This is a genomic window from Streptomyces sp. cg36 (assembly GCF_041080675.1).
Taxonomy (GTDB): Bacteria; Actinomycetota; Actinomycetes; order Streptomycetales; family Streptomycetaceae; genus Streptomyces.
Genome location: NZ_CP163520.1, coordinates 790,799 through 848,469, shown reverse-complemented (window position 1 = coordinate 848,469; position 57,671 = coordinate 790,799). Strand labels below are relative to the sequence as shown.

Annotated in this window: 47 protein-coding genes (2 of these 47 running past the window's edge); 23 read left to right on the top strand and 24 right to left on the bottom strand. The window is 73.5% G+C overall.

Annotation, left to right across the window (positions count from 1 at the left end):
* Together AB5J87_RS03760 and AB5J87_RS03755 are read right to left on the bottom strand one after the other, a co-directional pair.
* On the bottom strand, nucleotides 1–1,073 hold the 5' portion of the coding sequence (locus AB5J87_RS03760) for a YfcC family protein (protein ID WP_369383345.1). It extends 373 nt beyond the left edge of the window; 1,073 of the gene's 1,446 nt are visible here — the first part of the coding sequence; its start codon is at nucleotides 1,071–1,073; the stop codon falls past the left edge of the window.
* 107 nt (nucleotides 1,074–1,180) lie between these two features.
* The gene (locus AB5J87_RS03755; protein ID WP_369373879.1) at nucleotides 1,181–2,539 is read right to left on the bottom strand and encodes a M20/M25/M40 family metallo-hydrolase; all 1,359 of its coding nucleotides are present in this window, start codon (nucleotides 2,537–2,539) and stop codon (nucleotides 1,181–1,183) included.
* A gap of 174 nt (nucleotides 2,540–2,713) precedes the next feature.
* Between AB5J87_RS03755 and AB5J87_RS03750 the strand changes: the two genes are divergently transcribed.
* A complete protein-coding gene (locus tag AB5J87_RS03750) occupies nucleotides 2,714–2,980 on the top strand; it encodes a hypothetical protein (protein WP_369373877.1) in 267 nt (88 codons plus the stop codon).
* A 117-nt stretch (nucleotides 2,981–3,097) separates the two neighbouring features.
* Here the strand turns inward: AB5J87_RS03750 and AB5J87_RS03745 are convergent, their stop codons facing one another.
* Entirely contained in the window at nucleotides 3,098–4,096 is a 999-nt protein-coding gene (locus AB5J87_RS03745) for a LacI family DNA-binding transcriptional regulator (protein ID WP_369373875.1), read from the bottom strand.
* A 348-nt stretch (nucleotides 4,097–4,444) separates the two neighbouring features.
* On the opposite strand from AB5J87_RS03745, the gene AB5J87_RS03740 reads away from it, so the two are divergent.
* Nucleotides 4,445–7,600: a GH92 family glycosyl hydrolase gene (locus AB5J87_RS03740; RefSeq protein WP_369373873.1), complete on the top strand. Its 3,156-nt coding sequence runs from the start codon at nucleotides 4,445–4,447 to the stop codon at nucleotides 7,598–7,600.
* Here AB5J87_RS03740 and AB5J87_RS03735 read toward each other — a convergent pair.
* From AB5J87_RS03735 to AB5J87_RS03715, 5 genes are all read right to left on the bottom strand, one after another.
* A complete protein-coding gene (locus AB5J87_RS03735; RefSeq protein ID WP_369373871.1) occupies nucleotides 7,588–9,186 on the bottom strand; it encodes an alpha/beta hydrolase in 1,599 nt (532 codons plus the stop codon). The genes AB5J87_RS03740 and AB5J87_RS03735 overlap by 13 nt on opposite strands.
* Before the next feature lie 96 nt (nucleotides 9,187–9,282).
* Nucleotides 9,283–10,335 carry an SIS domain-containing protein gene (locus AB5J87_RS03730; RefSeq protein WP_369373869.1) on the bottom strand — a complete coding sequence of 351 codons (1,053 nt, stop codon included), beginning with the start codon at nucleotides 10,333–10,335 and terminating at the stop codon, nucleotides 9,283–9,285.
* Between the two features lie 301 nt (nucleotides 10,336–10,636).
* The gene (locus tag AB5J87_RS03725; RefSeq protein WP_369383344.1) at nucleotides 10,637–12,088 is read right to left on the bottom strand and encodes an amino acid permease; all 1,452 of its coding nucleotides are present in this window, start codon (nucleotides 12,086–12,088) and stop codon (nucleotides 10,637–10,639) included.
* A 169-nt stretch (nucleotides 12,089–12,257) separates the two neighbouring features.
* Nucleotides 12,258–13,217 (bottom strand): hypothetical protein, encoded by a 960-nt coding sequence (locus tag AB5J87_RS03720; RefSeq protein WP_369373867.1) that lies wholly within the window; start codon nucleotides 13,215–13,217, stop codon nucleotides 12,258–12,260.
* Between the two features lie 561 nt (nucleotides 13,218–13,778).
* Complete coding sequence (locus AB5J87_RS03715; RefSeq protein WP_369373865.1) at nucleotides 13,779–14,015, bottom strand: hypothetical protein; 237 nt, start codon at nucleotides 14,013–14,015, stop codon at nucleotides 13,779–13,781.
* Between the two features lie 265 nt (nucleotides 14,016–14,280).
* On the opposite strand from AB5J87_RS03715, the gene tgmA reads away from it, so the two are divergent.
* Together tgmA and tgmB are read left to right on the top strand one after the other, a co-directional pair.
* Nucleotides 14,281–14,472: a putative ATP-grasp-modified RiPP gene (gene tgmA / locus AB5J87_RS03710; protein WP_369373863.1), complete on the top strand. Its 192-nt coding sequence runs from the start codon at nucleotides 14,281–14,283 to the stop codon at nucleotides 14,470–14,472.
* A 15-nt stretch (nucleotides 14,473–14,487) separates the two neighbouring features.
* Nucleotides 14,488–15,408 (top strand): ATP-grasp ribosomal peptide maturase, encoded by a 921-nt coding sequence (tgmB, locus tag AB5J87_RS03705; RefSeq protein WP_369373861.1) that lies wholly within the window; start codon nucleotides 14,488–14,490, stop codon nucleotides 15,406–15,408.
* A 27-nt stretch (nucleotides 15,409–15,435) separates the two neighbouring features.
* On the opposite strand, the gene AB5J87_RS03700 is transcribed toward tgmB, so the two are convergent.
* Complete coding sequence (locus AB5J87_RS03700; protein ID WP_369373859.1) at nucleotides 15,436–16,428, bottom strand: LysR family transcriptional regulator; 993 nt, start codon at nucleotides 16,426–16,428, stop codon at nucleotides 15,436–15,438.
* A 162-nt stretch (nucleotides 16,429–16,590) separates the two neighbouring features.
* On the opposite strand from AB5J87_RS03700, the gene AB5J87_RS03695 reads away from it, so the two are divergent.
* A complete protein-coding gene (locus tag AB5J87_RS03695) occupies nucleotides 16,591–20,067 on the top strand; it encodes a M28 family peptidase (protein ID WP_369373857.1) in 3,477 nt (1,158 codons plus the stop codon).
* A gap of 119 nt (nucleotides 20,068–20,186) precedes the next feature.
* Here AB5J87_RS03695 and AB5J87_RS03690 read toward each other — a convergent pair whose 3' ends face one another.
* Nucleotides 20,187–21,548 (bottom strand): FAD-dependent oxidoreductase, encoded by a 1,362-nt coding sequence (locus AB5J87_RS03690; RefSeq protein WP_369373855.1) that lies wholly within the window; start codon nucleotides 21,546–21,548, stop codon nucleotides 20,187–20,189.
* 230 nt (nucleotides 21,549–21,778) lie between these two features.
* Here AB5J87_RS03690 and AB5J87_RS03685 point away from each other — a divergent pair, with 230 nt between their 5' ends.
* Complete coding sequence (locus tag AB5J87_RS03685; protein ID WP_369373853.1) at nucleotides 21,779–22,075, top strand: DUF4031 domain-containing protein; 297 nt, start codon at nucleotides 21,779–21,781, stop codon at nucleotides 22,073–22,075.
* A 75-nt stretch (nucleotides 22,076–22,150) separates the two neighbouring features.
* On the opposite strand, the gene AB5J87_RS03680 is transcribed toward AB5J87_RS03685, so the two are convergent.
* The gene (locus tag AB5J87_RS03680) at nucleotides 22,151–22,657 is read right to left on the bottom strand and encodes a DUF664 domain-containing protein (RefSeq protein WP_369383343.1); all 507 of its coding nucleotides are present in this window, start codon (nucleotides 22,655–22,657) and stop codon (nucleotides 22,151–22,153) included.
* A gap of 239 nt (nucleotides 22,658–22,896) precedes the next feature.
* Here AB5J87_RS03680 and AB5J87_RS03675 point away from each other — a divergent pair, with 239 nt between their 5' ends.
* Nucleotides 22,897–23,751: an arylamine N-acetyltransferase gene (locus tag AB5J87_RS03675; RefSeq protein WP_369373851.1), complete on the top strand. Its 855-nt coding sequence runs from the start codon at nucleotides 22,897–22,899 to the stop codon at nucleotides 23,749–23,751.
* Between the two features lie 142 nt (nucleotides 23,752–23,893).
* Here the strand turns inward: AB5J87_RS03675 and AB5J87_RS03670 are convergent, their stop codons facing one another.
* Complete coding sequence (locus AB5J87_RS03670; protein ID WP_369373849.1) at nucleotides 23,894–24,295, bottom strand: DUF5997 family protein; 402 nt, start codon at nucleotides 24,293–24,295, stop codon at nucleotides 23,894–23,896.
* A 57-nt stretch (nucleotides 24,296–24,352) separates the two neighbouring features.
* On the opposite strand from AB5J87_RS03670, the gene AB5J87_RS03665 reads away from it, so the two are divergent.
* Nucleotides 24,353–25,153, top strand: a complete 801-nt coding sequence (locus AB5J87_RS03665) for a LysR family substrate-binding domain-containing protein (RefSeq protein ID WP_369373847.1) — start codon at nucleotides 24,353–24,355, stop codon at nucleotides 25,151–25,153.
* A 58-nt stretch (nucleotides 25,154–25,211) separates the two neighbouring features.
* Here the strand turns inward: AB5J87_RS03665 and AB5J87_RS03660 are convergent, their stop codons facing one another.
* The 3 genes from AB5J87_RS03660 to AB5J87_RS03650 form a co-directional block, all read right to left on the bottom strand.
* Nucleotides 25,212–25,868 (bottom strand): histone deacetylase, encoded by a 657-nt coding sequence (locus AB5J87_RS03660; RefSeq protein ID WP_369373845.1) that lies wholly within the window; start codon nucleotides 25,866–25,868, stop codon nucleotides 25,212–25,214.
* Complete coding sequence (locus AB5J87_RS03655) at nucleotides 25,865–26,377, bottom strand: GNAT family N-acetyltransferase (RefSeq protein ID WP_369373843.1); 513 nt, start codon at nucleotides 26,375–26,377, stop codon at nucleotides 25,865–25,867. Before AB5J87_RS03655 ends, AB5J87_RS03660 begins: the two co-directional genes overlap by 4 nt.
* Before the next feature lie 81 nt (nucleotides 26,378–26,458).
* Entirely contained in the window at nucleotides 26,459–27,289 is an 831-nt protein-coding gene (locus AB5J87_RS03650) for an alpha/beta fold hydrolase (RefSeq protein ID WP_369373841.1), read from the bottom strand.
* A gap of 149 nt (nucleotides 27,290–27,438) precedes the next feature.
* Between AB5J87_RS03650 and AB5J87_RS03645 the strand changes: the two genes are divergently transcribed.
* Entirely contained in the window at nucleotides 27,439–28,290 is an 852-nt protein-coding gene (locus tag AB5J87_RS03645; RefSeq protein ID WP_369373839.1) for a helix-turn-helix transcriptional regulator, read from the top strand.
* A 455-nt stretch (nucleotides 28,291–28,745) separates the two neighbouring features.
* Entirely contained in the window at nucleotides 28,746–30,830 is a 2,085-nt protein-coding gene (gene fusA / locus AB5J87_RS03640; protein WP_369373837.1) for an elongation factor G, read from the top strand.
* A 59-nt stretch (nucleotides 30,831–30,889) separates the two neighbouring features.
* Here fusA and AB5J87_RS03635 read toward each other — a convergent pair whose 3' ends face one another.
* From AB5J87_RS03635 to AB5J87_RS03605, 7 genes are all read right to left on the bottom strand, one after another.
* Entirely contained in the window at nucleotides 30,890–31,552 is a 663-nt protein-coding gene (locus AB5J87_RS03635; RefSeq protein ID WP_369373835.1) for a peptidylprolyl isomerase, read from the bottom strand.
* A 166-nt stretch (nucleotides 31,553–31,718) separates the two neighbouring features.
* The gene (locus AB5J87_RS03630; protein WP_369373833.1) at nucleotides 31,719–32,657 is read right to left on the bottom strand and encodes an AraC family transcriptional regulator; all 939 of its coding nucleotides are present in this window, start codon (nucleotides 32,655–32,657) and stop codon (nucleotides 31,719–31,721) included.
* A gap of 35 nt (nucleotides 32,658–32,692) precedes the next feature.
* Nucleotides 32,693–33,616 carry an NADP-dependent oxidoreductase gene (locus tag AB5J87_RS03625; RefSeq protein ID WP_369373831.1) on the bottom strand — a complete coding sequence of 308 codons (924 nt, stop codon included), beginning with the start codon at nucleotides 33,614–33,616 and terminating at the stop codon, nucleotides 32,693–32,695.
* Between the two features lie 139 nt (nucleotides 33,617–33,755).
* Nucleotides 33,756–34,865 (bottom strand): glycoside hydrolase family 26 protein, encoded by a 1,110-nt coding sequence (locus tag AB5J87_RS03620; protein ID WP_369373829.1) that lies wholly within the window; start codon nucleotides 34,863–34,865, stop codon nucleotides 33,756–33,758.
* On the bottom strand, nucleotides 34,862–36,544 hold the full coding sequence (locus tag AB5J87_RS03615; RefSeq protein ID WP_369373827.1) for a glycosyltransferase family 2 protein: 1,683 nt from the start codon (nucleotides 36,542–36,544) through the stop codon (nucleotides 34,862–34,864). Before AB5J87_RS03615 ends, AB5J87_RS03620 begins: the two co-directional genes overlap by 4 nt.
* A 164-nt stretch (nucleotides 36,545–36,708) precedes the next feature.
* Nucleotides 36,709–38,688: a PQQ-binding-like beta-propeller repeat protein gene (locus AB5J87_RS03610; RefSeq protein ID WP_369373825.1), complete on the bottom strand. Its 1,980-nt coding sequence runs from the start codon at nucleotides 38,686–38,688 to the stop codon at nucleotides 36,709–36,711.
* 197 nt (nucleotides 38,689–38,885) lie between these two features.
* Nucleotides 38,886–39,188: a hypothetical protein gene (locus AB5J87_RS03605; RefSeq protein ID WP_369373823.1), complete on the bottom strand. Its 303-nt coding sequence runs from the start codon at nucleotides 39,186–39,188 to the stop codon at nucleotides 38,886–38,888.
* A 329-nt stretch (nucleotides 39,189–39,517) separates the two neighbouring features.
* Between AB5J87_RS03605 and AB5J87_RS03600 the strand changes: the two genes are divergently transcribed.
* Together AB5J87_RS03600 and AB5J87_RS03595 are read left to right on the top strand one after the other, a co-directional pair.
* Nucleotides 39,518–41,206, top strand: a complete 1,689-nt coding sequence (locus AB5J87_RS03600) for a reprolysin-like metallopeptidase (RefSeq protein WP_369373821.1) — start codon at nucleotides 39,518–39,520, stop codon at nucleotides 41,204–41,206.
* Nucleotides 41,207–41,242: 36 nt separating this feature from the next.
* Entirely contained in the window at nucleotides 41,243–41,506 is a 264-nt protein-coding gene (locus tag AB5J87_RS03595) for a DUF6225 family protein (protein WP_369373819.1), read from the top strand.
* A 63-nt stretch (nucleotides 41,507–41,569) separates the two neighbouring features.
* Here the strand turns inward: AB5J87_RS03595 and AB5J87_RS03590 are convergent, their stop codons facing one another.
* Nucleotides 41,570–42,190 carry an L-threonylcarbamoyladenylate synthase gene (locus AB5J87_RS03590; protein ID WP_369373817.1) on the bottom strand — a complete coding sequence of 207 codons (621 nt, stop codon included), beginning with the start codon at nucleotides 42,188–42,190 and terminating at the stop codon, nucleotides 41,570–41,572.
* Between the two features lie 315 nt (nucleotides 42,191–42,505).
* On the opposite strand from AB5J87_RS03590, the gene AB5J87_RS03585 reads away from it, so the two are divergent.
* From AB5J87_RS03585 to AB5J87_RS03565, 5 genes are read left to right on the top strand one after another with little or no spacing between them, the layout of a single operon-like run.
* On the top strand, nucleotides 42,506–43,777 hold the full coding sequence (locus AB5J87_RS03585; RefSeq protein ID WP_369373815.1) for a phenylacetate--CoA ligase family protein: 1,272 nt from the start codon (nucleotides 42,506–42,508) through the stop codon (nucleotides 43,775–43,777).
* Nucleotides 43,774–45,069 carry an MFS transporter gene (locus AB5J87_RS03580; protein ID WP_369373813.1) on the top strand — a complete coding sequence of 432 codons (1,296 nt, stop codon included), beginning with the start codon at nucleotides 43,774–43,776 and terminating at the stop codon, nucleotides 45,067–45,069. Before AB5J87_RS03585 ends, AB5J87_RS03580 begins: the two co-directional genes overlap by 4 nt.
* Nucleotides 45,066–46,202 (top strand): GNAT family N-acetyltransferase, encoded by a 1,137-nt coding sequence (locus tag AB5J87_RS03575; protein WP_369373811.1) that lies wholly within the window; start codon nucleotides 45,066–45,068, stop codon nucleotides 46,200–46,202. The genes AB5J87_RS03580 and AB5J87_RS03575 overlap by 4 nt, the downstream gene beginning before the upstream one ends.
* Nucleotides 46,199–47,347: an acyl-protein synthase gene (locus AB5J87_RS03570; protein WP_369373809.1), complete on the top strand. Its 1,149-nt coding sequence runs from the start codon at nucleotides 46,199–46,201 to the stop codon at nucleotides 47,345–47,347. The genes AB5J87_RS03575 and AB5J87_RS03570 overlap by 4 nt, the downstream gene beginning before the upstream one ends.
* Nucleotides 47,344–49,860, top strand: coding sequence for an acyl-CoA reductase (locus AB5J87_RS03565; RefSeq protein WP_369373807.1), 2,517 nt, complete (start codon nucleotides 47,344–47,346; stop codon nucleotides 49,858–49,860). The genes AB5J87_RS03570 and AB5J87_RS03565 overlap by 4 nt, the downstream gene beginning before the upstream one ends.
* Before the next feature lie 57 nt (nucleotides 49,861–49,917).
* On the opposite strand, the gene AB5J87_RS03560 is transcribed toward AB5J87_RS03565, so the two are convergent.
* Entirely contained in the window at nucleotides 49,918–50,730 is an 813-nt protein-coding gene (locus AB5J87_RS03560) for a uracil-DNA glycosylase family protein (RefSeq protein WP_369373805.1), read from the bottom strand.
* Between the two features lie 155 nt (nucleotides 50,731–50,885).
* On the opposite strand from AB5J87_RS03560, the gene AB5J87_RS03555 reads away from it, so the two are divergent.
* The 6 genes from AB5J87_RS03555 to AB5J87_RS03530 all read left to right on the top strand — a co-directional run.
* On the top strand, nucleotides 50,886–52,520 hold the full coding sequence (locus AB5J87_RS03555) for an amidohydrolase family protein (RefSeq protein WP_369373803.1): 1,635 nt from the start codon (nucleotides 50,886–50,888) through the stop codon (nucleotides 52,518–52,520).
* 70 nt (nucleotides 52,521–52,590) lie between these two features.
* Nucleotides 52,591–53,688 (top strand): hypothetical protein, encoded by a 1,098-nt coding sequence (locus AB5J87_RS03550; RefSeq protein ID WP_369373801.1) that lies wholly within the window; start codon nucleotides 52,591–52,593, stop codon nucleotides 53,686–53,688.
* Nucleotides 53,689–53,729: 41 nt separating this feature from the next.
* Nucleotides 53,730–53,972, top strand: coding sequence for a hypothetical protein (locus AB5J87_RS03545; protein WP_369373799.1), 243 nt, complete (start codon nucleotides 53,730–53,732; stop codon nucleotides 53,970–53,972).
* Between the two features lie 47 nt (nucleotides 53,973–54,019).
* On the top strand, nucleotides 54,020–56,941 hold the full coding sequence (locus AB5J87_RS03540) for a hypothetical protein (protein WP_369373797.1): 2,922 nt from the start codon (nucleotides 54,020–54,022) through the stop codon (nucleotides 56,939–56,941).
* Between the two features lie 69 nt (nucleotides 56,942–57,010).
* Nucleotides 57,011–57,658, top strand: a complete 648-nt coding sequence (locus AB5J87_RS03535) for a DUF4232 domain-containing protein (RefSeq protein ID WP_369373795.1) — start codon at nucleotides 57,011–57,013, stop codon at nucleotides 57,656–57,658.
* A 9-nt stretch (nucleotides 57,659–57,667) separates the two neighbouring features.
* A protein-coding gene (locus tag AB5J87_RS03530) for a hypothetical protein (RefSeq protein WP_369373793.1) crosses the window boundary here: on the top strand, nucleotides 57,668–57,671 show its 5' end (the start). The gene runs 431 nt beyond the window's last position; the window shows 4 of its 435 coding nt (coding positions 1–4); the start codon lies at nucleotides 57,668–57,670; the stop codon falls past the right edge of the window.

Sequence of the window (57,671 nt, the reverse complement as noted above, 5' to 3'; positions counted from 1 at the left end):
GTGATCCGGGAGTTGTTCATGATGACGGTGACGCCCCGGGCCAGCATGATGACCAGCGCGGGGGAGACGAAGTCCCCCGCGCCCTGCACGATCGTCGAGCTGGTCCGCTGCTCGCCCAGCCGGGCCACGATGCCCACCAGCACCGCCGCGCACAGGAACAGCGCCGCCAACTGCGGGAAGGACCAGCCCAGTTCGAAGGAGTACGGCTTGGCGTCGGCCTTGCCGGTGAGCGCGCTCGACCACGGCACCACCGAGAAGATCATGAAGGCGAAGACCAGCCCGAGCAGCCCGAGCACGGCCTGGTGGGTACGGGTCAGACGCGGCTCCTCGTCCGTCTCCAGCGCGCTCTGCTCGCGGTCGCCGGGCAGGAACCCGCTGACCGAACGCGCGGGATCCCGCTGTACGCGCCGGGCGTAGCGCACCACATAGGCGACGGTCACCGCGGTCAGCACCAGCCACATCACGAAGCGCAGCACGATGCCGTCGCCGAGCGAGATGTCCGCCGCCGACGAGGCGACCCCGGTGGCGAACGGATTGACGGTCGAGCACAGCACCCCGACCCCGGCGCCCAGGATGGCGGTGCCGACGGCCACCATCCGGTCGTAGCCGAGCGCCAGCATCATCGGCACCAGCAGCCCGTAGAAGCCGAGGGTCTCCTCCGCGAAGCCCTCGACCGTGCCCAGCACCGAGAAGACCACCATCACACCGGCGATGAGCAGCGTCCCGCGCTCGCGCAGCCGGTGGGCGAGCCGGGCGATGCCCCGGTCCAGGGCGCCGGTGGCGAAGACGACCGTGATGAACGCACCGATGGCGAGGACGAAGAGGAAGACCCCGGCGCTGCCGTAGAGGTCGCCCGACAGGTCGGGGCCCACCTGCCCGGAGGTCGTGTCGCGGATGCCGTACAGGCCGTTGACCGGCGCCAGGAACAGGTCGTTGAGGCGGTCGACGAAGCTCTGGCCCGACGAGACCCGGTGATAGGTGTCCTGGACGGGCGCGCCGCGGTCGTTGCGGTCGTACTGGCCCGAGGGGATCAGGAAGGCCAGCAGCCACACGGCGACCGTGACGACGGCCAGGACCGTGAGCGCGCTGGGGAACGCGAACCGCTTCTTCGGCGGCGGCTCGGACGGCCCCGGCGACGCGGCGTCGGCGGCCGTCGTCCCGCCGTCGCCGCCCGCGCCGCTCACGAGCGGTCCCCGGACCGTGCGCCGAAGTCCTCGGCGTACTCGCGCACGAACGCGGACAGCGCCACCACCGTGTTGCGCAGTTCGGAGAAGAGGACCCGCTCATTGGGCGCGTGCAGGTTGCACATGCTGTCCTGGGCGCCGAACAGCAGCACCTCGGCCCCGGGCGCGGCCTTCGCCAGCCCGTTGACCAGCGGGATCGAACCGCCGGTCGCGACGTACGACGCCTCCTCGCCCCATGCCTCCTTGAGCGCGGCCAGCGCGGCCCGGTAGGCGGGGCCGCCGGTGGACGCCTCGTAACCGGGGCCGGTGTCACCGGGGGTGACGGTCAGCGGGATGCCGAACGGCCGCAGCGCGCGCAGATGGTCGACCAGCTTCGCCAGCGCCTCGTCGGGGTCCTGATGGGGATGGAAGCGCAGGTTCAGCTTGGCCCTGGCGTACGGGACCACGGCGGAGGCGGCGTGCTCGACCCCGGGCGCGTCCAGGCCGATCACGGTGATCGCGGGCCCGCTCCACAGCCGTTCGCCGAGCGAGCCAGAGCCGATCAGCGGCAGTCCCTCCCGCACCCCCGCCAGCGAGCGGAACTCCTCCTCCGTGTACGTCGTCCCGTCCCACGGGTCGCGGCGCAGCCCCTCGACGGCCACGTCGCCGTGCACGTCGTGCAGCGTGGCCAGCACCTTGAGCAGGGCCAGCAGGGCGTCGGGCGCCGCGCCCCCGAACTCACCGCTGTGGCGCGGCTCGTCCAGAGTGCGCACCTCGACCGTCACCTCGGCGGCGCCGCGCAGCCCGGTCGTCAGGGTCGGGGTGCCGGGGCGCAGGTTGCCGAGGTCGGCGATGACCATCGCGTCGCAGGCGAACCGCTCGGGGTCGGTGGGCGGGTAGGTGTCGAAGGCGCTGCCGTACTCCTCCTGCCCCTCGATCACGATCTTGACGCCGACCGGCGGCCGGCCCCCGTACACCCGCAGCATGCCCACATGGGCGAGGACGTTGGACTTGTCGTCCGCGATGCCCCGGGCGCGCAGCCCGCCCTCGACGGGCGTCGGCTCGAAGGGCGGCGAGAGCCAGAGCGCGGCGTCGCCGGGCGGCTGGACGTCGTAGTGGCCGTAGAGCAGCACGGTCGGCGCCCCCGGCTGCGGCGGCGGGATCTCGCCGTACACCACCGGGGCCGTGTCCGGCAGGTCGATCCGCTCGACGTGCGGGACCCCGGCCCCGCGCAGGAGCTCCACGACCAGGTCGTGGGCCTGCTCCACGGGTTCGGGCGGAAAGCCGGGGAAGGCGATCGAGGGGATCGCCGCCAGCCGTTCGAGATCCGCGCGGAGCCCGTCCATGAGGCCGTCGACCCGGGATTCCAGCTCCATCGCACGCCACCCTGACTGCCGCTCCGCCCGGGCGCGCGCACACGCCCGGCGACGGATCCGAAACGTTCTTGGGCCACCACGATTCTCGATCGGGCGGGCCGCCGCACCCCGGGTGGTGCACCCGGGTCACCGCCGCCCCGGGCATTGTCAGTGGTGGGTGGCACGCTGACGCGTATGGACGAGCTGATACGGCGCCGGGTCTACGGTGCCGACCACGAGGACCCGGACCCCGGCCCGCGCCCGGGGCACGTCTACCGCGAGCTGGTGGCGGGCCCGCTGGACGGGCTGCTGCTCGACGTCACCGGCTGGACCGAGGCGCAGCTGGCCGAAGGCGCGGCCCTCGCCACCGAGATCGGCTCGCACGGACCGGGAGGCCGCGCCGGGTACGGGCCGCGCCCGGGCGACCCGCGCCACTGGGACTGGACGGGCGACACGCCCTGAGCGCCGGACGCCTCCCCGGCGCCCGGTCCCGGCCGCCCGGCCCCCGCTGACCCGGGGCCCGGAGCCCGCGGGCCGACGTGCGCCGACCCGGGGGCCGGGGCCCGGCACCCGGCGGGCTCAGCCGTCGTGGCGCCCCGGCCCGCGCACGATCAGCCGGGTCTGCAGGACGACCGAGCGGGGCGCGGAGCGGTCGCCGTCTATCCGGGCGAACAGCAGATGGGCGGCGGTGGTGCCGAGCGCCACCGGGTCCTGGCTGACGACGCTGGGTGCCGGGGTGAGCCGGTCGGCCAGGGGGATGTCGTCGAAGCCGACGACGGCCACGGGATCGGTGTCCCGCAGCCCGTCCAGGACGCCCATGGTGATCACGTCGTTGGTGGTGAACAGGGCGGTCGGCGGCCGGGGCAGCGCCCGCAGCCCGGCCAGCGCCGCCGCCGCGTCCGCCCGGGAGCGCAGGTCGTGGCGGACCAGATCGGGGTCCTCGGGGATCGCGTGCGCGGCCAGCGCGTCGACGTATCCGGCGTGGCGCTCGCCCTGCGTCCAGATGCCGAACCGGTCGCCCAGGTAGGCGATCCGGGTGTGCCCCAGGGTCAGCAGATGGCGCACGGCCCGTTCGGCCCCGGCCCTGTTGTCGACGGTCACGGTGTCCACGGCCAGCCCCTTGGCGGGCCGGTCCACGCAGACGACCCGGGTGCCGCCCTCCATCGGCTGCTTGAGGAAGCCGTGCCCGCCGATGGTGGGGACGAGGATCAGCCCGTCCACCTGACGGGCCGTGAACGCGGCTATCACCTCGCGTTCGCGGCGCGGCTCGTCGTTGGTGCTGCCGACCAGGACGAGACAGCCGCGCCGGTGCGCCTCGTCCTCCACCGAGCGGGCCATCAGCGCGTAGAAGGGATTGGCCAGGTCGTCCACGACCAGGCCGATGGTGGCGGTGCCGGGGTTCTTGCGGCGCAGATTGCGGGCGTTGTCATTGCGCTGATAGCCCAACTGCCGTACGGCCTGCTCGACTCGGGCCGCCGTACCGGGCGAGACGCCGGGCTCGCCCGACACCGCGCGCGAGACCGTCATGGGGCTCACTCCCGCGGCGCGGGCCACGTCCTTCATCGTCGGGCGCTTCACGGGCCTCCTCAGCGGTGGATCCGGATCCGGGGGGACCGGGGAACGGCGGTGCGACGCCTAGATGATTGCAGATGGCGGCGCATGTCAGGCCGGACGAGGGGACCTTGGGACCACTGGTGCGGCCTGGGCCGCGCCACGCCCGCGTCTTGGTAACGTTCCCAGCCTGGGCGGCCGGAGCCGGGCTCGTTTTCGCCCCGCACTCTTGACGAGTCGTCAGGGACACCTCAACAATCCTGAGTTGATTGGTAACGTTCACACGCCCATCCTTCATCCGCACCCCGAGCATTCCCGTCCCGAGGCCGCCCGCCGGACGGCGAGCGGACCTCCGCGAGAAGGTGGTCCCCCCTCGTGCTCCGATCCGTGCACCCCTCCAGATCCCGGCACCGCTCCCGGTGCCTGGGCGCGTTGAGCGCCCTCGCCCTGGCCGCCTCCGGGCTCGCCGGCATCGCCGCGGCCCCGGCCCACGCCGCCGCCCCGCTCCCGCTGACCCAGTACGTCGATCCGTTCATCGGCACCGACGACAGCAACGCGCCCAACCCCGTCCCGGGCGGCGCCGGGGGCAGCACCTACCCGGGCGCGGTCGTGCCCTTCGGCGGCGTCCAGTTCAGCCCCGACACCCCCACCGCGTCCCCCTCCGGCTACCGCTACAAGGACACCTCCGTCGAGGACTTCAGCCTCACCCACTTCGACGGCGCGGGCTGCGCCAACAACGAGGACCTGCCGCTGCTCCCGGTCACCGGCGCGCTCGGCAGCTCCCCGGGCACCGACTGGACCGGCTACGCGTCCGGCTACACCAAGTCCAACGAGGTGGCCCGGCCCGGCTACTACAAGACCCGCCTCGACCGGTACGGCACCGACGTCGAGCTCTCCGCCACCACCCGCACCGGCATGGGCAGGCTGACCTACCCCGCCTCCACGTCCTCGCGGCTGCTGGTGGCCACCGGCCGCAGCGCGACCGGCGGCCGGGCCGGGACCGTGCGCGTCAACGGCGACGAGCTGACCGGAAGCGTCACCGCCGGCGGCTTCTGCGGCTCCTCCAAGACCTACCAGATCTACTTCGACATCCGCTTCGACCGCACCCCCACCGGCTTCGGCACCTGGTCGGGCGGGAGCGTCACCGACGGCTCGGCGAACGCCTCCGGCACCAACACCGGCGCCTACGTCACCTTCGACACCACCGGCAGCGGCACGGTCCAGTTCAAGGTCGCCCTCTCGTACGTGAGCGTGGCGGGCGCCCAGGCCAACATGGCGGCGGAGAACGGCGGCTGGGACTTCGGCGCGGTCCGCTCCGCGGCCGACGACGCCTGGAACGGGATGCTCAACAGGATCCAGGTCTCCGGCGGCACCACGGCCGAGCGCCAGAAGTTCTACACCTCGCTCTACCACGTGCTGCAGAGCCCCAACATCTCCAGCGACGCGGGCGGCGACTACCGGGGCTTCGACAACGCCGTCCACCACTCCGCCCGGCCCGTCTACCAGAACTACTCGGGCTGGGACATCTACCGCTCCTGGGCCGCGCTGGTCGCGCTGATCGCGCCGACCGAGGCCAGTGACATCGCCAAGTCGATGGTCCTGGACGGACAGCAGGGCGGTCTGCTGCCCAAGTGGTCGCAGCAGACCAACGAGGACTTCGTGATGACGGGCGACCCCGGCCCGATCATCGTCTCCAGCATGTACGCCTTCGGGGCGCGCGACTTCGACACCTCGGCGGCGCTGGCGCTGATGGAGAAGGCGTCCAACGGCGGCACCGCACAGGGCAGCGCGATCCGGGGCCGCCAGTCCACCTACACCAGCCTGCACTACCTGGACGACCCCTCCGACTCGCTCGAATACTCCGCCTCCGACTTCGCGGTGGCCCAGTTCGCCAAGGCGCTCGGAGACAGCTCCGGTTACACCACCCACATGGGCCGCGCGCAGTGGTGGCGCAACACCTTCGGGCCGGACTCGTCCTATGTGCAGCAGCGCAGGAGCGACGGTTCCTGGACCTGGCCGCTGGACCCGGCGAGCCAGTCCACCTTCACCGAGGGCAACGCCTCCCAGTACACCTGGATGGTGCCGTACGACTTCGCCGACCTGATCAACTCCATGGGCGGACGGCAGACCGCCGTACAGCGCCTCGACCACCACTTCACCGAGGTCAACGCCGGTCAGAGCAGGCCGTACTACTACATCGGCAACGAGCCCGAGCACGGGGTTCCCTGGGCCTACAACTACGCCCGGCACCCGGCCGGGGCCACCGACGCCGTGCGCAAGGTGATGGCCGAGTCCTTCACCACCGGCGCGGGCGGCCTGCCCGGCAACGACGACCTGGGCGCCACCTCGGCCTGGTACGTGTGGGCCGCCATCGGGATGTATCCGGCGACCCCCGGCGCCGACACCCTCGCACTGCACGGGCCGCAGTTCCCGTCCGTCCTCATCCAGCGCGACGCCGGGAACATCAGCGTCACCGCCTCCGGCTCCGGCCCGTATGTCCAGGGGCTGACCGTGAACGGGACGGCCACCAGCCACAACTACCTGCGCTACCCGGACGTGGCCTCGGGCGCCACCCTCGCCTACACGACGGGTGCCACCCCGGGCGCGGTCTGGGGCACCGGCGCGGCCGACGTACCGCCCTCCTTCCAGGACGGGGCCACCCCGGTACCCGCCGCCCCCGAACTCGGCCCCGACCTCGCCGAAGGCCGGACGGCGACCGGGACCGCGGTCTGCGCTACCGCCGAATCGCCCGACAAGGCCGTCGACGGATCGCTGAAGGACAACAGCAAGTGGTGCTCGGCCGCGGCGAACCCCTCGCTCCAGGTCGACCTCGGGTCGGCGCAGACCGTGTCCTCGTTCGTGGTCAAGCACGCCGGACTCGGCGGTGAGAACACCGGCTGGAACACCGGCGGCTTCCAGCTCCAGACCAGCACCGACGGCAGCTCCTGGACCACCGCGGCCACCGTCACCGGATCCCGCGCCAGCCGCACCTACCACCCGGTGTCCCCGCGCACGGCCCGCTACGTCCGGCTGCTGGTCACCAGCGCGTCCAACGCCAACAGCGGCGCCGCCCGCATCTACGAGCTGGAGGTCTACGGCGGCGGCAGCGGCAACCTCGCCCTCGGGCGGCCCGCCACCGGGTCCGCGCCCTGCAACTCCTCGGAGACCGCCGACAAGGCGGTCAACGGCAGCGTGAGCGGCGGCAACAGCGACAAGTGGTGCTCGCTCGCCGCCGGCACCAAGACCCTCCAGGTCGACCTCGGCGCCGCCCACTCCCTGTCCTCGGTCACCGTGCGCCACGCGGGCGCGGGCGGGGAGAGCGCGAGCCTGGACACCAAGGACTTCGACCTGGCCGTCTCGGGTGACGGCACGGCCTGGACCACGGTGGCCCAGGCGCGCGGCAACACCGCCGACGTCACCACCCACCCGGTGACCACGACGGCCCGCTACGTCCGGCTCTCGGTCATCACCCCGACCCAGACCGCCGACCAGGCCGCCCGCATCTACGAGTTGGAGGTCTACGGCACCTGATCCGGCGACGCGGTCGACGTCAGGTCCGGCGGGCGGGCACCCGGGCACGAGGTGTCGGTGGCGGGGAGCCGCCCGTCGGCCAGATAGGCGTTGACCGCGTCGTTCACGCACGCGTTGCCGTACGACACCCCGTACACCGCGTGCCGGTAGGAACCCCGCACCGTGATCAGCCGGGAGCTCGGCCACTTGGTGTGCATCGCGCGGGCCTCGGAGTACAGCACGCGCGGGTCGTGGGTCGCGTTGACCATCAGGGCCGGCACGTCGTTGTCGACCACCGTCGGCCGCTCGCGCGGGCGGGGCCAGAACGGACAGGGCGTGATGTCGTTGAGCAGCGGCCCGAACAGCGGATGCCGGGCCCGGCCGCGCTCGACGGCCCGCCGGAAGACCTCCGGGTCGCGCGGACCCGGTGTGTCGGCGCACAGGAACGCCGTCTGCGTGCTGCCGTAGGCGGAGTCCCGGCCGGTGAACAGCGAGGGGAGGAGACCGGCGAGCGCGGGATCAGGGTCCGCCCGGCCGCTCTCGGCGGCCCGCCGCAACGTGCCCACCATGACGGCGATCTCCGCGTCGCTCTCCGCCCGGTCGTCGCCCAGCACCCCGTACAGCAGCAGCGGGACGACGTGTTCGTCCAGCCGGTACGCCCCCACCCGCAGCGGGGTGCGGGCGGCGGCTGCCTGGATGCGGCCCACGGTGGCGAGGACCGCGTCGGTGGTCGTCCCCAGCCCGTAGGCGGCGTCGCGGGGCGCCGCCCAGGCGGCCCAGTGGCGCAGGGCGTCCTCATTGGCGCCCTCCGTGCCGTACTCCGGCCACGGCGCGAGGCGGCCCGGCTCGTGCACACCGTCGAAGACGACCCGGTCGGTGCGGCCGGGGAACATCGCGCTGTAGACCTCGCCCAGATACGTGCCGTACGAGATCCCCAGATAGGAGATCCGGCGCTCGCCCAGGGCCGCGCGCACCGCGTCCAGGTCGCGGGCGGCGTCGCGGGTCGAGGCGTACGGGAGCAGGGCGCCCGCGGCGCGGCGGCACCGGTCGGCGAGGCCGCGCTCGAAGGCGGCCATCGCGTCGAACCCGGCCCGGCCCGTGCCCGCCGAGCGGAAGTAGGCGGAGGTCGGCCAGCGGCAGTCCAGGGGGTCGTTGCGGCCCACGAACCGGGGGTCGACGCCCACCAGGTCGAACCGGGCCGCCAGCTTCCCGAGAGCGGCATGACGGTCCATCAGATAGTCGATCACCGGATCGCCGGGGCCGCCCTCGTTCACCACCAGCGTGCCGATGCGGTGGCGGGCGTCGGTGGCGGGGACGCGGGCGACGGCGACCCGGATCTTGGTCCCGCCGGGCCGGAAGTGGTCCAGCGGGACCGTGATCTCGGCGCAGCGCCCGCCCGCCGCGGCCAGCTCCCTGCCCGGGGCGTCCTGGGGATCGCGGACGCAGCTGTGCCAGGCGGGTGGCGCGCCGGGACGCGCGGCGGCCGTCGCCGGGAGCGGGGCCGCCGCGGCGCCCGACAGACAGGTGCTCGTCAGGCAGAGGAGGGCGGCCACGGGCGTCGCCGCCCGGACCCGGACGCGGAACTGCTTGCCGTACGCGGTCCTCATGTCACTCAGGGTAGCCGTATGGCCGCGGTCGTCGCACGGGATTCGCCGTTGCGGACCGGGGGCCTCCGGGCGGGCGAAGGGGGGTCGCGAGGGCTCTCAGGCCACCGGGACCGGCTCGGCGTGCTCGAATGCCGCGGTGCCCGCGCCGCCGACCTTGGTGTCGTCGTTGACGAAGACGAACGAGTCGAGCGGGACGTCGCGTTCCACGCTGAGCACCGCCACCAGCTCCTGCGCCACCACCGTCTCCAGGACGGCCCGTAGCGTCGGGGCGCACTCGGGGAGCCGCACCACGCCCAGGCTGTCGCCGGGCTCCACGCGCGCGGTGGTCACCAGCAGCGTCAGATGGCCCGCCGCCGACAGCGAGCGGGCCAGCTCCACCTCGCGGCCCGCGCCGAACACCAGGTGCAGGGTGTTGCCCGCCGACTCCATCTCGCCGTGCAGATAGTTGCGGGTGACCGACGCCGAGGCGGGCATCCGGGGCACCTCGCGCAGCAGCAGGGCCGCCTCCTCGGCCGCGACCCGGGACGCGCCCGAGGCCACGCAGTCGACGGCGACGCACCGCGCGGCCCGCGCCCGCAGCGCGGCCACCACCTCGCCGGTACGGGCCCGCACCGCCTCGATCCGCTCGCCCACGCCCTGCCACGGATCGCCGTCCCGGCCCGCGATGACCCCGGCGATCAGGTCGAGGGCGACGACGGTGCCCGTGAAGCCGATGGTGGAGGCCGCCGAGTCGGGCTCGCCGCCGAGGCCGACGGCGAGCGCGGCCAGTGCGCCCAGCGGGGAGTCGGTGACGTTGAGGACCGCGAGGGCGGGGACGCCGCGGGCCGCCCGGAAGGCCGCCACCGTCTCCGTGCTGCGACCGCCCTGCGACACCCCGATCAGCAGGTCCGTGTCGAAGCCGCGCAGGCCCGCGCCGAGTTCACTGGCCAGCACCCGCTGGGCCGGCACGCCGTGGGCGCGCAGCACCTCCACCGGCAGGGCGAGCGCGGCGTAGGAGGCGCCGATGCCCGTCAGCAGCGGGCGCCGGGCGGTGCGCAGCCGGTCCAGGGCGGCGCCGGTCAACTGCCGCCGCACCTGGGCGGTCACCCGCTCCAGGGCCTGCGGCTGGGCGGTCAGGCCGTCGAGGAAGGTGATACGGGATCCGGGCATCGGGGGGTCCTTTCGTGCGCTCCCGCTGCGATGCGGTGCCGGGAGCGCGGAGAGAGGGACGGGGCGGCTCTGGAGCGCGCGAGGAGGACGTGAAGGCAGGATCATCCCTCCGCACGGCCCGGTGGGGGAATGGCGTCCGGGGGAGCGCACGGTGGCTAAGTCGCCCGGCGTGGCCGCAGTTGTCCCACCTGCATCCACACGCCCAATGACGTAGGGAATCCCGTACCCCGCGGCGGGCAGCGCGCGGGCCGCGCCACCGCCGCCGAGGAGGCGGGGGACGCGGCCCGGGGGAGCGCTGGGATCAGATGAGGTCCATCGCGGCGACCTCGTCGGGGCTGCCGTAGCTGACGGGTCCCTGGAAGCGGCGGCGCGCGGTGGCGAACCACCACAGGGTGGCGATGAAGAGCACCGCGCCCAGGGCGATCGGCGCGTAGTTGAACGAGGTGGTGGTGATGGGGGAGCTCTGCGGCAGCATGAACAGCACGCTGCTGAGCACGATCCAGCCCACCGCGATCGCGGCCACGGGCTTGCCGTAGCGGCCCAGGTTCCACGGGCCGGGCTCGAAGTCGTCCAGGCGCAGCCGCAGGAAGATCGGCACCCCGTAGGCGAGGTAGAGGCCGACGACGTTGACGCTCACGATGGCGGTGAAGGCGGTGTGCGACCACCAGCCCGGCACGATCAGCACCAGCGAGCACGCCGCCGCCAGCCACACCGCCTTGACGGGGGTGCGGGTGCGCAGCGAGACCGAGTGCCACCAGCGCGAGCCGGGCATGGCGCCGTCCCGCGAGAACGCGAAGATCTGGCGGGTGTTGCTGGTCATGTTGGCGAGGCCGCAGAAGAGCATGGCGCCGATCACGATCAGCAGGAGCAGCTTGGCGGTGCCCAGGCCCAGCGCGTCGATGAGGATCTGCACCGGCGGGGCGTCCGAGCCCGCCTCGCCCGCGTAGTCGCGGATCGCGTACACCAGGGCGAGCATGAGGACGAGTCCGGCGAGCGCCGAGTAGATGATCGCGCGCATGATGCCCTTGGGCGTGTTGACGGTGGCCCGCACCGTCTCCTCCGACATGTGGAAGCTGCCGTCGAAGCCGGTGAACGTCCAACTGGTCACCAGCAGGCCGAGCATGGCGGCGTACAGACCGCTGCTGAAGCCGGTGGTGTTCACGAAGTGGTTGGCGAAGGAGGCCGACTGGTGGTGGGAGGGCTTGAGGGTGAGCGCGGCGACGATCACCACCATGCCGATCAGCAGCCACCACACCGAGATGCGGTTGACGATCGCGACCAGCTGCACGGTGTACGTGTTGGCCAGCGCCTGCACCACCAGGATCACCGCGGCGATGCCGACGGTCTGCTGCGGCGTCGGGTCGTAGGAGGGCCACTGCATGGCGACGAACGCCTGGATGAAGGTGGCGGCGGCGTAGTTGGTGGCCGCCGTGCCGCCCACCTGGCCCACGAAGTTGAGCCACCCCGTGTACCAGGACCAGGCGCCCCGGTGGCGCTTGGCGAGCTTGCCCGCGGAGAAGTACAGCGCGCCGCTGGTCGGGTAGGCGGAGGCGATCTCGCCCATCGCCGCCCCGACGAACAGCACCATCACCGAGACGCCTATCCAGCCGAAGATCAGGATGCGCGGGCCGCCGGCCCCCATGCCGAAGCCGAACGCGGAGAAGATCCCGGAGATGATGTTGATGATGGTGAACGATATGGCGAAGTTGTCGAACGCGTGGAACCTGCGCGTCAGTTTGCGCGGATACCCCATGGCGTGCAGCGTCGCGTCGTCGTCCATGGCGATGTCGGTCGCGGTGTCGTGCTGTGGCTCTCTGGAGCGGAGTCGGGAGGTGCGTTCGGACACGGGTGGCAGCCTTTCCGGTGGGGGGTGACGGGACGCGCGGGTGGAGTGCTGACCGGCCGGGGCGCCGGGCGGGGGCTCAGGCCGGGCCGGGGGTGGGCAGTCCGCAGGACCGCCGGGCCCGGTTGAGCCGTTCCTCTGGATCGCCGAAGGCGCTCCAGGGCATGCGCGAGGCGTACGGGCCCATCGCCGTGAGGACTTCCCGTGCCTCGAATTCACGTTTCGCCATGAACAGGGCGTGTGCCAGGTACGCCAGGTCGAGCACCGGGGTGAACCGGTAGGCCGCGGTGCGCGGGAACCAGTTCTGGTAGATGCCCAGCGCGGTGGCCGTCCACTGGGGCTGCTGCCAGGTGGTGTCCGCGAGCAGCGCGCCCGGGTCGTGCTCCTCGACCAGCGCGACCAGTGGCAGCAGGCGCAGCGGCGAGGTGATGGGGGCGCGGTGGCTGAGGAAGGAGGCGACGTCCCAGCGGGCGCTCGCCGAACCGCCGTGGCGGGTGAAGAAGAAGGAGAGGAAGCGGTGGTGGGCCTCGCGGTTCCAGGGGTCGAGCCGCAGGATGTGCGAGAAGAGCAGCCAGGGTCCGGCCGGGGCGGTCAACAGCCCCTTGGGGGCCGGGTCGTAGGTGCCCTCGAAGCGGGCGAGTGCCAGCTGGGCGACCCATGGAGTGGGGTCCTGGGGCAGCAGCTTGGCGGCGCGCGCGCACGCCGCCTGGGCTATGCGCACCAGCGCCGCCGCCCGCCCGTCGTGCGCGTCGGCCATGCGTAACGCCCGGACCATCGCCACCCGGGCGGCGAGCAGGGCCGCTTCGGGGGAGGCGGACTCCTCGGCCAGCCAGCGCTCGGCCAGGTCGGAGTCGGCCGCCTCGGAGGCGAGCACCAGGGAGCGGTGGGCGCGTACCTCGAAATCGGTACGCGCGTCCTTGAGGACGTTGTGCGCGCTCAGATATCTGCCGGCCCGTACGTCCACGCAGGCGCGCGCCAACTCGCGGTCGTCGGCGGCCGGATGCCAGACGTACTGTCCTTCGAACGTGCCCGCAGTCACGATCCCCTCTCCATCCCGAAGACGACGTCATCCGCATACGCATTCCGGCCACGCCGAATTAAGCCAAGGCGGGTGCCCCTACGCAGGCTCACTGACAGCGAGGGACACCTTACTCATCATGAAGTCGTATCGAAACTCGTCGCCCGGAATATCTGGTTCCTAGTCATTTAGGTTTGGAGTGAATACCGTTCCTCATGTCCCGAGTGGCGGAAAGTATGCGTCTGGCATATTCACAAGCCGCCATGACTGTTCGTCAGCGCTGCTGGGAAGGCATCCGGCTGGGATGCGACCGATCGCGGGCGCCCCGGGCCGTGCGCTGCGCCGACCGGCAAGAGCGACAAATGGGTCCCGCCGTCCTCCGGCCGCGACGGAATTCGGAATGCCCCCACCCATTTCCCGGAGCGGATTCACCCGCCGGGGCCGGGAGTCGAGAGCCGGGAGCGGCGGAGCGGCTTTTCGGCCGTGGCCGGATTGCGAAGTCCCGTGGGACGGGAAGCGCACACACGCGTGTGGCGCGGAGCGGGGGCGAAACCCCGCGCCGCGCCACACCGCACCGCGCGATCAGTAGCGGCCGTGCTCCTTGTGGCCCCAGCTCTCCTTCTCGCAGTCGCTCTCCAGGAACGAGCCGCGGTTGGCGGAGCTGCCCATCGCCGTGTGGCAGCTGGAGTGCTTGCCGCCCTCGGAGCTGTGGTGACGGCCGTGCCCGTGGCCGCCGTCGTGGGCGAGCGCGGACGAAGCGCCGCCGAGGACGACACCGAGGGCGAGGACGCTCGCCGTGATCGTGGTACGCAAACGCATGGGTGCTCCTGTGGGGTGGAGGCGGATCGTGACGTCCACAGCGATCACCGAAATGGGCGGCGGCGAAACCTGGCTTCACCCGACTGCCCGTGGGGTTCGCCCGGTTCCCCGACCCGGGATGCGGCGCCCCGGGCAACCAAGTGGCCCGGTGTGACGTCCTTCACGTGGATGTGGCAGTACGTGATGAATTCCCCACAGGGGCACTACGTACAGGTGTGCACATGGATCGGAATGGATCAGCGTGACCCGCTGCGGGAGGCTCCTCATGACACCGTTCACCCTGCGCTACGCCGTGCCGAAACAGCGGGCGGACCTGCCGGTCGCCTATCGCTTCGACCCCTCGCGGCAGCTGAACGTCCTGCCCGACGGGCGGCCCGCCGTCGACGACCGCGAGCTGCTCCGGGCGGCCGGCACCACCGCGTCGACCGCCGGTTCCCAGACCCACTTCGACGACTGACGGCCCGGCAGCCGCATGACGGTCCTCATCCTGACCTGCGAGGAGGACGTCACCACCGACCTGGTGGTGACCGAGCTGCACCGGCGGGGCGTGCCCCTGGTGCGCCTCGATCCCGCGGACCTGCCGGGCCGTGCGGTGCTCTCCGCCGAGTACGCCCACGGCGACTTCGCCGGGCATCTGTCGGTCGACGGCTTCCTGGTGAGCATGAGCGGCCTGCGCTCGGTGTGGGTGCGCCGCCCCGGCCGCCCGGCCGCGCACGCGGCGGAGCCCTCGGCGTGGCTGACCGCGGAGACCGGGCAGGCGCTGTACGGGATGCTGTACTCCGCGTCGGCGCGCTGGATGAACCATCCGCGCGAGGCCGAGCGGGCCCGGCACAAGCCGTGGCAGCTGCGGGTCGCCCACTCCAGCGGCTTCGCGGTGCCGCCCACGGTGGTCACCACGGTCCCCGGGGTGGCCCGGCAGTTCGCCCGGGAGCACCGGGACGTGGTGGTGAAGAGCGCGGCCGGGCCGCCGCCGGACCAGCCGGGGACGGCGCTGCCGACGACCCTGATCGGGCCCGGGGAGGACTTCTCCAGCGTGCGGGCGGGACCGGTGCTGCTCCAGCGGTACGTGCCGAAGAAGGCGGACGTCCGGCTGACGTGCGTGGGGGAGCGGCTGTTCGGCGCCCGGAAGGTCTGCGCGCCCGGCGTGGTGGACGGGCGCTTCGACGAGAGCGGCCACCGCTGGGAGCCGGTCGAGGTGCCGGACCGGACAGCGGTGGCGGTGCGCGCGTATCTGCGGCTGGCCCGACTGGCGTACGCGGCCTTCGACTTCGCGGAGGACGAGGACGGGCTGTGGTGGTTCCTGGAGTGCAACCAGGGGGGCCAGTTCGGCTTCGTCGAGCTGGAGACGGGGCAGCCGATGGCGGAGGCGGTCGCCGCCTGGCTGGCCCGCTGAGGCCCGCCGCCCGGGGCTGACGGTGCGTCAAGGGTCGGCGGGATGCTGGTGTTCCATGTTCTCGTACGGCGGATGCAGTTCGGGGTGGGTGTCCCACCAGGTGCGGTGGAAGGCGTGGTTGTCGACGTTGGCCAGGTACGCGCAGGCCGCCGCGCGGTAGAGCAGCTGGGCCTGGGCCACCGGGACGGACGCGCGGTTCCAGGCGAGCCGGATGCGGCCGGTGAGCGGGCTGCCGACGAGCGGGCGCAGGACGGTGCCCGCGGCCTGGGGCGCGGTGGGCTGGCTGAGCGCGACCGCCCGGCCGCCCGCGATCAGGCGGTACTGCATCGCGCGGTCGGTGATGCGGTGGCGCAGCTCGGGGACGAACCCGGCGCGTGCGCAGGCCTCCACGAACGCCTCGGGGCCGCCGTCGTCGTCCTCCAGGAGCGTCATCCAGGGCTCGTCGGCCAGATCGGCCAGGTCGACGCGGTCCCGTCCGGCCAGCGGATGGGCCGCGGGGAGACGGACGTAGAACGGTTCCTTGGGGATGAGGGTGCGCACCATGACCCCTTCGGGCAGCGGGACTTCGTGCTCGTTCACCTCTCCGTACACGATGGCGTCGTAGCGTCCGGCGCCCAGGAGGCGGGCGAGCGCGGTCACCGAGTGCTCCACCTCGACGGTGATCTCCTGGCCGGAGAGCGAGAGGTCGGTCTGTTCGAGGAGCCCGTCCAGCAGGACGAGCAGGATGCAGCCGAGGCGCAGCGGGGTGTCCCGGGCGACCGCGCGGGCGTGGGTGCCGCCCAGCGCGTCCATCTCGCTGAGCACCCGGCGCGCCCGGCTCAGCACGAACCGGCCCAGCGGGGTGAGGTCCATGCCGAGCCGGCTGCGGACGAAGAGGTCGCCGCCCGTCACGCGCTCGATCCGGCGCAACTGGGCGGACAGGGACGGCTGGGAGACGCCGAGGCGGCGTGCGGCGCGCCCCAGGGTGCCCGCCTCCGCTATTTGGATCACGGCCTGTAGATGCCTCAACTCCAGCTGCATAGCGCCGAGCGTACGCAGGGCGTCCCCGGCGCACCATAACTCGCGTCCTATGCCCGACTGGTATGTACCACGTTTGCCATGTCCACGTTCATACTCGGCGGCGAAGAACAGGCCCCCCCACGATCGGAGTGGACGTTGCGCCCCTTCAGACTCACGGCCGCCGTGGCAGCGCTTGCGCTGACCACGGGCCTGACCGGCACCATAGCCGGTACGGCATCGGCCGCACCCCACTCGCAGCCCGGGCCGGACCAGCGGCCCACCCCCCTCTCCCGCGCGATCGCCGCCGCCGACCAGGCGGTCCGCAGCGGCTTCGACTCCCTGGTCAACTCCCAGCAGGAACGGTACGAGCGGCACACGGTCACCCCCTGGGTGAACGGCCTCTACTCGGTCGCCTACGAGCGCAGCTACCGCGGGCTGCCGGTCGTCGGCGGTGACGCGGTCGTGCTCGCGGACGGCACCGGCGACGTGCGGACCGTGCAGTCCGCCTCGGCCGTACGAGTCGACGTGGCCACCACGCCGTCCGTCACCGCCAAGGCCGCCGAGGCCACTTCGCGCGCCCGGCTGGCCAAGGTCGACAAGGTGGTGGACAGCCGTCTCGTCGTCCGGCTGAAGGACGGCAGGTCCACGCTCGCCTGGGAGACCGTACTGGCGGGGCGCACCCGCACCGCGCCCAGCAAGCTGCACGTCTTCGTCGACGCGCGGACCGGCAAGTTCATCGACAGCCACGACGACGTCGTGGCGGGCACCGCCAACAGCAAGTGGAACGGCCCCAGTCCGCTCACCATCGACACCACCGGCTCCGGCGGCAGCTACTCGCTGCGCGACCCCCGGCGGCCGGGTCTGAGCTGCGCCGACTACAGCACCGGCTCGGTCTTCAGCAAGTCCTCCGACTCCTGGGGCACCGGCAACCCCACCAGCAAGGAGACCGGCTGCGCGGACCTGATGTTCGCCGCGCAGAAGCAGTGGGACATGCTCGGCTCCTGGCTCGGGCGCAACGGGGTCAACGGCAACGGCGGCAGCTTCCCCGGCAAGGTCGGGCTGAGCGACCTCAACGCCTACTGGGACGGCAGCTCGGTCACCATCGGCCACAACAGCGCCAACGAGTGGATCGCCGGCATCGACGTGGTGGCCCACGAGTACGGGCACGCCATCGACAGCAACACCCCCGGCGGCACCAGCGGCCAGGAGGCCGGGCTCGGCGAGGGCACCGGCGACATCTTCGGCGCGCTCACCGAGGCGTACACCAACGAGCCCGCCCCGTACGACACCCCGGACTACACGGTCGGCGAGATGATCAATCTCCAGGGCCGGGGACCGATCCGGAACATGTACAACCCGTCGGCCGTCAACAACGACCCCAACTGTTACAGCTCCGCGATCCCCGGCACCGAGGTGCACGCCGCCGCGGGTCCGCTCAACCACTGGTTCTACCTACTCGCCGAGGGCAGCAGCCCCGGCGGCGGCAAGCCCAGCAGCCCCACCTGCAACCAGAGCACCGTGACCGGGGTGGGCGTCCAGAACGCCGGCAAGATCTTCTACGGGGGGATGCTGCTCAAGACCAGCAGCATGTCGTACAAGAAGTACCGCACGGCGACCCTGAGTTCGGCCAAGACGCTCGATCCGACCTGCGATCTGTTCACCAAGACCAAGGCCGCCTGGGACGCCATCAGCGTGCCCGCGCAGTCCGGTGACCCGACCTGCAGCCCGAGCGGGCAGAACGACTTCTCGATGGCGCTGAACCCGGCGTCCGGCACCGTGCAGCAGGGCGGCTCGGTCACCACCACCGTCAGCACGGCCGTCACCACCGGCAACGCCCAGTCCGTGACGCTGAGCGCCTCCGGGCTGCCCTCCGGCGTCACCGCCTCCTTCAACCCGGCCACCGTGCAGTCCGGCCAGTCCTCGGTGCTGACGCTCGCCGCGACCGCCAACGCCGCCCCCGGCGCGTACACCGTCACGGTCAAGGGCCAGGGCGGCACGCTCTCGCACACCGTCGACTACGCGCTCAACATCGGCGGCACCCCGCCCGGCACCGACCCGCCCAACATCGACGTCGCCAACGTCCAGGGCCACCTCAACCAGCTGGGCACCATCGCGACCCAGAACGGCGGCAACCGCCGCGCGGGCAGCGGCGGACACACCCAGTCGGTCGCCTACATCAAGGGCAAGCTGCAGGCCGCCGGTTACACCGTGGCCGAGCAGAGCTGCACCACCTGCACCTACCCGTCCAACAACCTGATCGCCGACTGGCCCGGCGGCCCCGCCGACCAGACCGTCATGTTCGGCGCGCACCTGGACAGCGTCTCGGCCGGACCCGGCATCAACGACAACGGCTCGGGCTCCGCGACGCTCCTGGAGAACGCGCTGGTCCTGGCCCAGAAGAACCCGACCATGACCAAGCACGTGCGGTTCGCCTGGTGGACCGACGAGGAGCAGGGCCTCAACGGCTCCAAGTTCTACGTCAACCAGCTCTCCAGCACCCAGCGCGCGGCCATCAAGGGCTACTACAACTTCGACATGGTCGGCTCGCCCAACGGCGGCTACTTCATCAACAACCTCAACTCGGCGACCTCCCAGCCGATGAAGGCGTACTGGGACTCGCTGAACCTGTCGCCCGAGGAGAACGTGGAGGGCCAGGGCCGCAGCGACGACTACTCCTTCCAGCAGGCCGGCGTCCCGACCTCCGGCTACGCGGCCGGTGCCAGCGCCCGCAAGACCTCGGCCCAGGCGGCCAAGTGGGGCGGCACCGCCAACTCCGCGTACGACTCCTGCTACCACAGCTCCTGCGACACCCCGAGCAACATCAGCGCCACGGTCCTGGACCGCAGCGCCGACGGAGTGGCGTACACGATCTGGAAGCAGGCGGTCGGCGGAACCACCCCGGCGCAGGACTTCTCCCTCGCCACCGACCCGTCGTCGGGCAGCGCCAACCCCGGCGGCAGCGTCACCGCCAAGGTGAACACGACCACCGTGAGCGGCAGCCCGCAGACCGTCGCCCTGTCGGTCTCCGGCGCGCCCAGCGGGGTCACCGCGACCCTCGACCCGACGTCGGTCCAGTCGGGCGCCTCCTCGACCCTCACCGTGCAGGTCGGCTCCGCCACCCTGCCGGGCACCTACACCCTCACGGTGACCGGTGCCGGAACGGTCAGCCACAGCACCACGTACACGCTGACGGTCGGCGGCGGCAGCTGCACGCCGCGCCAGCTCGTCGTCAACGGCGGCTTCGAGAGCGGCTCCAGCCCGTGGACCGCGACCTCGGGCGTCATCACCAACCAGGCCGGCGAGACGCCGCACGGCGGCTCGTACATGGCATGGCTCAACGGCTGGGGCTCGCCCCGCACCGACAGCGTCTCGCAGTCGCTGGCCATCCCGTCCGGCTGCTCCGCCTACCGGCTCTCGTTCTTCCAGCACATCGACACGGACGAGACCGAGAACGTGGCCTATGACACGTTCACCGTCTCGGTGGGCGGCCAGACCCTGGCCAGCTACTCCAACCTCGACGCGAACTCCGGATACGCGCAGAAGTCCTTCGACCTCTCCGCGTTCGCCGGCCAGACCGTCACCCTGAAGTTCAACGGCGTGGAGGACCAGTCCCTGCAGACCTCCTACGTCGTGGACGACATCACGCTCAACGTGAGCTGACGTCGCCCGGCACGATCCGAGGGGGCGCGCCCCCGCCTTCGGGCGGGGGCGCGCTTTCGTGCCGTACGGCACGGCCGCGGCCGGGGCCCGCTCAGGAGGCTCCGGCCGCGGACCCGTGGTCAGGCGCCGCTGGCGCGGAGCATGTCCTCCCGTTCGACGATCTTGACGCGTTCGCGTCCCTCGGGCCGGCCCAGGGCCTTCTCGGCCTCGTCCAGGCGGTACCAGCCCTCCCAGGTGGTGAAGCGCACACCGCGCTCGGCGAGGAAGGCGTCGACGGCCTCCGGGTCGGGCGCGGAGGGGGTGCGCAGCCGGCCGCCCGCGGCGTCGTCCAGGAGGCTGGCGACCGTCTCGTTGGCGTCGCCCTTGGTGTGGCCGATCAGGCCGACGGGGCCGCGCCGGATCCAGCCGGTCACATAGGTCGAGGCCAGGTGCTCCCCGGCGGCCATGACGCGGCCGGCCTCGTCGGGGACGGTGCCGGAGGCCACGTCCCAGGGCAGCTTGGGCAGCTCGTCGGAGAGGTAGCCCACGGCCCGGTAGACGCCCTGGACGTCCCAGTCGTGGAACTCGCCGGTGCCCTCGACGTTGCCCGAGCCGTCGAGGCGGGTGCGCTCGGTGCGCAGGCCGACGACCCTGCCGTCCTCGCCGAGGATCTCGGTGGGCGACTCGAAGAAGTGCAGGAAGAGCTTGTGGGGGCGGTCGCCGGTGTCGCGGATCGCCCAGTTCTCCAGGGTCTTGGCGACCATGTCGGCCTGCTTGTTGGCGCGGCGGGTGGCGATCGAGCCCTCGTCGTAGTCGATGTCCTCGGGGTCCACGATGACCTCGATGGTGGGCGAGTGGTCGAGCTCGCGCAGCTCCATCGGGCTGAACTTGGCCTGGGCGGGGCCGCGGCGGCCGAAGACGTGGATCTCGCGGGCCCGGTTGGCCTTGAGGCCCTCGTGCACGTTCGGCGGGATCTCGGTGGGCAGGAGTTCGTCGGCGGTCTTGGCGAGGACGCGGGCGACGTCGAGGGCGACGTTGCCGACGCCGAGGACGGCGACCTTCTCGGCCTCCAGCGGCCAGGTGCGGGGGACGTCGGGGTGGCCGTCGTACCAGGAGACGAAGTCGGCGGCGCCGTAGGAGCCGTCCAGCTCGATGCCGGGGATGGTCAGGGCGCGGTCGGCGGTGGCGCCGGTGGAGAAGATCACGGCGTCGTAGAAGGAGTGGAGTTCGTCGAGGGTGATGTCGCCGGGGTAGTCGACGTTGCCGAAGAGGCGGATCTGCGGCTTGTCGAGGACCTGGTGCAGGGCGGTGACGATGCCCTTGATGCGGGGGTGGTCGGGGGCGACGCCGTAGCGGATCAGGCCGAAGGGCGCGGGCATCCGCTCGAAGAGGTCGATGGAGACGCCGGGCTCGGTGGCGGCCGGGGACTTCAGCAGCGCGTCGGCGGCGTAGATCCCGGCGGGGCCGGCACCGACGATGGCTATCCGCAGAGGGCGGGGCATGACTGGGGGTTCCCTTCGACCGACAAAAAACGAAATGGCTCGTCGGACACCCTAAGCTTAGGTAAACCTAAGTGACTACCCACCCCCTGTTTATGACCTCATAAGGCAAGCTTATGACATCCCAAAGGGTGAATGATGGCCGGATCGGGCCATCGTGCCACGCGGGGTGTCCCGGCGGCCCCACGGGGCAAGGGAGAATGGAACGCCTCAGCGGGAGTGGGAGGTTGTCCATGACGGTCTACGTGGACGAGGTGAAGGACTACGGGGCACTGGCCCGGCGCCGGGGACTGCCGTCCCAGCACTGGTGTCACATGACGGCCGACACCGAGGACGAGCTGCACGCCTTCGCCAAGGCCCTCGGCATGCGCCGCGCCTGGTACCAGCGCAAGAGCCCCCGGGACCACCGCTGGCACTACGACATCACCCCGCCCACCCGCGCCCAGGCCGTCCGCCTCGGCGCCCGTGAGGTGGACCGGCGGTTCATGGGCGACCTGATGATCAGCCGCCGCGACGGCATCGCGGTCTGACCGGCCCGGACCGGCCGGACGCGGGCCGCGCGCCCGGCCCCGGCTCCGGGGGCACGGCCCGTACGGCCCCCCGCCCTAGCGGCGGGGGAGCACACCCCGTACGAGGGCGGCCTGCCCCGCGTGCTGGAGGTCGTCCGAGACGACGCTGATCAGCCGGACCGCCAGTGTGACCGGCGGATCCCACCGGGTGTCGACGACCCGGGCCAGCGCCTCGCCGTCCAGGTCCGCCACGAAGGCGGCGGTCCGGGCGTGCACCGCTTCGTGGTAGCCGGTGAGCTGCCCGGCGGTGGCGACGACCGAGGCCACCTGGGCGGGCGTGTGCCCGTACCCGGTGTCCGAGGGGTCCAGGGGGAGGGCGAACCGCTCGGCCCAGCCGTCGGCGGTCCAGGTCTGCTCGTGCCCGGCGACCTCGGCGAGGTGGTCGTCCTGGATGCGGGTCAGATGCCAGACGAGCCAGGCGATCGAATTCGCCGAGCCGTCGGCGCGGTACGCCAACTCCTCCTCGCCCAGGCCGTCGACGGCCGCCGCGACCGTCTCGCGGATCCGGTCGAAGGCGTCGAGGAGGAGGTCGGAACTGCTCACCGTGGTCACGTCCGCCAACTTAGCGCGGACCGCGCCCGCTGTCCCGGCCGGACGGGTCCGTCCGGCCGACACCCGCACCGCCCCCGCCCCACGCGGCCTCGGCCCGCGGACCTAGGACCCGGGAGCCGCGTCCGGGACCAATGGATGAGGTCGGGACCGTCCTCGCGGGCATGTTCCGGCCGTCCGCCGACGTTTAATGTCGATGACACAACAAGGAATCGCACGGCGGAGGTTGACCCATGTCAGAGGCAGGCAACGGACGCGGCTGGTCCGGCGACGGGATCGACCTGGACGCCTATCTCGCCCGCATCGGTCACGAGGGGGAGCGCGCACCCACGCTGGCGGTGCTGCGGGCCCTGCAGCGGGCCCATGTGACCTCGATACCGTTCGAGAACTTCAACGCCGTGCTCGGCAAGCCGGTGGCGCTGGACATCGCGACGGTCCAGGAGCGGCTGGTGGGCGGCGGCCGGGGCGGCTACTGCTACGAGCACGTGGTGCTCTTCGCCGCCGCGCTCGAACGGCTCGGCTTCGAGTTCACCGCGCTGATCGGACGCGTCACGCTCGGCAGCGACAAGATCCTGCCCGCCACCCACGCCCTGCTCGGGGTGCGGCCGGTGGACGACGACGGGCTGTGGCTCTGCGACGTCGGGTTCGGCGCCGGACCGCTGGAGCCCATCGAGATCGTGGACGGGACGGAGGTGGACCTGGACGGGTGGAGGTTCCGGATGGAGCGGCGCGACGGCGTCCTCGGCGTCGACCACTGGTGGCTGCACCAGCTCCGTGAGGACGGCTGGGAGGACCGGCACACCTTCACGCTGACCGAGCAGTACCCGTTCGACTACGCGGTGGGCAGCCACTTCGTGAGCACCAACCCCCGCTCGCCGTTCGTGCGGCGCGTCTTCGCGCAGAAGTTCACCGCCACCGGCCACCACCGGCTCGACGGGAACGTGTGGACCACCTTCGGCCCCGACGGGTCGTGGACCGAGCGGAAGATCGAACCGGGCGAGCTGGCGGGGGTGCTCGCGGAGCCGTTCGGGATCGTGCCCGACGAGGACGAGCTCGTCCGGCTGCGCGAGGGCCTGGCCTCGGACTGAGCGCATCAGCGCCCGAGCCCGCGTCCCGGCCCGGTCGGGCCAAGACGCACCGCGCCGCCGCGCACCGCACTGCGGTGCGCGGCGGCGCGGAGGGGCTGCGGGACGGTGCCGCCGGGCGCGGGGCGCGGCGGCACCGGGGGCGTCAGGAGCCCGACTGCTGCTGCGCGGCCTTCTTCGCGTTCTTCTCCTTGATGCGCACGGTCTCCTTGCGCACCTCGGCCTGGGTGGCGCGCTCCTTCTGCAGCCACTCCGGGTTCTCCTGCTTCAGGGCGTCGATCTGCTCGGTGGTGAGCGCCTCGGTGACACCGCCGCGCGCCAGCCCGGCGATGGAGACGCCCAGCTTGGCGGCGACCACCGGCCGGGGGTGCGGGCCGGTGCGCCGCAGCTCCTGGAGCCACTGGGGCGGGTCGGCCTGGAGCGCGTTGAACTCGGTGCGCGAAACCACACCCTCCTGGAACTCTGCGGGGGTGGCTTCGAGGTACACACCCAGCTTCTTCGCCGCGGTCGCGGGCTTCATGGTCTGGGCGCTCTGGTGCGACGTCATGTGTCAAGAGTATCGAGCGTGTGCGCCACCGCCGACCACGCCCGGTAACCTGGCGGAGTGACAGGCTCGGAAGCAACCCCCTCGTTCAGGCTCGCGTACGTCCCGGGCGTGACGCCCACCAAATGGGTGCGGATCTGGAACGAGCGGCTGCCCGACATCCCGCTCACCCTGGTCGCGGTGACCCCCGCCGAGGCGTTCGGCCTGCTGCGGGACGGCGGCGCCGACGCCGGTTTCGTCCGCCTGCCCGTCGACCGTACGGACCTGAGCGCCATCCCGCTGTACACCGAGACCACGGTCGTCGTGATCCCCAAGGACCACGAGATCAGCGCGGTCGAGGAGGTGTCCGCCGAGGACCTGGCCGACGAGGTCGTGCTGCACCCCCTCGATGACACCCTGGACTGGGAGCGCCCGCCGGGCCGGCCCGCCTTCGAGCGCCCCGCCACCACGGCGGACGCCGTGGAACTGGTGGCGGCGGGCATCGGCCTGCTCGTGGTCCCGCAGTCGCTCGCCCGGCTGCACCACCGCAAGGACCTCACCTACCGGCCCGTCACCGGCACCCCCGAGTCGCGGGTCGCGCTCTCCTGGCCCGAGGACCGCACCACCGACATGGTGGAGGACTTCATCGGGATCGTGCGCGGACGCACCGTGAACAGCTCGCGCGGCCGGCAGGCCCCGGCCCAGCCGAAGGCCGGGCGTCCCGACGCGTCCGGCGCCCGGCGGGGGCCCGCGCAGGGCAAGACGGGGACGGCCAAGGCGGGCGGGCGCTCCGGCGCCGGGAAGGGCGGCGCCAAGGGTGGGGCCGCCAAGGGCGGCGCGAAGAGCTCCGGCCGCTCCGCGAAGCCGCGTCGCCGCTCCTGAGCCTGCGCTGCCCGCGCCGGGCGGCCGGGGCCCCCGGGCGCCCCGTGGGCCCGCCCGCTCAGCCCGTGAGCAGTGCCCGTACGGCCGCCGCCGACCAGTGTCCCGCCGCGCCCGCCGCGAGGTAGGCGCAGACGGCGTCGGCGTCCCACGCGCCCGCCTCCAGCAGCCCCGCGGCCAGATGGCGCAGATACGGGGCGGACGGCACCGTCGGAGCGACGTCGGCCGCCCGCCACGGCGCCGTGAAGGTGAGCAGCGGCACACCGTCCAGCTGCCCGGGGCAGACCAGCGTCTCGTACCGCCCGTCGCCGAGGCTCGCCCGGCCCCGGGACAGGGCCTCGGCCAGATCGAGGTCGGTGCCCGGCTGCCGGTACATCTCCTGCGCGGCGATGTCGGCGAACTGGGAGGCCGACACCAGATGGGCCCGCGCCAGGGTGCGGCCCGCGGTGTCGGGGTCGTGGAACGCCCGGCCGCCGCCCCAGACCGGGGAGGTGGTGGCGAAGTACAGGACGCCCGGCAGCTCCACGGGCACGGACGCGCTCGGCAGGGCGCGGTCCCGGCAGCCCGGATACGTCCTCGTGCCACCGGAGTGCCGTCCGCCGAGGATGTACTGGGCGAGCCGGTCCAGATGGGTGTTCGAGCCGTACGAGCAGTACCAGACCTGACTGGGCGTCAGATCAAGGTGGGGGCCCGGCCCGATGGCCCGTGTCGCGCTCACCGCTCGGCCTCGCGCGCCAGGACCCGGACGAAGCGCAGCGCCGGACGGCCGCCGCTGAGCGTGAAGTCGTCGCCGGGCTCGCCGTCCGCCACGAATCCGGTGCGGGCGAGGACGGCCCGGGACGCGGCGTTGTCGACGGTGGTGGCGGCGCGCAGGGTCGTCAGCCCGTACTCCCGCGCCGCCAGGGCGCAGGCTTCGCGCACCGCGGCGGTGGCCAGGCCCCGGCCGGTGGCCCGCTCGGCGATGCGGTAGCCGAGCTCGGCCGAACTCCCCTCCACACCGACCAGGTTGACCCGGCCCAGCACCTCGCCCTCGCCGTCCACCAGCACGTGGAAGAAGTGGAGCCCGGCGGCCTGCTCGGCCATCAGCTCCTGGTGGCGGGCGTCGAAGTGGGTGAAGTAGTCGTCACCGCGGTCGGGGATCGAGGCGGCGAAGAACGCCCGGTTCTCCCGCTCGAAGCGCAGCAGGGCGGGGGCGTGGTCGAAGCGCAGGCGCTGGAGCTCGGGCATGGCGCCGATGCTACGCACCGCCCCTGCGCCCTGTCGCCGCAATTGCCGCGCCCTGCCAGGACGTGGAATGGGCCGCCGCCGTCACGGGGCCGGGGTGAAGTCGTCGACGAGCTTGACGAATTCGTCCTCCCGCTCGAAGAAGGCCACGTGCCCGGCGTCGATCTCGGCGTAGGAGCTGCCCGCGATCGCGGCGTGCAGGCCCCGGCTGTGCTCGACCGGAATGGTCGCGTCCTGGGTGCAGCCGATCACCAGCGTGGTGGCCCGGACCCGGGGGAGCAGCGCGCGGATGTCGACCCGGCTGTCCAGGCCGACGTGGCGCAGCGTGCCCGGGGTGGGCGGCAGATTGGGGATGAGGAGCTCGACCTGCTCGCGGCCGATCGTGTTGAGGAAGCCCCGGCTGAAGCCGGTCATCGTGATGATCCGCCCGAAGGCGGCCGGGTCGGAGGCGCCCACCTGCTGCCAGAGCGTGAACTGGTTCCGCAGGTATTCGTCGCCGTCGGTGTGGGCCCAGCCGGCGACCAGGACCAGCCGGTGCACGAGGTCGGGCCGGAGCGCGGCGACGGCGGCGCAGACCGGGGCGCCCATCGAGAAGCCCAGCAGGTCCACCGGCCCGGTGCCCGCGTCCTCGATGACCGCCACGACCTGCGCGGCCAGGCCCTCGACGGTGAGCGGACCGCCGTCGTCCGCAGTGCGTTCGGTGCCGGAGAGGTCGGGGGTGAGCACCGTGCGGCCGGCGGCGAAACGGGGCGCGAGAGCACCCCAGTTGACGGCCGAGCCGCCCGAGCCGGTGCCGTGCACCAGGACCAGGGCGGGCCCCGGTCCGGGGCGGCCGGAGGAGTGGCGGTCGTAGGAGACGAGGGCGTCGGCGACGGTGACGGTGTGGGTGGTGGGGGTGTGCGGGGACGCGGACATGGTGGCTCCACAGGTTTGGTTCGCGGTGTCTCGCCGGGGTGGTTTCCTCCGGCGGCACCCACATTGCCGCCCCGGCGAGGGGTGCGGGAGAGCTCTCTGGGACCCGGGGACCGGGGGTCCCTGGATACGGCGCCGGGGGCTCCGGCAGGATGAGCCCCATGACGTACGACCGCAGCGGGCTCGCCGACTTCCTCCGCCGTTCGCGCGAGCGGGTGAGCCCGCAGGACGCCGGGCTCCCCGCGGGCGCGCGGCGCCGCACGCCCGGGCTGCGGCGCGAGGAGGTGGCCCAGCTCGCGGGCATGTCGACCGACTACTACACCCGCCTCGAACAGGCCCGCGGTCCGCAGCCGTCGCCGCAGATGCTCGCCGCCCTCACCCGCGCCCTGCGGCTGAGCGACGACGAGCGCGACCACCTCCACCTGCTCGCCGGGCAGCACCCGCCCGCCCGGCGCGCCGGTGACGACGAGGTGGCCGCGGGCCTGCTGCACGTACTGGAGCGGCTGCCGGGCACCGCCGCGCAGGTGCTCAACGACCTCGGGGACGTCCTCGCCCAGAACGACCTGGCCCGCGCCCTGCTCGGCGGGGTGTGCACGGTGTCGGAACACGGCCGCAACGTCGTCTGGCGCTGGTTCGCGGACCCGGCGGCCAGGGACGCCTATCCGGCGGCCGAACACGCCCACTACAGCCGGGTGCACGTCGCCGACCTGCGCGCCGCGGTGGGCCGCCGCGCCGGGGACCCGGCCGCAGCCCGGCTCGTGGAGCGGCTGCGCGGCGCCAGCGCGGAGTTCGCCGCGCTGTGGGACCTGCACGAGGTGGCCGTGCGGCGGCACACCCGGATGCGGGTGCTCCACCCCGTGCTCGGCGCGGTGGACCTGGACTGCCAGGTGCTGCTGGCGCCCGAGGGCGAACAGCGGCTGGTGCTGCTCACCCCGCCGCCCGGTTCCGACACGGCCGACCGGCTGGGGCTGCTCGCGGCCGACCCGGTGTCGGCGGCTCGCTGAACCGGCCCGGTCGGCCACCGGCGGCCGGGCCCGTACGGACTCCCGGCCCGCGCCGTCGCACCGGTCGAATAAACCGTTGTCGCCGACCGTGCCCCTCTCCCTAAACTCCCCACACGGCCACGGAGTTCCGGGGCCGCACGTCGACGAACGAGGGGAGCCCGGCATGTGCGAGCGCATCGCCGTCGGCGTTCCCCGGTCGCGTTACGACGTGATCCTGGTGTCCACGCCTTCCCGGTGCCGGCCGCGCGGCCCGCACCGGACGCCCGCGACACACGTCTGACCCCTGCCCGCACGGGAGCACCCGGCCGGGCCGTCGGTACGGACCCCTCAGACGTGGCAAAAATCTGATGCCACGTCAAATACCGTGCTCCGCCGCTGGTTCGGCGGGGCTCGGCGTGTCCGGGAATCGCGCTGCCTCTTTCCACCGCTTTCAGCATTCCGAAAGGCTTCGGGCCGTGCGCACCAACGTCACCACGCGATCCCGCTCCACCTCCGCGCTCCGCGCCGTACGCAACCTCGGCATCCTCGCCCATGTGGACGCGGGCAAGACCACCGTCACCGAACGGGTCCTGTACGCGACCGGCACCACCCACAAACGCGGTGAGGTGCACGACGGCACCACCGTCACCGACTTCGACTCCCAGGAGCGCGACCGGGGCATCACCATCTTCGCCGCGGCCGTCAGCTGCGACTGGCGGGGGCACCGGATCAACCTGATCGACACCCCCGGCCACGTCGACTTCGCCGACGAGGTCGAGCGCTCCCTGCGGGTGCTCGACGGGGCCGTCGCGGTGTTCGACGCCGTGGCGGGCGTCGAGCCGCAGAGCGAGTCGGTGTGGCGCCAGGCCGACCGGCACCGGGTGCCCCGGATCGCCTTCGTGAACAAGCTGGACCGCGCCGGGGCCGATCTGGACTCGGCGGTCGCCTCGATCCGGGAGCGGCTGCACCCGGCTCCGCTGGCCGTCCAGCTGCCGATCGGCCGCGAGGACGGTTTCACCGGGGTGGTGGACCTCCTCCGGATGCGCGCGCTGGTGTGGGGCGCGGACGGCGACGGCTACGAGGAGGGGCCGGTGCCGGAAGCCCTGCGCGAGGAGGCGTGGCGCCGGCGCGGGCTTCTCGACGAGTCGGTGGCGGAGCTCCACCCGGCCGCGCTGGAGGAGTTCTGCGCCCGCGCGGAGCTGACCGGGGCGACGCTGGCGGCGGCCCTGCGCGAGCTCACGGCGAGCGGCGAGGCGGTCGTCGTGCTGTGCGGGTCGGCCTACCGCAACCGCGGGATCGAGCCGCTGCTGGACGCCGTGGTGGCGTATCTCCCCTCGCCGGTGGACGTGCCGCCGGTGCGGGGCACCCTGGACGGCGAGGTGCGCGAGCGCCGCGCCGACCCCGAGGAGCCCTTCACGGGGCTGGTGTTCAAGGTGAACGCGACCGCCACCGGCCGCCTCACCTATCTGCGGGTGTACGCGGGCACGATCGGAAGGGGGGACACCGTGCTGGACGCGACGGCCGGGCGCACCGAGCGCGTCGGGCGGATCCTGCGCGTACAGGCCGACCGGAACACCGAGGTGGACCGGGCCCGGGCCGGGGACATCGTCGCCGTGATCGGGGTCAGGTCGGCGCGGGCCGGGGCCACGCTGTGCGCACCGGCGCACCCGCTGGTCCTCGAACCGCCGACGGTGGCGGACCCGGTGGTCTCGGTGGCCGTCGAGGCCCGCCGCGGCCTGGACACCGACCGGCTCGCCACCGCCCTCGCCCAGCTGGTGGAGGAGGATCCCTCGCTGGCCGTCCGCACCGATCCCGAGACCGGCCAGACCGTGCTGTCGGGGATGGGCGAGCTGCATCTGGAGGTGGCGGTGGAGAAGGTGCGCCGCGGCCACCAGGGGCTGGAGATCGCGGTCGGGCGCCCGCAGGTCGCCTACCGGGAGACCGTCGGGCGCGGGGTGTCCGGACTGCTGTACCGGCACGTCAAACAGGAGGGCGGAGCCGGTCAGTTCGCCCATGTCGTCCTCGACGTGGAGCCGCTGGACGCGACGGCCGCCGGTGCGGAGGGCTTCGCGTTCCGCTCGGCCGTCACGGGCGGCCGGGTGCCGCAGGAGTACGTCCGCGCGGTCGAGGCGGGCTGCCGGGACGCCCTGGCCGAGGGCCCCCTCGGCGGGCATCCGGTGACCGGGGTGCGGGTCACGCTCCGCGACGGGGCCACCCACTCCAAGGACTCCTCGGAGATGGCGTTCCGGACCGCGGGCCGTCTCGCGCTGCGCGAGGCCCTGCGGGCCAGTGCGATGGTGCTGCTGGAACCGGTGATCGAGGTCACCGTGACCGTGCCCGACAGCGCGGTCGGCGCGGTGCTGGGCGATCTGGCGGCCCGGCGCGGCCGGGTGGCGGGCTCCACCGCGCGGGCGGGCACGGCGGTGGTCACCGCCACCGTGCCCCTGGCCGAGCTCTTCGGCTACGCGTCGCGGCTGCGCGGGCGCACCCAGGGCCGGGGAACTTTCACCACCCGGCCCGCCGGGTACGGCCCCGTTCCGGCGGGAGTGGTGACCCGCTAGCGGGCGCCCCGGTGTGCGCGGCCCCGTCCCGCTCGGGACGGGGCCGTCCGGTGCGTCGGCTAGCCGTTCTTGACGCGTACGTTCTTGATGTTCACCGGCAGCGTCGGGAAGCCGTCGCCGGGGTTGTTCTGGTCGTCCTCGCCGCCCGCGGCGATCTTCTGGAGGACGTCCAGCCCGGCGGTGACCCGGCCGAACGGCGTGTAGGCGGGCGAGAGTTTGGTGTCCTTCCAGACGAAGAAGAACTGGCTGCCGTTGGTGTTCGGCCCGGCGTTGGCCATCGCCACGGTCCCGGCGGGGTAGGTGGCGCCGGTGAGGTTCTCGTCGGGGAAGGAGTAGCCGGGGCCGCCGCTGCCGGTGCCCGTCGGGTCGCCGCACTGCAGGACGTAGATGCGGGCCGTGGTCAGCCGGTGGCAGTGCGAGCGGTCGAAGTAGTCGCGCTGGGCGAGGAACTTGAACGAGTACGTGGTGCAGGGGGCCTTGTCGGTGAGCGCCCGGAAGGTGATGGCGCCCTGGCTGGTGCGCAGGGTCGCGCTGTACGGCTTGGCCGCCTTGACCGGGTCGAAGACCGGGATCCCCTTGAAGTTGTCGGCGGGGACGGCGGGCGTGTACGTACACGCGGCCGTCGGCGCGGCGGTGGCCGGGGCGGCGGCAGCGGAGTGCGCGGTGGCGCCGAGCGGCAGCAGGGCGGCAGCGGCGAGCAGGGCGGAGGACTTGCGCAGCACGGACGGGTCCCTTTCGGATCGGCGGCCCGGCCGGCGCCGGACGGGCCGGCACCGGGGCGGTGTGTCATGGCCGCCTCATCCTGCCCGCTCCGGGGCCCGCCATGCCAGGGGCCGGTCCACGAACTGCCGCCGTTGGAAACTCGGTTGAAGGCCGGGCCCGCCGCGCTCAGGCCGCCCGGTTCTGGCGCCGGTAGCCCCCGGGCGCCTGTCCGTACTCCCGCTTGAACGCCTTGGCGAAGGCGAACTCCGAGCCGTATCCCGTACGGGCCGCGACCTTCGTCAGCGGGGCGTCGGACTCGCGCAGCAGCCGCGCCGCCGTCGTCATCCGCCAGCGCGTCAGATACGCCATCGGCGGCTCGCCCACCAGCGCCGCGAACCGCCGGGCGAACGCGGCCCGGGACAGCCCGGCCCGCTCCGCCAGCGACTCCACCGTCCACTGCGCCGACGGGTCGTCGTGCATCGCCGCCAGCGCGGGGGCCACCGCCGGGTCGCCCAGCGCCGCCGCCCACCCCTGCGCGCCGGCCGACGGCTGGTCCTCCAGCCACGCCCGCAGGATGTAGAGGAGCAGTGAGTCGATCAGACCCGGCACGATGCCGTCCGAGCCGGCGCGCGGGTTCTCCAGCTCCGCGCCCAGGAGCTGCACGGCCGCGCTCAGCTCCGGATGGCGGCCGTGCCGGGTGGGCAGGTGGATCACCTCCGGCAGCTGGCGCACCAGCGGGTGGGGGCGGCCCTGGTCGAGGTGGTAGTTGCCGCACAGCAGACTGGTCTCGGGGCCGTCGCCGCCGAGGCTGACCGAGCCGATGGGCGAGCCCCCCTGGAACTGCCGGGCCTCCGCCTCGCGGGCGGGGGTGGCGGGGTGGTCGGCCAGGATGTGGCCGCGCCCGTCCCGCAGGAAGACCACGTCACCCGGGCTGAGCGGGATCGGCTCCCGGTGCGACGGCGCGTTCTCCAGCGGGACCAGCCAGCAGGTGCCGTACAGCACCACGTGGAACCCGGCGCCCGCCACCGGCGGCAGCCGCAGGCCCCAGGGGGCGCGGCCGTTGGTCCGCACGGACGCCGGGTGCCCGGTGCGCATCGAGGCCAGCGCCTCCGTCAGGATGTCCATGCGGCCCCGCCCCTCTCCTCCACGGCCCTCTCCGGTCAGACCGTCAGGACAATCTTGCCCTGCACCCGTCCGGAGCCGACCAGCTCGTGCGCCTTGGCGGCCTCGGCCAGCGGGAACGTCTCCTCCACGTACGGCCGGATCCGGCCCGCGTCGATCAGCCCGGCGATCGCCTCCAGCGCCGCCGCGTCCGGTTCCACCGAGACGCCCGCGAAGCGCCGTCCGGCCGCCGCCACCCGTGCGGCGACCTCCGCGTCGCGGTGCTCCAGGATGCTGATCAGCACACCGCCGGGGCGCACCACGTGCACCGAGAGGTCGGACTGGGCCGTGGAGTCGAGGAGCACGTCCACGTCCCGGACGGCCTCGGTGTAGTCGGTGGTGCGGTAGTCGATCACCTCGTCGGCGCCGAGGCCGCGCAGGAAGCCGTGGCGGGCCGCGCTCGCGACGGCGATCACGTGCGCGCCGCGGGCCTTCGCGATCTGCACCGCGAAGTGCCCGACACCGCCGGCCGCGCGCTGGATCAGCACCCGGTCGCCCGCCTTGACGTCGGCCTCGCGCACCAGGCCCTGCCAGGCGGTGAGGGCCGCGAGCGGGACGGCGGCGGAGTGGACGTGGTCCAGCGAGGCGGGCTTGAGCGCCAAGTGGTCGGCGGGCACGGCGACGTACTCGGCGTAGCCGCCCGCGGCGCGGGGGAACAGCGGCATCCCGTACACCTCGTCGCCCACCGCGAACCGGGCGCCCGGACCCACCTCCTCCACCACGCCGGAGACGTCCCAGCCCACCGCGAACGGCGGCTCGCCCAGGAGCGGGAAGGCACCGGCCCGCACGGCCACGTCCACCGGGTTGATCGCACTGGCACGGACCCTGACGAGGACCTCGCCGGACCGGGGGACGGGCCGGTCGGTCTCGACGACCTCCAGGACCTCGGGGCCGCCGACGGACTTCTGGACGACTGCACGCACGGTAACTCTCCCTGAGTCGCGTTCTCCTGCTCGATGTCGGCAACTCTATGGAGAGCGAACGAGCCGCAGAATGGCCTTCCGTCTCACTCGCATGTCCCAGCGTCTCGCTGTCCGGTGCTCTCGGTGAGGTGGGCCTCCTTCATCGCAGGCGGGGCCGCGCCCCCGGGTCCCACCGCTGCTGGTACCGGGCGGCCGAGGCGCCCGCCGTGAACGCGGCCGAGGACGCGGGCGAGGTGCCCACCCGCCAGTCGATCTCCTTGACCGCCTGGTACCAGATCACCCCGATGATGTCGCGGTGCCGGGGCAGCGCGCGGAACATCCCGCTGATCCACTCCGCCTTGCGCCCCGCCGCGTCGGTGGCCCCCACCTCCGTGACGACCAGCGGTTTGCGCGTGAAGCGGCGCAGCTCGCGCAGGGACGGGGTGAACAGGGCCTCGAAGGACTGGTAGTTCTCCTTGCCGACGGTGCCGTAGTAGCCGGACAGGCCCACCCAGTCCACATACGCGTCCCCGGGGTAGAGCCCCTTCAGCGGCGTGGAGTTGGCGTAGCTGATGTTCGGGCTCCACACCCAGATCGCGTTGTGCGCGCCCGCCTCGTCGAAGACGTCGTGGAGGTGGCGCCACGCCCGGACGTACTCCCCGGGGGCGTTGCCGTTGGACTGCTCGCACCACGGATACCAGTAGCCGTTCATCTCATGGGCGAAGCGGATGGCCACCGGATAGCCGAGCGACGCGATCCCGCGCGCCCAGGAGCGTACGTAGGAGTCGAAGTCGCCGTCGACGATCCGCGCCAGGCGGTACGCGGGCTGCTCGCCGCGCAGCCGCGGCTCCTTGGCCTCGGCGCGGTGGTCCCACGGCTCCCAGGCGACCACGGGCAGCATGCCGCGCCGGGCCACCTGGTCGAACGCCGCCGCGTCGAAGCGGTCGTGGGCCCAGTCGGCCGAGAACTCGAAGACCTGCGGCCGGTGCCCGGTCTGGCGGGTGAAGTCGGCGGCCTCGGTGAAGTCATGGGTGCCCTGGGAGGTGAAGACGCCGAGGAACGCCTTCCCCGGGGCCGGGAAGGCGGTGCCCGGCCGCGCCGAGACGCCCTCGGCGCCCGGCAGCCGGGTGGTCGGCGGCAGTACGGCGTCGGCGCGGGCCGCCGCCGCGCGGCGCGGGCGGTCCGCGAGGTCCGGGGCCACCTGGAAGGTGTACCAGCACAGCACCACCGCGCAGAGCAGGGCCAGCACCCGGGGCGTGGTGATCCTCACCGGTCGGCCCTCGCGGTCCGCAGCCGGGTGGAGACGCCCTCGGCCAGGGCCAGCAGCGGCGGCGCCGAACCCGCCGCCAGGCACAGCAGCGCCCAGATCCGCATGCAGGTGTAGTCGTGGTGGTGCAGGAAGCTGACGGCGAGCAGCACCAGGGCGAGCAGCGCCCACAGCAGGTGCTGGCGGAAGGTGCGCGGCGACTCGGCGCTGCGCAGCTCGCCCTTGGCGGTGACCGCGTACGCCAGCGGGCGCCGCAGCAGGGCGTTCACCGCCGCCGCGAGGTACACGGGCCCCGCGAACAGCGTCAGCAGGATGCCCGCCGTGCCGATCTCCCGGCGCTCGTGCTCGGCCAGGTTGAACCGGCGCAGCCACAGCCACAGCGTGAACGAGCCGCCCATCCCCGCCGACCACAGCAGGAACCAGGGCAGGCCGGGCAGTTGGATGGAGGAGACGCCGAGCAGCATGTACAGGGCGGTGGCGAGGGTGCCGAGCGCCAGGTTCACCGCGATGCTCGGGTAGTAGAACTGCACCAGGTCGTACAGCAGCCGCTGGCGGGGCCGCAGCCGGATGCCCCGGCGCAGCTCGGGGTTGAGCTTGATCTCCCAGATGCCGTAGGCCCAGCGCTTCTGCTGGTTGAAGTAGTCGGTCCAGGTGGTCGGCCCCTCGCCGACCGCCACCACGTCCGGGGTGTAGACGCCCTTCCAGCCGTTCCCGGTCAGCGGGTTGGCCGTGCCGTGCACCCGCATGCTGGTCAGGTGGTCCTCGATGATCGAGTCCTGGTAGCCGCCGATCTGCTGCCAGGCGGTCACCCGGTAGAGGTGGTTGGTGCCGATGAGCAGCGGCGCGTCCAGGCCGTTGCCGCCCCGCTCCACGATGCTGCTGAACAGGTACTGCTGGACGGACGCGCCGTGCGCCACCCAGTTCTCGTACGCGTTCCCGTACACCTGCGGCGCCACCACGAACGCGGTGTCCGGGTCGTGGAAGTAGCCCAGGGTCCGCTCCAGGAAGCACGGCAGCGGCACGTGGTCGGGGTCCATCTGCGCGACCACGTCGTAGGCACTCTCGTGCTCGGCGCGCCAGGCGTTGTGATTGCCCGACTTGGTACGGGCGCGGTACGGGCCGGAGGGCTGGTTGTAGCGCGCCCGCCCCTTGCGGCTGAAGTGGCGGACGCCCAGGCGCGCGGCCATCTGGCGTACGGCCGGATCGTCGCCCTCGTCCAGGATCCACACGTCCACGGCGCAGTCCCAGCGCTGCACCTCCAGCATGGCGCGCAGGGTGCGCTGGACCACCGCGAGCGGCTCCTTGGCCGGGACGATCGTGGTCAGCAGGGCCACCCGCAGCCCGCCCGGCGGCACCATCGGGATCGGGTCGCGGGCGCGGAAGGCGAACACCCAGATCGCCGCCGCCTGGACGATCTTGATGGCCTCGACCGCGACCACCAGGCAGAACCCCACCCGGGCCAGGAAGAGCGGACCGCCGCCCAGCCCGGTCACCCCGGGCCCCGGCACGTGCTCGGGCAGCAGCAGCCAGCCGATGAAGACCACGTCGGCCAGGGCGGTGGCCACGGTGAGGGCGGTGAGCGAGACGCGCTCGCCCCGGTGCAGCAGGGAGCAGTAGCCCACCTCCCGGCGGGGGTTGGCCAGCGGACCGCAGCCGCGGGCCGCGCGCCGGTACGCGGTCACGGCCGACGCGTTGCGGCGCGTCCTCCTCTCGGCGCGCCGAGCGCCTCGGGATGAGTATCCGGACATGTCCCCCCTTGCCCACCAGCCGTCTCACCCGTGGGTGAGAGGACCGCTACCTACGGTCAAAGGGACGGCGGGTTTCGGCCGCCCGGTTCCCGCCGAACTCAGATGCGAACGGCGTAGAGGCTGCCGTCCTCGCAGCCGAAGTAGACCGTGTCCCGCGCGACCGCCGGAGTGTGCACGAGCGCGGCGGCGGCGTAGCTCCACAGCCGCGCGCCGGTCGCCGCGTCCAGGGCGTACAGCGTGCTGTCCGCACTGCCCACGTACACCGCCGACCCTTGCGCGGCGGGGGAGTTGACGTCTCCGGCCGCCGTGAACGTCCACCTGGTGCTGCCGGTGGCGGCGTCCAGCGCGTGCAGGGACTTGCCGCCGCCCGCGAACACCAGCCCCCGCGCCACCACCGGGTTGGAGCCCACCGACGCGCCGTCGAAGCGCCACGCCTGCCTGCCGCTGTCCGCGTCCACCGCGTACAGACCGCCGTCGGTGCTGGCGAAGTACACCAGGCCGCCCGTGGCGCAGGGGATGCCGGAGACCGCGCCCCGGGTGGTGAACGCCCACCGCTTCTCGCCCGTGGTGGCGTCCACCGCGTAGAGGCTGGTGTCACTGCTGCCCACGTACACCGTGGTGCCGGAGACGGCCGGGGAGTGGGTGTCGTTGCCCGCGGTGAAGGCCCAGCGGCGCTTTCCGCCGGCGACGTCCACCGCGTACAGCCGGTGGTCCGCGCTGCCCACGTAGACCACACCGCCGGTCACCGCCGGGGTGTGCACGATCCCCTGGGTGGTGTACCTCCAACGGACCTTGCCGGTAAGGGAGTCGAGCGCGTACAGCACGCGGTCGTCGCTGCCGAGGTACACGGCGCCGCCCAGCACGGCCGGTGCCGAGCCGAGGGCCGCGCCGGTGGTGTACGACCAGCGGCGCCGCCCGTCGGCGGCGTCCAGGGCGTACAGGGTGCCGTCGTTGCTGGCCGCGTAGACCAGGTCCCCGGCGACCCGCGGATACGACAGGGTGGTGCCCGTCGTCCGGGCCCGCCAGCGCAGGGTGCCCGAGGCGGACGGTGTGCCGTCCCGGGTGAGCAGCCAGCCGGCCGCCGCGGCGCCGCCCGCCGCCAGGACGCCCGCGCCGGTGTACAGCGCGCGGCGGCGGTCGACCGCACGGGGGTGAGGCAACTGCGGTGGCTGCTGCGGCGGTTGGGGGACGGACGTCGGGTGCGGGGTGGCGGCGGGCGGTGTCGCGGGGCCCGGCGGCTCGGGGACCACCCGCGCGGTGTCCTGCCACGGCCGGGGCAGCCAGCCGGGGGCGAGCAGGTCCACCGGGGAGCGACCGCCGGTGAGGGCCTGCATCAGCGCGGGCAGCGCGGGCCGGTCCGCGGGCCGCTTCGCCAGGCACCCCGCGATCACGTCCCGCAGCCCGGCGGGCACGTCCCGCAGATCGGGCTGCTCGTTCACCACCCGGTAGAGCAGCGCGGGCACCGACGCCTCCCCGAACGGGCCGGTGCCGGTCGCCGCGTAGGCGAGCACCGAGCCCAGCGAGAAGACGTCGGAGGACGGCTCCACGCGCAGCCCCTGGATCTGCTCGGGCGACATGTAGCCCGGCGAGCCGATCGTGGTCCCGGTGAGGGTGAGTCCGCTCTGCTCGCAGAGCCGGGAGATGCCGAAGTCGATGACGCGCGGCCCGTCCTCGGCCAGCAGGACGTTGGCGGGCTTGAGGTCCCGGTGGATCAGGGCCGCGCCGTGGATCGCGGTGAGCGCCTCCACCAGCGCCGCGCCCAGTGCCCGTGCCGTCGCCTCCGGGAAGGGGCCGCCCTGCCGTACGGCCTGCTGGAGGGAGGGCCCCGGGATGTACGCGGTGGCCAGCCAGGGGAGACGGCCCTCGGGATCCGCGTCGACCACCCCGGCCGTGAAGAAGCCGCCCACGGCCCGGGAGGCGATCACCTCGCGGGCGAAGCGCTCCCGGAAGGCGGGTTCCTGGACGTACTCGGGGCGGATGACCTTGATCGCGACCTTCCGGCCGCCGGGGGAGTGGCCGAGGTAGACCCGGCCCATGCCGCCGCTGCCCAGCTGGGCGACCAGCCGGTAGGGGCCCACGGTTGACGGATCATCAGGCCCCAGCGGTTCCACGGCGCCCCCCGGTGTCACGGCCCGGCCGGCGCGCGGCACCGGCGCGCGGCCTCCCGCAGCAGCGTAGCGGGTGGGGACGCGCGGGGACATGTCGGCGCCGGGACCCCCGCGGAGGATGACGCGGGGGTCCCGGGCCGGGCCGTGCGCGTCCGGCGCGGTCTCGGTCAGGACGCCGCGCCGCTCACTCCGGGGGCCACGAAACGCCGGTGCAGCGGCAGGAACGCGGTGTCCGGCTGTCCGGCGATGCCCGCCTTCTCGACGGCGGACGCGAGGCGCTCGCCGAAGAACCGCTCGAAGTCCCCCTGGGACTCCCAGACGTCGGTGATGTGCAGGGTGCCCGCGTCGAACCACGCCACGTGCACGGAGGAGCCGTCCGGTGAGCTCTCCTCCCAGCCCACGGCTTCGCGGACCGCGTCGTACTGCTCGGGGGTGACCCCGGCCCAGCGCAGGGACAGGACAACAGCCATCGCTCCTACCTCTCTGTGGGGTTGCCCGGCGGCGATTCTCGGCCGGGCGGGCCAATTCTCGCCGCCCGCAAGCCGTTTGACAGGCCGTCGTCCCGGGGCGTGCGGCAGCATGGCCCGGGCACACCGGGCGCCGGGCACGCCCCCGGCCCCGCGCCCCCACCGGCCCGGGCCGCGCGGTGGTGCCGGACACCGGGCGCGTCACCCGTACGGGCGTGCTCCACGGGCGCCGGGTCCGCTCCGCCACCCGTCCAGCGGTCCCCGGCGCGCTCCGGCCGGACCCGGGCCCGAGCCTGGGGGTGTCGCCTCCGCCTCCAGCCCGGGAGAACGCCGTGCCCCCTGTCCGACGACGCCTGTTCCGCGGTGTGCTCGCCGCCGCCGCCGTCCTCACCCCCGCCGTCCTGACGGCCGCCGCCTCGGCCGCGCCGGGTCCGGGGGCGGCGGAGGCGTCCGGCGCCCCGCGCACCGGCAGCGTCCACTGGGACCGGGGCGCGTTCCGGGCCGTCTGCGGCAGCCGGCGGGGCGCCGTGGACCGGCGCACCCTGCGGCTCTTCGACGACGCGCGGCTGGACGTGGTCGCCGCGCGCGTCTCCCGCGACGCCCAGGGCACGGTGCTGTGGACCGGCCGGGTGGCGGGCCGCCCCGACCGGCCGGTGACCCTCGCCATCGACGGGGCGTGCGGCGACGGGGCGCCCCGGGTGGCCGGTGAGGTCCACCTGGGCACCGGGCGGTATGTGATCGACGCCGACCGGCCCGGCACCTCCACCGTGCGCGAACTGCCCTTCACCCGGCGCGACCTGCCGCACGACGACGTCGTACGGGTCGACCCCGCGCCTCCCCCCGGCGCGGTGCGGCTCGCCGGAGCCCGGGAGCCGCGGCCGGACCGGCCGTCCCCGACGCTGTCCCGGGCCGCCGTCACCGCCCCCGTGATCGACCTGCTCGTCGGGTACACCCCCGCGACCGTCCGGCACACCACCGGCGGCGCACCGGCGCTGGACCTGAAGGTGAAGGCCGCGGTCGCCGGGACCAACACGGCCTACTCCGACAGCACCGCCAACGCCCGGATCAACCTCCTGGGCACCTTCACCACCAAGGAGTGGACCGGCGGCGACGACGACCCCGACGGGATCGTCACGGCGCTCTCCGACCCCGACAGCCCCGCGTACCACGGCGCCTTCGCCGTCGACGCCCGCGCACAGCGCGACAGCCGGGGCGCGGACCTGCTGCACGTCCTCACGCAGTTCACCCCGGAACCGGGCAGCCTCTACACCGTCGGCACCGCCAACGCCCCCGCGCTGCCCAGGATCGTCCCCGGCGCCGCACGCGGTGCGGGCAGCGACGGCGCGGCCTTCGGCGCCCAGCAGTCCGACACCCTCGGCACCTACCACCTGGCGCACGAGATCGGGCACAACTTCGGGCTCTACCACGACTACGTCACCGACCCGGTGAACCCCGCGGCGGAGAACTACCAGAGCGGCAACTTCGACCCCTACTACCCCGACAACCACGGCTTCCTGCCCGCCGACCGCACCTGGACGGACATCATGGGATACACCATGTCGTGCGCGCGCGAGGACAGGTGCGAGACCGGACTGTGGTTCTCCAACCCCCGGCAGACCTACCGGGGCAAGCCCCGGGGCGTGCCGCTCGGCGAGCCGGAGCCCGCCGACTGCGTCCGGGTCATGAACCTCACCGGCCCGGTGCTCGCCAACTACCGCACCCCGCCCGCCACCACACCCCCGGTGCCGGTGCGGTACGCGCTCACCGCGGCGCCCGAGAGCCCCGCGCACGGTTCGGTGACCCCGGCGGCGACCGGTCTGTTCGACAGGGGCGACCAGGTCACCGTCACCGCCGTGGCGAAGAGCGGCTACCGGCTCGACCACTGGACCGTCGACGGCGCCGTCCAGCCCGTACGGGCCACCGAGGTCGCCGTGACCATGAACAGCGACCACTTCGTGACCGCCGGGTTCGTCCGGGACACGGCCGCCCCGACCCGCCCGCCGACGGCCACGGCGCGGTGACACCGCGCGCCGGTGCGGGGCCGCTAGCCTCCCCCCATGACAGACACCTTTGAGCACAACCCCCGGGTGTGGACCGCGGCGCGGCTGCGCGAGGCGCTCCGGGCGCTGCCGGACGAGACCCCCATCCACGTGGGTGTCGCGGACGGGCCGGGCGACTTCGACGGGTACACCGAGTACGCGCTGGTGAACCTGGAGCCGGTGGAGAAGGACGGCACGTCGGACGGGTCCGCGCCCGGCGACGTCGAGTACACCCTGTTCGCCGACTTCAAGGCCGGCCAGTACCACTACGACCTGGACTGACGTCCCGCGGCCGGCCGGTGACGACCGGCCGCCCGCACGCCCGGCGGACGGTGGCCGGGGCGGTCACTCGAAGCGCGAGGTGTCGCCCGCTCCCCGCCGTACGATCTCGATCTCGCCGCCGGAGAAGTCGATGACCGTGGTCGGCTCCGTGCCGCAGTCGCCGGAGTCGATGACGGCGTCCACCACGTGGTCGAGCCGCTCCTTGATCTCCCAGCCCTGGGTCATCGGCTCGGCCTCGTCCGGCAGCAGCAGGGTGCTGGAGAGCAGCGGCTCACCGAGCTCGGCGAGCAGGGCCTGGGTGACGGTGTGGTCGGGGATGCGCACGCCCACCGTCTTCTTCTTGGGGTGCAGCAGCTGGCGGGGCACCTCCTTGGTGGCGGGCAGGATGAAGGTGTAGCTGCCCGGTGTCGCCGACTTGATCGCGCGGAACACGTCGTTGTCGATCTGTACGAACTGGCCCAGCTGCGCGAACGTCTCGCACACCAGCGTGAAGTGGTGGCGGTCGTCGAGGTCGCGGATGGACCGGATGCGGTCCATGCCCTCGCGGTTGCCGAGCTGGCACCCCAGCGCGTAGCAGGAGTCCGTCGGATACGCGACGAGCGCGCCGGAGCGGATGCTGTCGGTCACCGTGCTGATGGTGCGCCGATGGGGGTTGTCCGGGTGCACGTCGAAGTACTTCGCCATCCGTCGAGTCTACGGCCGGGCCGGTGGCCCACGGGCGCGCGCCGCGTCGGGCCGGGTGCCGGTCCACGGCCCCCAATTTGGTTGAGCACGCAAGGATTTGCTGTTTCCGGCCACGGGAGTCGCATTTTCTGCTGCCAACTTTGCGATTCGCGAGCGAATGTTCCATCATCGTGACCGCACGTCAGTTCTCGACGTGCGTCATGGCGTCCGGGCGGGGGATCTCCGGACGCCGTTCGATCCCGCAGGCGGCGCACCGAAGGACGCGCCACGCCGCGGTGACTCCCACCCTGTTCCGTTCCTCTAGGCAAAGGCCGTATGTCCGCCCATCAGCTCTCGGACCTCATACGTTTCGCGCGTCACAACTCGCCCTTCTACCGCGCGCTCTACGCGCACCTCCCGCCGGACGTCGGCCGTCTCACCGACCTGCCGGTCGTGGACCAGGAGAAGTTCTGGGCGGCCAACACGCTGCACGACAACGGCGTCCTGACCGGGCCGCTCGCCGAGGCGACCGTCTACAAGACCGGCGGCACCACCGGCGCCCCCAAGTTCTCCGTCTACACCCGGGACGAGTGGCGCACCTTCGTGACCGCCTTCGGCCAGGGCCTGGTCGACACCGGGCTGCGCCCCGGACACCGGGTGGCCGACCTGTTCTACGCGGGTGAGCTCTACGCCAGCTTCCTGTTCGTGCTGGACTCGCTGGCCCACGCGCCCGTCGACAACGTACGGCTGCCCGTCGGCGGCGCCGCGCCCCTGGAGTCGACGGCGCGGACCCTGCGCGACTTCGACGCCCAGGTGGTCACCGGCACCTCCACCACGCTGTGCCGCCTCGCCGAGCACGTCGTTGCCCAGGGCGGCCGGCTCGACGCCGTGGAGCTGCTGCTCTTCGGCGGCGAGGCGCTCTTCGAGGACCAGCGGCGGCTCCTGTCCGTCGCCTTCCCCAACGCCGAGGCCCGTTCGGTGGGTTACGCCAGCGTCGACGCGGGTCTGCTGGGCCGCCCGGTGCCGGGCCCCGACGCACGGGTGCACCGCGCGTTCACCCCGTACTCCGTCGTGGAGATCCTCGACGACACCACCGGCGAGCCCATCACCGAGCCCGGCCGCCCCGGCCGGGTCGTGGTCACCAGCCTGTTCCGCCGGCTGATGCCCGTCATCCGCTACCCCGCCGGGGACCGCGCCGAGTGGACGGGCACCGGCGTCGGCCACTTCCGCATCCTGGGCCGCGCCGAGGAGGGCGTCCGGGTGGGACCGGTCGCCCTGTACTCCCAGGACGCGCAGGACGCCGTGGCGAAGGCCGACACCGCCGGGCGCATCGTCGGCATGCAGCTGGTCGTGCGCCGCTGGGACGGGCGCGACGGACTCGTCCTGCGGCTCGCCACCGCCCCGGGCGACGACGACCCGGCGGCCCTGGAGCCCCTGGCCGACGCCGTGCTCGGCGAACTCGGCGCGGCCCGGCCGCTGTACGGGGAGAGCCTGCGCGCCGGATTCGTGCACCCGATGTCGGTGCAGTGGGCGCGCCACCGCGACCTGGTGGTCAACCCGCGTTCGGGCAAGCTCGTCCGGGTGCTCGACGAGAGGCCGACGGCATGAGCGCGACCGACACCGCCCGGGTGCCGCTCGTCCTGCGCAACCGCGCCTTCGGCGCCGTCTGGCTCGGCCAGGTCCTCACCCAGGCCGCGGCCCGGATGTTCCAGGTCGGCGTGGCCTGGTGGCTGGTCGCCTACGCCGTGGACGGCGGACGCGGGCTCGCCTCCGGCCTGTTCATGGCCGTGAGCACCCTGCCCGCCGTGGCCCTCGCGCCCGTGGTGGCGCGCGTACTGGCCCGGCACGAGCACCGCTCGGTGCTGCGCACCACCGCCGCGCTGGCGGGAGCCGTCGCGGGCGCGCTCGCCGTCTGGGCGTGGACGAGCGGGCTGCCGGTCCCGGCCGTGTACGCCGCGACCCTGGCCCTGGCGACCTGCCAGGCGTTCTTCGACCCGTGCCTGACCACCTCGGTGCCCGAACTCGTCGACGACGAGGACATCGAGACGGCCACCGGCTTCGAGCTGTCCACCCAGTCGCTGGCCGGTCTCGGCGGCGCGCTGCTGGGCGCGCTGATCGTGGACCGGGCCGGTCCGGCCGGACTCGCCGCGGGCTGCGCCGCCGCCTACCTGGCCGCCGCGCTGCTGATCGCGGGCGTGCGCTTCCGCACGGCACCGGCGCCCGCCGAGGGCGCCGGGGACGCCGGGGACGAGCCGGGGAAGCGCTCCCTGCTCGGCATCCTGAGCTCCCTGCCCCACGTGCGGCGCATCCTGGTCTGCTTCACCGCGGCCAACCTGTTCACCACCGCCGTCTTCGTCGTCATCCCGCTCTACACCCGGACCGAACTCGGCGACGGCGGCGGCACGGTGGCCCTGCTCGAAGCCTGCCTCGGCACCGGCACCCTGATCGGCTCCTTCACCGGCGCCCGGGTGCCCGGGCGGCCCACCACCGCCGGTGCGTACTGCCTCGCGCTGATGGCCCTCGCCCTCGCCCTGCCGGGCCTCGTCCCCGGCCGCCCGGCCATCGCGGGCGGGCTCGCCGTGGCGGGCTGGTGCGTCGGAGTGATCGGGGTGCGGTTCGTCGCCCTGTTCCAGAGGCTGGTGCCGACCGCCGACAAGCCCGGGTTCTTCGCCGTGATGCAGGCCGTGCTCGGCGCCTCCTTCCCGGTCGCCTCCCTGCTGTTCGGGCTCGCCGGGGACCACCTCTCGGCCCGGGCGCTCTGCCTGATCCAGGCCGCCGGACTCGTCCCCGCCGCCTGCGCCCTCGCGCTGCTGGGCACCGGCCCCCGCGAGCCGGGCGCGCCCGAGCCCGCCGGGGCGGCCGGCGCGCGCACCCCCGAGCCCGTCGGAGGCGAGCGATGAACACCCGTATCACCCCGGCCACCGGCGCCGACATCGCCGAACTGCGCCAGCTCTACTACGCCGTCTACGGCCCGCACTACCCGGCCGCGCTCGGCACCGACCCCGCCGAGATGGCCCGGCTCATCCAGGACCCGAACTCCCTCTGGCTGGTGGGACGTTGCCCCGACACCGGGGCCCTGGCCGCCTCGGCCGCCATCCACGGCGAGCGGGGCAGCCGGATCGGGCGGCTCGAAGGGCTCGCCGTCCACCCCGACCACCGCGCCGGCGGCCTGGCCGCCGCCCTCACCGAGGCGCTGTGCGCGGGCATGCTGGACAGCGGACGGCTCGACTCGGTGTACGCCACGGTCCGTACGGTCAGCGCCGGTCCCCAGCGCGTCGTCGCGCGCAACGACTTCCGGCCGCTGGGCGTCCTGCCCAACGCCGTGGACCTCAGCAGCCGCGAAAGCCTCGCACTCTACGCGCGTCACTCGGCGGGGGTCCTGGACCGCCGCCTGCCCGTGCCCGAGGTGCCCGCCGCGCTGCTCCCGCTGCTGCGGGCCGCCGAGCGCTGCCTGGACGTCAGCTACGCGGACACCCGCGCGGCCGACCCGCTCCCGGCCCTCCGCCACGGCCGGGCCGAACGGCTGGAGATGATCGAGGCCCCCGCCTTCGTACGGCGCCGCTTCCACGAGCGCTTCCCGGACGCGGGCGCCTGGTTCTACCCGCTGCACAGCCCGAACGTGCTGCTGACCCCGGACGACGGCGGCTTCGAGGTGTACGCCTACTTCAACCGCACCGGCCGTTACTGCTCGCTGCTGGCCGCCCACCCGGACCCGGCCGCCGCTGCCGCCTGCCTCGAATCCGTCACCTCGACCCTGACCCGGGCCGGAGCGGGCTACGTGGAGGCGCTGGTGCCGCTGGCGCACCACGAGGTGCTCGCCGCGTTCCTGGCCCAGGGCTTCGTCGCGGGCGCGCTCTACCCGGCGATGCGCGCGGAGGGCGCCGGCTTCCACGACTACGTCGTGCTCTCCCGCTCCACCGCGCAGATCGACTTCCGCGGTGTCGTCGTCGAACCCGCCCTCCAGCCCTATCTGGACTGCTTCCTGTCGGCCTGGGCGTCGACCTACCTGCCCACTCTTGAGGTTGCCTCGTGAACCCCCATCTCGCCCCGGTCGGCGTGCCCGACCCCGCCGCGCTGGCGCACGTGCAGCGCCTGTGCGACCTGACCGACCCGTACGCCTGCGGGCCGGACGAGGACGCGCTGTTCGCCGCCGCCATGACGGAGATCAACGCCTGGCACACCGAGCGCTCCGCGTTCTTCCGCTCGCTGTACGGGGCGACGCCCGACGCGCGCCCCTACCGCACCCCGCTGGTGCACGCCGACTTCTTCAAGCGGCACGAGATCCTCTCCATCCCGCGCGAGGACGTCGACCTGCGCCTGACCTCCTCGGGCACCACCGGCCAGAAGTCGCAGATGTTCTTCGACGACTGGACCATCCGGTCCGCCCAGCGCATGGTCGCCCGGATCTTCGAGCGCAACGGCTGGATCACCCCCGACGAGGAGGTCAACTACCTCCTGTACAGCTACGAGCCGGCGCCCGCCCTCAACCTCGGCACCGCGTTCACCGACAACTACCTGTGCGACTTCGCCCCGGCCCGCAGCGTCGAGTACGCGCTGCGCGACACCGGGGCCGGCCACGAGTTCGACCCCTTCGGGTGCGTGGCCGCACTGCGCCGCTTCGAGCGCGACGGCGCCCCGGTCCGCATCCTGGGCTTCCCCGCCTTCCTCTTCTTCACCCTGGAGCGGATGCGCGCGATGGGGCTGCCGCCGCTGCGGCTGCCCGAGGGCTCGCTGGTCGTCCTGGGCGGCGGCTGGAAGGGCCACGCCGACCGGCGCATCGGCAAGGACGAGCTGTACGCGCGCGTGACCGAGCAACTGGGCATCCCGGGCGAGCGCGTCCGCGACACCTTCGGCTCGGTCGAGCACTGCGTCCCGTACATCGAGTGCGACCACCACCGGCTGCACGCCCCCGTGTGGTCCCGCGTGACGATCCGCTCCACCCGCACCCTGGAACCCCTGCCGTACGGCGAACCCGGCTATCTGCACCTGGTCTCCCCGTACATCACCTCCGTACCGGCGCAGAGCGTCGTCATGGGCGACCTCGCCTCCCTGCGGCCCGGCGCCGAGTGCGGCTGCGAGCTGGGCACCGACTGGTTCACCGTCCACGGCCGCGCCGGGGTGAGCCGCAACAAGAGCTGCGCGGTGGCCGCCGCCGAACTGATGAAGGGCCTGTCGTGACCGAGCACCACGCCACCACCGAACACCACTACTGGCAGGGCGCCTTCATCGGTGACGAGGAGGCCGGACGGCGCCTCGCCGCCCTCGCCACCACGGTCGAGGACGTACTCGCTGCCCCGCTGGAGACCGAGACCGTGCTGGCCGCCTGCGACGCGCTGGCCCGCGCCCTCGGCGACCCGCAGCACCCCGTGCGCGCCCGGCTGGGCGCGCTGCTGCCCGCGGGCGAGGACCCGGCCCTCCTCGACGAACTCGCCCTCCACCTCGGCCGCACCGAGCTCACCCGCAAGCTCCGCCGCGAGCTCGGCGGCGCCGCCCCGGGCCGGCTGAACCGTCCCGACGCGCGCGAGACCGTGTACGAGGCATGGGCGCCGGTCGGTCTGGTCGCCCACATCGCGCCCGGCAACGCGGCCTCCGTCGCCCCCCTGAGCATCGTCGAGGGCCTCTTGGCGGGCAACGTCAACGTGCTCAAGACCAGCGGCGGCGACACCCTGTTCACCCAGCACCTGATGGCCGAGCTCGGCGCCCTCGACCCCACCGGGGCCGTGGCCGGGCGCATCGTCGTCCTGCGCTTCTCCTCCGCGCGGCAGGAGTGGCTGCGCCTGATGTGCGCGCCCGCCGACGCCGTCGCCGTATGGGGCGGCGAGAGCGCGGTGGAGGGCGTCGCCGCCCATGTGCCGCCCGGCTGCCGCCTGGTGGAGTGGGGCCACCGCATCTCCTTCGCCTACCTCGCGCCCGGCGCCGGGCAGGCCCCGGCCGCCCTGGAGGCGCTCGCCGACGACGTCTGCCGGTACGAGCAGCAGGCGTGCTCCAGCCCGCAGGTGGTCTACCTCGACACCGACGACGAGCACGAGGTGTTCGCGTTCGCCGAGCGCTTCGCCGCGGTGCTCGCGGCCCGCCCGGCAGCCGGGCCCGCTGCCGAGGCCCCGGACCCGGCCGAGGAGGCCGAACTCACCACCACCGAACTGGTCGCCCGCCTGGAGGAACACCTGGGCCTGACCCGGGTGTTCGCCGCCGAGGACGGCTCCTGGCGGGTGCTGGCCGACACCCGCTCCGCCCTCACCGCCTCTCCGCTGCACCGCAGCGTGTGGGTCAAGCCGCTGCCCCGCGAGCGGGCGATCGCCACCCTGCGCCCGATGCGCCGCTATCTGCAGACCGCGGGCATCGCGGGCAGCCGCGGCGACATCGCGGAACTCGCCCGGCTCGTCCTCGCGGCGGGCGTCACCAGGGTCACCCCGCTCGGCGCCATGCTCAGTGGCTACTCGGGCGAACCGCACGACGGGGTGTACGCCCTGCAGCGCTACAGCCGCCGGGTCGCGGTCCAGGCGGACGCCCGGTTCGCCACCACGGCGTGCCTGGACGACCTGGCCCGGCCCCTCGCCCTGCCGGTGCCCGCCGGGCCGCTGCTCGGCAAGGACGACGTACGCGAACTCAACCGCCATGTCGCCCGCTCGGACGCCGAGTTGTACTTCCACAGCGGCGGCAGCACCGGCGCCCCCGCGCTCTCCCTGTTCAGCTACGACGACTACGACACCCAGATGCGCGCCGCCGCGCGCGGACTGCTCGCCGCGGGGTACGACCCCGAGGGCGACCGCACCGCCAACCTCTTCTACTGCGGCGGCATGTACGGCAGCTTCATCAGCTTCTTCTCCATCCTGGAGCGGCTCGGCGGCGTCCAACTGCCCCTGGCGGCGGGCCCGGACCACCGCGCCACCGCGCGGGCGCTGATCGAGCACCGGGCGGACACCCTCTTCGGCATGCCCTCCTACCTGTGGCAGCTGCTGCGCGAGGAGGCGGACGCGCTGCGCGCCTACGGCGGCCTCCGCAAGATCTTCTACGGCGGTGAGCACTTCACCGACGAGCAGCGGCGCACCCTGCGCGAGACGTTCGGCATCGAGACCGTCCGCTCCATCACCTACGGCAGCACCGACCTCGGCCCGCTCGGCTACCAGTGCGTCGAGAGCGCGGGCGGCGTCCACCACCTCCACGCCGACCTGCACAGCCTGGAGATCGTCGACCTGGAGGCCGACCGCCCGGTGGAGCCGGGGGAGACCGGCCGCCTGGTGTTCACCACGCACGCCCGGCGCGGCCAGCGGCTCGGCCGGTACGTCATCGGTGACCTGGGCCGCGCCCTGCCCGGACGCTGCCCCTGCGGCAGCCACGCCCCCCGCTTCGAACTGCTCGGGCGGACCGGTGACGTGATGCGGGTGGCGACCTACTTCGTCAACCACCGCCGCCTCGTGGCGATCGCGCAGGAGAGCACCCGCTACAGCGGTGAACTCCAGAGCGTGCTGACCCGCGACGAGGTGCGCGAGCGGCTCACCGTACGGGTCGAGCGCTCGGCCGCGCCCGGACCGGAGCCGCTGCGCGAGGCGTTCCTGACGGGCTGCCCGGAGCTGGCGTCGGCCGTCGGCGAGGGGCTGCTGGACCTGGTGGTGGAGGCGGTCGACGGCGCGAGCCTGGACCGCAGCGCGACCAGCGGGAAGCTGCGCTCGGTGGTGGACCTGCGCCGTTAGCCGTGGCGCGGGGGCGGGGCGCGTGCCTTCGGCGCCCCGCCTGCCGGGAGCGGGCTCTCAGAACGGCCGCAGATCGGTCGGTACGCGTACGGCGATCGTGGCGCGCTTCTCGTCCGAGGTGGTGCCCTGGCGGCTCGCCCACGGCTCGTCCGAGCGCATCCAGGCGGGCAGCCCGGCCGGCAGGTCGGCCTCGGGGATGTTCGCCAGGTCGGCGGGGGTGAGCGTGGCGCCGTACGGGACCAGGGGCCGGGCGGTGTCGGGGGTGATGACCCCCTCCAGGGCGTGCAGGGCGGCGTTCCAGGCGGTCACCAGCTTGGTCATCGCCTCGACCGGATCGGCGCCGGAGGCCGCCGCGCTGTCGGGGAACGTCGGATGCGGGATGTGCTGGTAGGCGCCCGAGAAGGCGGCCCCCGCCGGGGTGCGGCGCCAGGTGCGCACGGCCGTGTCGGCGAGGCCGCCCAGGGCGATGACCGCCTCGATGGGCTGGTGGGCGGTGAGGGCGTCCAGCCAGGAGTTGCGGTACTCGGCGATGTGCGGATCGGTGGCGTGCGCGTTGCCGCCGTGCTGGCCCAGCACGCTGTACAGGAAGGTGTTGACCATCACGTAACCGGTGTCGACGCCCAGTTTGGCGAGGAAGCCCTGGAAGCGGCGGCCCGCCGTGCCGACCAGGATGCGCCGGGTGATGGCCTCGTGGGCGGCCGGGTCCTGCCCGACGACCAGCACGCGGGCCGTGCCGTCGAGCCGCCCTCGGTGGAAGACCGGGCCCCACTCCACCCGGAAGTCGGTGGCCGGGTAGACGTCCGGGCCGGGGTAGTCGCGTACGAGCTGGGCGTAGGGATCCTGCGCGTAGCCGGGGTCGAAGGGGTGCATGGGGGCTCCTGCTCCATCCGGGCGATCGGGTCGGGCACAAGGTGATCGGCGGGGGACTTTACGGCATTGTGGGTAATAAGTGATGTTTATCCGATATTCGGCTATGTATCACTTGTGCTCATCTGCCTCGGGGGACGGCGAGAAGGGATACGCGCATGTCGCCCGGAGCCGACCCCCCGGATACCACCCGGCTCGCCCTGCGCGGCCGGATCGTCACCCTGGACGACGCCGACACCGTGATCGACGACGGCGTCCTGTACCTGGCGGGGCAGCGCGTCGAAGCGGTGCGCCCGGCCGCCGAGCCGCCGCCCGCGGGCTTCGAGGAGGTCACTCCCGTCCGCACCCGGGGCTCGGTCTACCCCGGGCTGATCGAACTGCACAACCACCTGCCCTACGACGTGCTCCCCCTGTGGGCGGTGCCCAAGAAGTACGGCAACCGCTCGCAGTGGGGCGGCAGCGCCAACCCCGCCTACCACGGCCTGGTCACCGGACCCATGACCGTGCTCGGCCAGGACCCCCGTCTGATGCCCGCCGTGGTCCGGTACGTCGAGGCGAAAGCACTGGTCAACGGCACCACGACGACCCAGGGCATCGCCCTGTTCAGCAACGCGGGCGCCCGCCGGATGTACCGCGGCATCGTGCGCAACGTCGAGCAGACCGACACCCCGGACCTGCCCGAGGCCGCCTCCCGCATCGCCGACGTGGAAGCGGCCGACGCCGCCCGGTTCCTCGCCCGCCTCCAGCAGCCCCACCGGCTCCTGCTGCACCTCGCCGAAGGCGTCGACGACGCGGCCCGCGCCCACTTCCAGGCCCTCCAGTTCGAGCCCGGCACCTGGGCCGTCACCGAGAACCTGGTCGGCATCCACTGCACCGGACTGACCGCCGAGGACTTCGGCGTCTTCGCCCGGCACGGCGGCTCCATGGTGTGGTCGCCGCTGTCCAACCTGCTGCTGTACGGCAGGACCGCCGACATCGCCGCCGCCAAGGAAGCCGGTGTCACCATCGGCCTCGGCTCGGACTGGTCGGTGTCCGGAAGCAAGGGGCTGCTCGGCGAACTCAAGGCCGCCCGGCTCGCCTCCACCGCCGCCGGATCCGTCTTCACCGACCGCGAACTGGTCGCCATGGCCACCCGCGACGCCGCCCGCATCCTGCGCTGGGACGGCGCCCTCGGCTCGCTGCGCCCGGGGATGCGCGCCGACCTCCTCGTCGTCGCGGGGGAGAGCGGCGACCCGTACACCTCCCTCGTCGACGCCCGCGACAGCGACATCCGGCTCGTCGTCATCGACGGCACACCCCGCTACGGCACCGCCGCCCTGCTGCGCGCACTGGCCCCCGGCGCCACCCTGGAGCAGGTGCCCGGACTGCCCGGGGACCGGCTGGTCCAGCTGGACGACGGCGCCATGGACCCCGTCCTGGCCGGTCTCACCCTCACCGAGGCGACCGACCGGCTCACCGAAGCCCTCGCCGATCTGCCCCGGCTCGCCGCCCGCGCCGCGTCCGCCCCGGTCACCGCGTCCCCCGACGGCGAGGTCCAGTGGCAGCTCGCCCTGGACGAGATCAGGCCCACCGGCGAGGAGCTGCGCCCGCGCCTCCCGGCCCTGACCGCGTCCGGCCCCGGACGGCCCACCGGCCCGAGCATCACCACCGCGGAGGGCCCGCCGCCGCCCCAGCTCCCGGTGGTGCTCGACGGGCTGACCGCCACGGGCGACCGCACCTTCCTGGACACGCTGGCCGCCGAGCTCAACCTGCCGAAGGAGTACGGGACTTCGCTGTCCCGCCTGCTGACCTGACCCGACCTCGCCCCGGCCGGGGCGGGCGAACGCCCCGGCCGCCGCCCCCGCACCCACCGAAGGAGCTCCCATGCTTGTCACCCAGCTCGCCCTGGTGTCCGAGACCGACCGGATCACCTCCTCCGCGCTCCAGAAGGTCGCCGCGGCCCTGCAGAAGCAGGCCATCCGCGACTTCGCCCCGCTGTGGCAGATCCCCGCGTCCGTGGACGCCTTCGAGAAACTCAGCGACGTGCCGGTGGGCTACTGGCCGCTCATCGTCCGCGACGACATCGGCCAGCCCGGCGCGGCCGGTGTCCACATGGACAAGAACGGCCAGCCGTTCTCGCTGATCCAGTACAGCGACAGCTGGTCGCTGACGGCCAGCCACGAGATGCTGGAGATGCTCGGCGACCCCTGGGGCAACCGCCTGGTGGCGGGCCAGTCGCCCAAGCCGGGCCAGGGCGTGGTGGAGTTCCTCGTCGAGGTCGCCGACCCGTCCGAGGCGCCGGAGAACGGCTACACCATCAACGGACTGCTGGTCTCGGACTTCTTCACCCCGCACTTCTACGACCCGGTCACCGCGCCCGGGGTGCGCTACAGCTTCACCGGCAAGCTGGACGGGCCGCGCAAGATCCTGCCCGGCGGCTATCTGAGCTGGCGCGACCCCGTCAGCGACCACTGGTGGCAGCAGGTGTGGTTCGGCACCCCCAAGCCGCAATTCCGCGACCTGGGCAAGCTGACCGCGTACGCGGGCAGCCTGCGCTCGGCCATCGACGCGCACACCGGGACCAATGAGCGCATCGCCGCCTCCGGGCCGGTCTCCGACCGGTTCGCCGCGGCCCGGAGCCTGACCGCCGCAGTCAAGGAGACCACCTCCTCGCGCGCCGAACTCTGGCACGCGCACATCGACGAGCTGAGGTCGGGCCAGGTCACCGAGGGCACCTGGTCGGGCGGTCGGACGGACGCGGCGGCGGCCAAGAAGGCGGGGGCGAGGAAGAGTCCCGCCCAGAAGACGGGTGCGAAGAAGACGTCCGCCAAGAAGGCCCCGGCCAAGAAGGCCCCCGTCAAGGAAGTCCCGGCCAAGAAGGCCGCCACCAAGAAGGCCGCCGCGAAGAAGGCCGTCGTCAAGAAGACAGCGGCCAAGAAGGCGCCCGCGAAGAAGGCGCCCGCCAAGAGGGCCAAGAAGTAGCGCGCCCGGGTACCCGCCCGCCCGGACTGGAGGAGACCGCCATGGCAGAGCGGAAGGACCACGCGGACCGACCCGGGCCGCGGGGCGGGGCGGACGAGAGCGCCGACCGGCAGCCCACCCCCCGGGACCGGCCCGTACCCGGCGAGGAGACCCTGCGCGAGGCCGTCCAGCGCCGGATGCGCGAACTCGACGAGTCCGCCGACGAGTCCGCCGACGAGCCGTCCGGGGGCGACCCGGCGGCCGGCGGCCCCGAGCAGGCGGGCAGCGCGGAGCCGCCCGACTGAACACCCGTCGTCGACGGCGGCCCCGAACCACCCCGCGAGGTGACGCGATGGCTTCCCCCACAGCTCCGCCCGCATCCCCCTCCGCCGAGTCGCCCCCCGCCCGCTCCCCGAGACCCGTCACCGCCCGCCAGGGCTTCGTACGGGCCTGGGGCGCGCTCGTGCCCGGGGCGCTCGGGCTCGGCTACTGCCTGTGGCGGAGCCCGGACGTCGACCTCGCCCGGCTGCGGTTCGCCGGGACGGCCGCGCGGGCGCGCGAGGCGTACGGCGGGCACGCCGCGGCCTTCCAGGACGCGCTGGTGGCCGACACGGTCTGGCTCGTCGGCGCGGCGGTCACCCTGTGCCTCGCCCTCGCGCTCGGCCGCCACGCCTACTCCGGGCCGCGCGGTCGCCAGGTGTCGTACTGGACGCTGTTCGTCACGCTCGTCGGCGCCCTCCTCGGCGTGGTCGCCAACGGTCTCCTCCTGCACGGGCTGACCGCCGGGCACAGTGCCGGGGACGCGGTGTTCGCGGCGGCCACCGTGCTGGAGTGCGTCAAGTGGCCGCTGCTGGGCGGCGCCCTGGTCGTCGGCGCGGTGGTGTGGGCCACCACCGTCTCGCGCGCGGGCCGCGCGCTGAGGCCCCCGCGCGGGCACCGGCCGGACCACGAGCACGACGCGCACGCGCCCGCGCTGATCCCGCCGTGGCCGGTCGTCGGACCCGGCGGCCGGATCTGGCCCGCTCCGAACGGCGCCGAGCACCGGACCTCCGGCGGCGAGGAGGCGTACTGGCGCTACCAGCGCACGGTGCCGGGCGTCCGCGAGAACGCGCGGCTCGGCTTCTGCGTCTCCGGCGGCGGCATCCGCTCCGCCTGCGTCACCCTCGGCGCCCTCCAGGCCCTGCGCCCGGCCCTGCGCGAGGCCCGCTACCTGGTCTCCGTCTCCGGCGGCGGCTACACCGTCGGCGCCCTGCAGCTCGCCCTGAACTCCAGCCTCACCTCACAGGAGGCGTTCCGGCCCGGCTCGCCCGAGGAGGACCATCTGCGGCGCCACTCCAAGTACGTCGCCGACGGCACCGGCGAGTGGCTCGTCGCCCTCGGTGTGCTGCTGCGCGGTCTGCTCGCCTCGCTGTTCCTGCTCGCCGCCGCGACCGCCACCCTCGGGCTCGCCCTCAGCTGGGCCTACCACGAACTGCCGGTCACCGACCTGTCCCACCTCTCCGGACCCGGCCTGCGCTTCTGCGCCGACTGCTCGGGCACCCCGCCGCGCCCCGAGCTGCGCGCACCGGCCCTGCTCGCGGTCGCGTACGCGTTCGTCGCGGCGGCGGTCGCCTGGCTGCTGTGGCTCTGCCTGTACGCCTGGGACCGCGCCGAGGGCCTGGCCCACCAGCTGGCCAGGGCCTTCCACGCGCTCGTCGTGTTCGCCCTGGTCCTCGCGGTGGTGGTGGTCCTCCTGCCGCTGCTCGCCTGGGCGGCGGTCTACCTCCAGACCCGGTTCCGGGTCAGCCGCCCGGACGCGGCGACCGGGGCGGGGCTCACCGTGGCGGTCGCCTACGCCGCCGCCCTGGTGGGCACCTTGTGGCGGCGGCGCCAGAGCCTGCGTACGGGCCTGTCCAAGGTGATGGACGCGGTGCGCGGCCGGTCCGGGCTCACCCGGGCCGTGCCCAACGGCTTCGTCCAGTACCTGACGGTGTGGTGCGTGCTGGTCGTGCTGGGCGCCGCGTTCCTGCTGCTGCTCGGCTGGGCGATCGCCACCGGCCGCCACTGGCGGGCCTGGGCCCAGCTCGGCGTCCCGGCCGTGCTGCTGTTCATCGGCGCGTTCCTGGACCAGACGTGGATGAGCCTGCACCCCTTCTACCGGCGGCGGCTGGCCACCGCGTTCGCCGTCCGCCGCGAGACGCTGCCGGGGCCCGGCGGCGTACAGCTGGCCCGGCCCTACGACTTCGCCTCGGAGACCACCACGCTGAGCCGGTACGGCGCGCGCAAGGCGGACTTCCCGCAGGTCGTCTTCGCCGCCGCGGCCAACCTCTCCGGCAGCGACCGCACACCGCCCGGCCGCCGGGCCGTCTCCTTCACCCTCTCCGGCGACTACGTGGGCGGCCCCGACGTCGGTTACGCCTGCACCCGCTGTGTGGAGCTGCGCAGCAGGCACCACATCGCGCGGGACCTCACCGTGGAGTCCGCGATCGCCGTCTCCGGCGCCGCCTTCGCCTCCGCGATGGGCGCCCAGAGCCGGGCGTTCCAGACCCTGTTCGCCCTCACCAACGCCCGGCTCGGCAGCTGGCTGCCCAACCCGGGCGCGCTGGCCGAGCAGTGGGACGAGCGGTTCTGGCAGGCGCCGCCGCCCCCGCTGATCCGCCGGCTGCCGTATCTGCTGCGGGAGGTGTTCGGCCGCTACCCGATGGACGACCGGCTGCTGCTGGTCACCGACGGCGGCCACTACGAGAACCTCGGCCTGGTCGAACTGCTGCGCCACGGCGTCCGCACGGCCGTCTGCATCGACGCCAGCGGCGACACCCCGCCCTTCGCCACCACGCTGGCGCAGGCGATCGCGCTCGCCCACGAGGAGCTCGGCATCACCATCAAACTGGACGACCCGACCAGCCTGGTGCCGGGCAGCGGCGATCCGCTGGAGCCCCCTAGCGTGCTGTCCGCGCTCAACGCCCGGCTCTCCAAGTCGGCGGTCGTCACCGGCACCATCACCTACCCCGAGGCCCTGGCGCTCGACGACGGCGGGGGCTGCGAGGGGACCCTGATCGTCGCCCGCGCCACCCTGACCGGGGACATGCCCTACCAGCTCCTCTCCTACGCCTCGGCCAACCCCGTCTTCCCCCACGACAGCACCAGCGACCAGTGGTTCGACCACGAGCAGTTCGACGCGTACCAGACGCTCGGGCACGTCCTGGGCGAGCGGGCGCAGGAGCTGCTGGACCGCGCCGGTACGACCGCGCCCGCGGACGGGAGTGAAACCGGAGGGCGGCGGGGCGCGTCGTAGAGGTGTGCGGACCACCCGGTTCCGCCGCAAGGACCCACCAGCGCCGTACGAGGCTGAGGAGAACACCCCGTGTCCCGTCCCCGACTCCCACTGCGGTGGCCCGTCGTCGTGGCCGCCGCCACCGGGCTGCTCCTGACCGGTTGCAGCGACGACGGCTCCGGGAAGGCCGCCCCCACCGGGCAGGCCACCGCGTCGGCCACGGGCGGGGGCGGCACGGCGGGCGGCGGGAGCAGCGCGCCCGAGCCCCCGGACACGGCGACCGGGGGCACGGCGGCGGCGACCGGCGCGGGAACCGCCTCCGGCGGACGCTGCCGCACCGCCGACCTCGGCTTCGCCACCGTCCCGACCAGCCGGGCGAAGAACCCCAACATCCAGTACGCGCTGACCGTCACGCTCACCAACAGGGCCGCCGCCTCCTGCGTCCTCGACGGCTACCCGGGCGTCGACCTCGTCGGCCCGCTCACCTGGTCGCTGGTCCGCCAGACCGCCGTCCAGCCGCACAAGGTGATCCTGCGGCCGAAGGCCACGACCACGTTCAACATCTTCTACCTGCCGTACGTCCAGGGCAGCGGCCAGGAGTTCAGGCCGACCCGCATCGTGGTGACGCCACCGGGCGAGACGCACTCCCACACCCTGCGCTGGCCGGTCGGCTCGATCCTCCTCCAGGACGCCGCCACCCATCCGGGCACGTACGTCAGCCCGGTGGGCGCGAAGTAGGCGGGGGAGATGC

Bases quoted from the DNA above. Each gene is read 5' to 3' on its own strand.
- AB5J87_RS03670 (WP_369373849.1), bottom strand. From the start codon at position 24,295: ATGACGTCGCACCAGAGCGCCCAGACCATGAAGCCCGCGACCGCGGCG.
- AB5J87_RS03590 (WP_369373817.1), bottom strand. From the start codon at position 42,190: ATGGCGAAGTACTTCGACGTGCACCCGGACAACCCCCATCGGCGCACC.
- AB5J87_RS03690 (WP_369373855.1), bottom strand. From the start codon at position 21,548: ATGCCCCGCCCTCTGCGGATAGCCATCGTCGGTGCCGGCCCCGCCGGG.
- AB5J87_RS03655 (WP_369373843.1), bottom strand. From the start codon at position 26,377: ATGCCCGAGCTCCAGCGCCTGCGCTTCGACCACGCCCCCGCCCTGCTG.
- AB5J87_RS03575 (WP_369373811.1), top strand. From the start codon at position 45,066: ATGAACACCCGTATCACCCCGGCCACCGGCGCCGACATCGCCGAACTG.
- AB5J87_RS03605 (WP_369373823.1), bottom strand. From the start codon at position 39,188: ATGGCTGTTGTCCTGTCCCTGCGCTGGGCCGGGGTCACCCCCGAGCAG.
- AB5J87_RS03750 (WP_369373877.1), top strand. From the start codon at position 2,714: ATGGACGAGCTGATACGGCGCCGGGTCTACGGTGCCGACCACGAGGAC.
- AB5J87_RS03580 (WP_369373813.1), top strand. From the start codon at position 43,774: ATGAGCGCGACCGACACCGCCCGGGTGCCGCTCGTCCTGCGCAACCGC.
- AB5J87_RS03585 (WP_369373815.1), top strand. From the start codon at position 42,506: ATGTCCGCCCATCAGCTCTCGGACCTCATACGTTTCGCGCGTCACAAC.
- AB5J87_RS03550 (WP_369373801.1), top strand. From the start codon at position 52,591: ATGCTTGTCACCCAGCTCGCCCTGGTGTCCGAGACCGACCGGATCACC.
- AB5J87_RS03675 (WP_369373851.1), top strand. From the start codon at position 22,897: ATGTCAGAGGCAGGCAACGGACGCGGCTGGTCCGGCGACGGGATCGAC.
- AB5J87_RS03650 (WP_369373841.1), bottom strand. From the start codon at position 27,289: ATGTCCGCGTCCCCGCACACCCCCACCACCCACACCGTCACCGTCGCC.
- AB5J87_RS03630 (WP_369373833.1), bottom strand. From the start codon at position 32,657: ATGGACATCCTGACGGAGGCGCTGGCCTCGATGCGCACCGGGCACCCG.
- AB5J87_RS03755 (WP_369373879.1), bottom strand. From the start codon at position 2,539: ATGGAGCTGGAATCCCGGGTCGACGGCCTCATGGACGGGCTCCGCGCG.
- AB5J87_RS03595 (WP_369373819.1), top strand. From the start codon at position 41,243: ATGACAGACACCTTTGAGCACAACCCCCGGGTGTGGACCGCGGCGCGG.
- AB5J87_RS03685 (WP_369373853.1), top strand. From the start codon at position 21,779: ATGACGGTCTACGTGGACGAGGTGAAGGACTACGGGGCACTGGCCCGG.
- AB5J87_RS03725 (WP_369383344.1), bottom strand. From the start codon at position 12,088: ATGGGGTATCCGCGCAAACTGACGCGCAGGTTCCACGCGTTCGACAAC.
- AB5J87_RS03715 (WP_369373865.1), bottom strand. From the start codon at position 14,015: ATGCGTTTGCGTACCACGATCACGGCGAGCGTCCTCGCCCTCGGTGTC.
- AB5J87_RS03735 (WP_369373871.1), bottom strand. From the start codon at position 9,186: ATGAGGACCGCGTACGGCAAGCAGTTCCGCGTCCGGGTCCGGGCGGCG.
- AB5J87_RS03645 (WP_369373839.1), top strand. From the start codon at position 27,439: ATGAGCCCCATGACGTACGACCGCAGCGGGCTCGCCGACTTCCTCCGC.
- AB5J87_RS03545 (WP_369373799.1), top strand. From the start codon at position 53,730: ATGGCAGAGCGGAAGGACCACGCGGACCGACCCGGGCCGCGGGGCGGG.
- tgmA (WP_369373863.1), top strand. From the start codon at position 14,281: ATGACACCGTTCACCCTGCGCTACGCCGTGCCGAAACAGCGGGCGGAC.
- AB5J87_RS03730 (WP_369373869.1), bottom strand. From the start codon at position 10,335: ATGCCCGGATCCCGTATCACCTTCCTCGACGGCCTGACCGCCCAGCCG.
- AB5J87_RS03555 (WP_369373803.1), top strand. From the start codon at position 50,886: ATGTCGCCCGGAGCCGACCCCCCGGATACCACCCGGCTCGCCCTGCGC.
- AB5J87_RS03700 (WP_369373859.1), bottom strand. From the start codon at position 16,428: ATGCAGCTGGAGTTGAGGCATCTACAGGCCGTGATCCAAATAGCGGAG.
- AB5J87_RS03540 (WP_369373797.1), top strand. From the start codon at position 54,020: ATGGCTTCCCCCACAGCTCCGCCCGCATCCCCCTCCGCCGAGTCGCCC.
- AB5J87_RS03560 (WP_369373805.1), bottom strand. From the start codon at position 50,730: ATGCACCCCTTCGACCCCGGCTACGCGCAGGATCCCTACGCCCAGCTC.
- tgmB (WP_369373861.1), top strand. From the start codon at position 14,488: ATGACGGTCCTCATCCTGACCTGCGAGGAGGACGTCACCACCGACCTG.